General features: G+C 59.1%; 46 protein-coding genes and 1 pseudogene (1 of these 47 cut by a window edge). 18 read left to right on the top strand and 29 right to left on the bottom strand.

Annotation, left to right across the window (positions count from 1 at the left end; translation table 11 throughout):
• From repA to M1D34_RS31080, 5 genes are all read left to right on the top strand, one after another.
• Nucleotides 1–771 carry the 3' portion of a plasmid partitioning protein RepA gene (gene repA / locus M1D34_RS31100; protein ID WP_498785194.1) on the top strand. The gene continues 453 nt to the left of window position 1, outside the view, so only the last 771 of its 1,224 coding nucleotides appear in the window; its start codon lies off the left edge, out of view; it ends in the stop codon at nt 769–771.
• The gene (repB, locus tag M1D34_RS31095; protein ID WP_498785192.1) at nt 768–1,793 is read left to right on the top strand and encodes a plasmid partitioning protein RepB; all 1,026 of its coding nucleotides are present in this window, start codon (nt 768–770) and stop codon (nt 1,791–1,793) included. Before repA ends, repB begins: the two co-directional genes overlap by 4 nt.
• Before the next feature lie 697 nt (nt 1,794–2,490).
• Entirely contained in the window at nt 2,491–3,027 is a 537-nt protein-coding gene (gene repC, locus M1D34_RS31090) for a plasmid replication protein RepC (RefSeq protein WP_498786217.1), read from the top strand.
• Complete coding sequence (locus tag M1D34_RS31085) at nt 2,988–3,722, top strand: NYN domain-containing protein (RefSeq protein WP_498785190.1); 735 nt, start codon at nt 2,988–2,990, stop codon at nt 3,720–3,722. Before repC ends, M1D34_RS31085 begins: the two co-directional genes overlap by 40 nt.
• Before the next feature lie 103 nt (nt 3,723–3,825).
• The gene (locus tag M1D34_RS31080; RefSeq protein ID WP_498785188.1) at nt 3,826–4,140 is read left to right on the top strand and encodes a DUF2934 domain-containing protein; all 315 of its coding nucleotides are present in this window, start codon (nt 3,826–3,828) and stop codon (nt 4,138–4,140) included.
• Nucleotides 4,141–4,144: 4 nt separating this feature from the next.
• Here M1D34_RS31080 and M1D34_RS31075 read toward each other — a convergent pair whose 3' ends face one another.
• The gene (locus M1D34_RS31075; protein WP_498785186.1) at nt 4,145–5,311 is read right to left on the bottom strand and encodes a site-specific integrase; all 1,167 of its coding nucleotides are present in this window, start codon (nt 5,309–5,311) and stop codon (nt 4,145–4,147) included.
• Nucleotides 5,312–5,381: 70 nt separating this feature from the next.
• On the opposite strand from M1D34_RS31075, the gene M1D34_RS31070 reads away from it, so the two are divergent.
• Nucleotides 5,382–5,660, top strand: a complete 279-nt coding sequence (locus M1D34_RS31070; protein WP_498785184.1) for a type II toxin-antitoxin system Phd/YefM family antitoxin — start codon at nt 5,382–5,384, stop codon at nt 5,658–5,660.
• Nucleotides 5,647–6,077, top strand: a pseudogene (locus M1D34_RS31065) (plasmid maintenance toxin (PemK-like)). The gene M1D34_RS31070 and the pseudogene M1D34_RS31065 overlap by 14 nt, the downstream one beginning before the upstream one ends.
• A gap of 522 nt (nt 6,078–6,599) precedes the next feature.
• Here M1D34_RS31065 and M1D34_RS31060 read toward each other — a convergent pair.
• From M1D34_RS31060 to M1D34_RS31050, 3 genes are all read right to left on the bottom strand, one after another.
• Nucleotides 6,600–8,249 carry a DNA recombination protein RmuC gene (locus M1D34_RS31060; RefSeq protein ID WP_498785182.1) on the bottom strand — a complete coding sequence of 550 codons (1,650 nt, stop codon included), beginning with the start codon at nt 8,247–8,249 and terminating at the stop codon, nt 6,600–6,602.
• A 944-nt stretch (nt 8,250–9,193) separates the two neighbouring features.
• On the bottom strand, nt 9,194–10,015 hold the full coding sequence (locus tag M1D34_RS31055; protein WP_498785180.1) for a DUF3800 domain-containing protein: 822 nt from the start codon (nt 10,013–10,015) through the stop codon (nt 9,194–9,196).
• 164 nt (nt 10,016–10,179) lie between these two features.
• Entirely contained in the window at nt 10,180–10,737 is a 558-nt protein-coding gene (locus tag M1D34_RS31050; RefSeq protein ID WP_498785178.1) for a hypothetical protein, read from the bottom strand.
• Between the two features lie 404 nt (nt 10,738–11,141).
• On the opposite strand from M1D34_RS31050, the gene M1D34_RS31045 reads away from it, so the two are divergent.
• From M1D34_RS31045 to M1D34_RS31035, 3 genes are read left to right on the top strand one after another with little or no spacing between them, the layout of a single operon-like run.
• Nucleotides 11,142–11,996, top strand: coding sequence for a hypothetical protein (locus M1D34_RS31045; protein WP_498785177.1), 855 nt, complete (start codon nt 11,142–11,144; stop codon nt 11,994–11,996).
• Nucleotides 11,989–15,114: a DEAD/DEAH box helicase gene (locus M1D34_RS31040; protein ID WP_498785175.1), complete on the top strand. Its 3,126-nt coding sequence runs from the start codon at nt 11,989–11,991 to the stop codon at nt 15,112–15,114. Before M1D34_RS31045 ends, M1D34_RS31040 begins: the two co-directional genes overlap by 8 nt.
• A gap of 34 nt (nt 15,115–15,148) precedes the next feature.
• Nucleotides 15,149–15,484: a DUF3223 domain-containing protein gene (locus M1D34_RS31035; RefSeq protein ID WP_498785173.1), complete on the top strand. Its 336-nt coding sequence runs from the start codon at nt 15,149–15,151 to the stop codon at nt 15,482–15,484.
• A 646-nt stretch (nt 15,485–16,130) separates the two neighbouring features.
• On the opposite strand, the gene M1D34_RS31030 is transcribed toward M1D34_RS31035, so the two are convergent.
• A complete protein-coding gene (locus tag M1D34_RS31030) occupies nt 16,131–16,238 on the bottom strand; it encodes a YHYH domain-containing protein (protein ID WP_324765442.1) in 108 nt (35 codons plus the stop codon).
• Between the two features lie 175 nt (nt 16,239–16,413).
• On the opposite strand from M1D34_RS31030, the gene M1D34_RS31025 reads away from it, so the two are divergent.
• On the top strand, nt 16,414–17,226 hold the full coding sequence (locus M1D34_RS31025; RefSeq protein ID WP_498785171.1) for a thermonuclease family protein: 813 nt from the start codon (nt 16,414–16,416) through the stop codon (nt 17,224–17,226).
• A 71-nt stretch (nt 17,227–17,297) separates the two neighbouring features.
• Here M1D34_RS31025 and M1D34_RS31020 read toward each other — a convergent pair whose 3' ends face one another.
• The 11 genes from M1D34_RS31020 to ligD all read right to left on the bottom strand — a co-directional run bounded on the left by M1D34_RS31020 (nt 17,298) and on the right by ligD (nt 27,940).
• The gene (locus tag M1D34_RS31020) at nt 17,298–17,957 is read right to left on the bottom strand and encodes an SH3 domain-containing protein (RefSeq protein ID WP_498785169.1); all 660 of its coding nucleotides are present in this window, start codon (nt 17,955–17,957) and stop codon (nt 17,298–17,300) included.
• A gap of 3 nt (nt 17,958–17,960) precedes the next feature.
• On the bottom strand, nt 17,961–18,896 hold the full coding sequence (locus tag M1D34_RS31015) for a hypothetical protein (RefSeq protein WP_498785167.1): 936 nt from the start codon (nt 18,894–18,896) through the stop codon (nt 17,961–17,963).
• 107 nt (nt 18,897–19,003) lie between these two features.
• A complete protein-coding gene (locus M1D34_RS31010) occupies nt 19,004–19,876 on the bottom strand; it encodes a hypothetical protein (RefSeq protein WP_498785165.1) in 873 nt (290 codons plus the stop codon).
• Complete coding sequence (locus tag M1D34_RS31005; protein WP_498785163.1) at nt 19,873–20,592, bottom strand: PP2C family serine/threonine-protein phosphatase; 720 nt, start codon at nt 20,590–20,592, stop codon at nt 19,873–19,875. Before M1D34_RS31005 ends, M1D34_RS31010 begins: the two co-directional genes overlap by 4 nt.
• 47 nt (nt 20,593–20,639) lie before the next feature.
• Nucleotides 20,640–21,320 carry a vWA domain-containing protein gene (locus tag M1D34_RS31000; RefSeq protein WP_498785161.1) on the bottom strand — a complete coding sequence of 227 codons (681 nt, stop codon included), beginning with the start codon at nt 21,318–21,320 and terminating at the stop codon, nt 20,640–20,642.
• A gap of 39 nt (nt 21,321–21,359) precedes the next feature.
• Entirely contained in the window at nt 21,360–21,968 is a 609-nt protein-coding gene (hxsA, locus tag M1D34_RS30995) for a His-Xaa-Ser repeat protein HxsA (protein WP_498785159.1), read from the bottom strand.
• On the bottom strand, nt 21,965–23,053 hold the full coding sequence (hxsC, locus tag M1D34_RS30990; RefSeq protein ID WP_498785157.1) for a His-Xaa-Ser system radical SAM maturase HxsC: 1,089 nt from the start codon (nt 23,051–23,053) through the stop codon (nt 21,965–21,967). The genes hxsA and hxsC overlap by 4 nt, the downstream gene beginning before the upstream one ends.
• Nucleotides 23,050–24,459, bottom strand: a complete 1,410-nt coding sequence (gene hxsB, locus M1D34_RS30985; protein WP_498785155.1) for a His-Xaa-Ser system radical SAM maturase HxsB — start codon at nt 24,457–24,459, stop codon at nt 23,050–23,052. The genes hxsC and hxsB overlap by 4 nt, the downstream gene beginning before the upstream one ends.
• Nucleotides 24,440–24,688 (bottom strand): hypothetical protein, encoded by a 249-nt coding sequence (locus M1D34_RS30980; protein ID WP_498785153.1) that lies wholly within the window; start codon nt 24,686–24,688, stop codon nt 24,440–24,442. Before M1D34_RS30980 ends, hxsB begins: the two co-directional genes overlap by 20 nt.
• A 45-nt stretch (nt 24,689–24,733) precedes the next feature.
• Complete coding sequence (locus M1D34_RS30975) at nt 24,734–25,879, bottom strand: hypothetical protein (protein WP_498785151.1); 1,146 nt, start codon at nt 25,877–25,879, stop codon at nt 24,734–24,736.
• A 231-nt stretch (nt 25,880–26,110) separates the two neighbouring features.
• Nucleotides 26,111–27,940: a DNA ligase D gene (gene ligD / locus M1D34_RS30970; protein WP_201270037.1), complete on the bottom strand. Its 1,830-nt coding sequence runs from the start codon at nt 27,938–27,940 to the stop codon at nt 26,111–26,113.
• A gap of 183 nt (nt 27,941–28,123) precedes the next feature.
• Here ligD and M1D34_RS30965 point away from each other — a divergent pair, with 183 nt between their 5' ends.
• Nucleotides 28,124–28,402, top strand: coding sequence for a Y4lK-related protein (locus tag M1D34_RS30965; protein ID WP_127509541.1), 279 nt, complete (start codon nt 28,124–28,126; stop codon nt 28,400–28,402).
• Nucleotides 28,403–28,889: 487 nt separating this feature from the next.
• Nucleotides 28,890–29,315: a VOC family protein gene (locus M1D34_RS30960; protein ID WP_127509547.1), complete on the top strand. Its 426-nt coding sequence runs from the start codon at nt 28,890–28,892 to the stop codon at nt 29,313–29,315.
• A 63-nt stretch (nt 29,316–29,378) separates the two neighbouring features.
• Here the strand turns inward: M1D34_RS30960 and M1D34_RS30955 are convergent, their stop codons facing one another.
• Complete coding sequence (locus M1D34_RS30955) at nt 29,379–29,969, bottom strand: SOS response-associated peptidase (protein ID WP_498785148.1); 591 nt, start codon at nt 29,967–29,969, stop codon at nt 29,379–29,381.
• A gap of 389 nt (nt 29,970–30,358) precedes the next feature.
• Between M1D34_RS30955 and M1D34_RS30950 the strand changes: the two genes are divergently transcribed.
• Nucleotides 30,359–32,308 carry a calcium-binding protein gene (locus M1D34_RS30950; RefSeq protein ID WP_127509553.1) on the top strand — a complete coding sequence of 650 codons (1,950 nt, stop codon included), beginning with the start codon at nt 30,359–30,361 and terminating at the stop codon, nt 32,306–32,308.
• A 241-nt stretch (nt 32,309–32,549) separates the two neighbouring features.
• Here the strand turns inward: M1D34_RS30950 and malQ are convergent, their stop codons facing one another.
• The 7 genes from malQ to M1D34_RS30915 form a co-directional block, all read right to left on the bottom strand.
• Entirely contained in the window at nt 32,550–34,340 is a 1,791-nt protein-coding gene (gene malQ, locus M1D34_RS30945; protein WP_127509556.1) for a 4-alpha-glucanotransferase, read from the bottom strand.
• Nucleotides 34,337–36,547, bottom strand: coding sequence for a 1,4-alpha-glucan branching protein GlgB (gene glgB, locus M1D34_RS30940; protein ID WP_498785145.1), 2,211 nt, complete (start codon nt 36,545–36,547; stop codon nt 34,337–34,339). Before glgB ends, malQ begins: the two co-directional genes overlap by 4 nt.
• Nucleotides 36,544–39,825, bottom strand: a complete 3,282-nt coding sequence (gene treS / locus M1D34_RS30935; protein ID WP_498785143.1) for a maltose alpha-D-glucosyltransferase — start codon at nt 39,823–39,825, stop codon at nt 36,544–36,546. Before treS ends, glgB begins: the two co-directional genes overlap by 4 nt.
• A gap of 9 nt (nt 39,826–39,834) precedes the next feature.
• Nucleotides 39,835–43,080 (bottom strand): alpha-1,4-glucan--maltose-1-phosphate maltosyltransferase, encoded by a 3,246-nt coding sequence (locus tag M1D34_RS30930; protein WP_498785141.1) that lies wholly within the window; start codon nt 43,078–43,080, stop codon nt 39,835–39,837.
• A 693-nt stretch (nt 43,081–43,773) separates the two neighbouring features.
• Nucleotides 43,774–44,013, bottom strand: coding sequence for a DUF982 domain-containing protein (locus M1D34_RS30925; protein WP_026168952.1), 240 nt, complete (start codon nt 44,011–44,013; stop codon nt 43,774–43,776).
• Between the two features lie 257 nt (nt 44,014–44,270).
• Nucleotides 44,271–44,531, bottom strand: a complete 261-nt coding sequence (locus tag M1D34_RS30920) for a hypothetical protein (RefSeq protein ID WP_498785139.1) — start codon at nt 44,529–44,531, stop codon at nt 44,271–44,273.
• A gap of 57 nt (nt 44,532–44,588) precedes the next feature.
• Nucleotides 44,589–44,852: a hypothetical protein gene (locus M1D34_RS30915; RefSeq protein ID WP_234834187.1), complete on the bottom strand. Its 264-nt coding sequence runs from the start codon at nt 44,850–44,852 to the stop codon at nt 44,589–44,591.
• A 370-nt stretch (nt 44,853–45,222) separates the two neighbouring features.
• Here M1D34_RS30915 and M1D34_RS30910 point away from each other — a divergent pair, with 370 nt between their 5' ends.
• Together M1D34_RS30910 and M1D34_RS30905 are read left to right on the top strand one after the other, a co-directional pair.
• Nucleotides 45,223–46,026, top strand: a complete 804-nt coding sequence (locus M1D34_RS30910; RefSeq protein WP_498785137.1) for a DUF2243 domain-containing protein — start codon at nt 45,223–45,225, stop codon at nt 46,024–46,026.
• Between the two features lie 264 nt (nt 46,027–46,290).
• Entirely contained in the window at nt 46,291–47,316 is a 1,026-nt protein-coding gene (locus tag M1D34_RS30905) for an alpha/beta hydrolase (protein ID WP_127509571.1), read from the top strand.
• 625 nt (nt 47,317–47,941) lie between these two features.
• Here the strand turns inward: M1D34_RS30905 and M1D34_RS30900 are convergent.
• Both M1D34_RS30900 and M1D34_RS30895 read right to left on the bottom strand, forming a co-directional pair.
• Nucleotides 47,942–49,597, bottom strand: coding sequence for an FAD-dependent oxidoreductase (locus M1D34_RS30900; protein WP_498785136.1), 1,656 nt, complete (start codon nt 49,595–49,597; stop codon nt 47,942–47,944).
• A gap of 272 nt (nt 49,598–49,869) precedes the next feature.
• On the bottom strand, nt 49,870–51,501 hold the full coding sequence (locus M1D34_RS30895; RefSeq protein ID WP_498786215.1) for an alpha-amylase family glycosyl hydrolase: 1,632 nt from the start codon (nt 51,499–51,501) through the stop codon (nt 49,870–49,872).
• 221 nt (nt 51,502–51,722) lie between these two features.
• Between M1D34_RS30895 and M1D34_RS30890 the strand changes: the two genes are divergently transcribed.
• Entirely contained in the window at nt 51,723–52,094 is a 372-nt protein-coding gene (locus M1D34_RS30890) for an SPW repeat domain-containing protein (RefSeq protein WP_127509576.1), read from the top strand.
• 432 nt (nt 52,095–52,526) lie between these two features.
• Complete coding sequence (locus M1D34_RS30885) at nt 52,527–53,672, top strand: cytochrome P450 (protein WP_498785134.1); 1,146 nt, start codon at nt 52,527–52,529, stop codon at nt 53,670–53,672.
• Nucleotides 53,673–54,213: 541 nt separating this feature from the next.
• Here the strand turns inward: M1D34_RS30885 and M1D34_RS30880 are convergent.
• The 3 genes from M1D34_RS30880 to M1D34_RS30870 form a co-directional block, all read right to left on the bottom strand.
• Nucleotides 54,214–54,861: a LysE family translocator gene (locus M1D34_RS30880; protein WP_498785133.1), complete on the bottom strand. Its 648-nt coding sequence runs from the start codon at nt 54,859–54,861 to the stop codon at nt 54,214–54,216.
• A gap of 111 nt (nt 54,862–54,972) precedes the next feature.
• Nucleotides 54,973–55,611 carry a GDSL-type esterase/lipase family protein gene (locus M1D34_RS30875; RefSeq protein ID WP_498785131.1) on the bottom strand — a complete coding sequence of 213 codons (639 nt, stop codon included), beginning with the start codon at nt 55,609–55,611 and terminating at the stop codon, nt 54,973–54,975.
• A 278-nt stretch (nt 55,612–55,889) separates the two neighbouring features.
• On the bottom strand, nt 55,890–57,431 hold the full coding sequence (locus tag M1D34_RS30870; RefSeq protein WP_498785129.1) for a hypothetical protein: 1,542 nt from the start codon (nt 57,429–57,431) through the stop codon (nt 55,890–55,892).
• Nucleotides 57,432–57,671: the final 240 nt, after the last annotated feature.

The raw sequence follows: 57,671 nt of genomic DNA, 5'->3' as shown, positions 1-57,671 counted from the left end.
TATCGCGTTCTCGCACTCGACTTGGACCCTCAGGCATCGCTGTCAGCCATGTTCGGCGCCCAGCCAGAGGTGGACGTTGGCTCTAATGAAACCATCTACGCTGCCTTGCGCTACGACGAAGCCGAGCGGCGCCCGATCCGCGACATCATTCGCAAGACCTACTTCGAGGGGATCGATCTAATTCCCGGGAACCTCGAAGTGATGGAGTATGAGCATGAAACACCGCGCGTCTTGGCGAATAAGTCGAGCTCCGGCGCGATCTTCTTCGAGCGGTTGAAGCTCGCCCTTTCGGAAGTCGAGCCTGACTACGACGTCGTAATCCTGGACACCCCACCGTCACTGGGCTTTCTGACGCTGAGCGCGATATATGCGGCGACCAGCATGATCATAACAGTGCATCCGGCCATGCTGGACGTGGCCTCGATGAGCCAGTTCCTTCTGATGATGGGCGACCTGATTAGCGTTCTGAATGAGAGTGGAGCTCAGCTGGATCAGGACTTCATCCGATATCTCGTGACGCGGCATGATCCCAATGATGCGCCGCAGTCGCAGGTCGTCGCAATGCTCCGGCACATGTTCGGGACTGATGTCCTGTTGCCCACTGCCATCGAAAGCACAGCCGTCGAAGCAGCGGGCCTAGCGAAACGTTCGATATACGAAATGGAAATGGGCCAGATCGGACGGGATACCCACAAGCGTGCGCGTGAAGCCGTTGACGCGGTCAATGAAGCAATCATCCGCCTTATCAACGACAGCTGGGGGCGGACATGAGCAAGTCATCTCGCAAATCGATTGTAGCCAGTTTTGGTCTGCTGTCTGCAGAACTGGAGGGAAAGCTTGCAGACGACCACCAACCTGCGCCCCCTGCCCCGTCGCCGCGTGTCGGTGCCGGCGTTATAGGTGCAACACACCGGGCAATCGAGGAGATCCGAACGGAGCGGGATCTGTTGAAGGCGCTGGTCGAGTCAGGCGGCGGTGCGATTCGAGAGCTGGATCCCTCTCTGATCGACCCCTCCCCTTATCCGGATAGACTGCCGGACGATGACGCGGCAGGCTTTGAGGTATTCAAGCGTTCGATTGAGACCGAGGGACAAAAGGTTCCGGTCCAGGTTCGAAAACACCCCTCCTCCCCTGGTCGCCACCAGATCGTTTATGGTCATCGGCGGTGGCTTGCTGCCAAGCAGCTCGGCAAGTCAGTCCGCGCGATCGAAGTAGAGATTTCAGACCTGGACCTCGTCGTGGCGCAGGGCATTGAGAATGCAAGCCGCCAGGACCTGACCTGGATCGAACGCGCCCTGTTTGCGTCGCGAATGGATGATGCGGGAATCAAGCCCCGTGACATATACGCGGCACTATCGATCGATGACGCAGAACTCGCCAAGATGCGCAGCGTCTATCGATCGGTTCCTACCGACGTGATTGAAGCAATTGGTCGCGCGCCCAAGATAGGTAGGCCGCGCTGGCTTGAGTTTGCTAAAGCGATAGCCAACGACCCGGAATCTCTTTCAGCAGCCCGCCAGGTACTGTCGGGAGCGCGCGAACGGTTATCTGTGTCCGATCAACGCTTTCAGCGGGCTTTCGAGGTCATAAAGCCGTCGAGCAAGATGGATCGGAACAGTACGGCAATCTCGGATGCCAATGGCCGCAAACTTGGTGCCTGGAAGATCTCGCCCAAGGAAGTTCGAATTTCTGCAGATGGGCCTCTTGGTGTCGAGTTTGTGAAATTCGTTGGGGACGAGCTCCCCGCGCTCATCGAACGCTTCTCTAGGCAGCGTGAAAATCAAAACCCCTGACAGCTGTCAGGGGAGCCGTCGGATACGGGAACACGAAAGGCGCTGTTAAGAGCAAATGGAAGCGATGATCGGCGAGCTGGATAGGCTGTTTTTTGCCGGCAACGGGTTTGTTACTTCGGCAGCCGAGTGGCGGCGTCGAAGTGCTTCATGCCTTCGAAGTGAGGCATCCAACGAATAATCCTGTCAGCTGACAGGATTTCGGTGCCGGGTTTCCTTAAGGTCTCCTCCGCGGTCGGAAATAGCGCGCCAGCGATGCTCACGCGAATGGAGGAACTGTAGAGATACACCGGCAGCAGAGATCTACGGCGACGTGAATTTGCGCGGCGACATAGTTCCTCGAAGCGCTAGTCCAGCTTGCTGAGAAAATCCTGTCAGCTGCCAGGGTTTTAGCGAGAGTTCTGTCGCAGTCGACTACAGGCTCCTGAAAGATGAGAACCTTGAAACGGTCGGACAGCACATACGTTTTGGTATGAGCGGCCCGACTTCTCTTTGTCGATCTGCCGGCGTCACGTCCGGAAACTGCTCTCCGCCTATATGAGGAGGCGGGCTGCCGGCCGCAGCCCGAGCATGCGAGGGTCGCGGATATAGAGCCAATCCTCGACGAAATGCAATATTACGGGATGAGATCAAGAGCGGTCTGAAAATTCAGAAACAATCCAAAAGACACGGCCAGCAATGCTGTTCAAAATGAAATCACATACAGAATTCAAATACCGATTACAGCAATGAACTTGAACCTAGCTCTCGAAAAGAGCAGGGGGCGAAGCCGAGCAAGGACATGCGACCGACGAGTGTGCCAATCAAGGCATTCCCGTTAGGCATGGTGCTGCAGGCCTGCCCCGCTGTTGCTGATTACGCCCCTGGAGGAGCAATTGGTGACTGGCGGGACCTGATGTCGGCTGCAGTTGTCGTGCGATCAATGCTTGGGGTTAGCCCGTCGGCTTATCAGGATGCCTGCGAGGTCATGGGGCCTGAGAACGCCGCCGTTGCCATGGCCTGCATTCTTGAAAGGGCAGGGCACATCAACTCGCCTGGCGGCTATGTGCGTGATTTGACCGCCAAGGCGGGTCGAGGGGAGTTCTCGCTTGGGTCGATGTTGATGGCGCTGATGCGAGCAAATGCCGAAGGAAAGCCGGATAGTGCGATTGCAGAACGGCTGCTAAGCTTTGCCGAGTTCGAGGAGAGAGACATATCATGCCGTCTGAGCCAAGATCACCACGCCTTGCGGTCCTGATCGATGCCGACAATACCTCCGCCAAGATTGTCGACGGATTGTTCGAAGAGATTGCTCAACTCGGCGAGGCGAGCGTGCGGCGCATTTATGGAGATTTCTCAGGTACACGATCGAAAGCCTGGGCGGACGTGCTGGCCAAACACGCGATCATCCCGCAACAGCAGTTCGCCTACACCACAGGAAAGAACGCTTCCGACATAACGTTGGTGATCGACGCCATGGACCTCCTGCATAGCGGGCGCTTTGACGGCTTCTGCCTCGTTTCGTCCGACAGTGATTTCACACGACTGGCAGCACGTATTCGCGAGCAGGGCATCGATGTCTTCGGCTTTGGCGAACAAAAGACGCCGGAGAGCTTTCGGCAGGCCTGTCGCAGGTTCGTGTACACCGAAAACCTATTGGCTGGAGCGATAAAGGATGATCAAAGCGCCGCCTCGGCCGAAAGCCCACTGCAGCCGGTGAGCGCGGCCATGCCGCTGATCAAGAAGGTGCTCTCGCAGGAGGAAACCGAGGATGGTTGGGTAAACCTCGGCACGGTGGGTAAGCAATTGCTCAACCTCGCGCCAGACTTTGATCCGCGTACCTTTGGCTTCCGCAAACTTAGTGATCTTGTCCGTAAGACAAAACAGCTCGAGGTGCAGCAGGCCGCGGGAGGGTCCATCAGTATTCGACTGAGGCAACACGGCAAAGCATAGCGCCGGTTGCGAAGCATGCCCTCTTTGACCTAAGTTCCTCATGAAGACGAAACCAGGCCGCTGCCAAGCATTACTTCCCCTCAGTCGACAAGGAGCCTCTGCCATGAAGACAGACGACGAAGAACTGACCAGGAGGCGAGCCTATGAGCTGTGGGAGAAAGCAGGGCGACCAGACGGGGACGGTCTCAGGTACTGGTTTCAGGCAGCGAACGAAATCGAATCTACACGGGTAAATGGCGCCGACGTGCTGGAGAATGCGGCGGTTTTCGGCGAACCCGATGAACCTGCGTTGGCTACAAAAGCAAACAAGGCGCCGAACTCTGCGGCGAGTAAGCAGCCAGACAGTGCGAAATCGCCGAAGAGGCGCACCGTTTCCAAACCTGGCGACAAGACAGGTAAACGGACTGAGAACCGTTAGGCGGTCAGACGATCAGACGTGCCGCCCGGCCCGATTTTCGCTCCGCATTGTTGTAGTAGCGCGCTGCCTGCGTCACCGACTTGTGCAACGACTGTTGCATCGCTTCGGGCAGCGGGATGCCGCGGTCGGCGGCCTCGGTCAGATAGCCTGACCTTAACCCATGCGCCGAAAACAGCGCCGGATCGAGGCCGGCCTGTTTGCAGCGGCCCTTCAGGATCAGATTGACGGATTGCGGGGTCAGTGCGCGGCGGTCGACATTGCCCCATTGGTCGATGCGGCGGAAGATTGGCCCATCCTTGATCCCGGATTCGGTCAGCCAACGCTTCAGCGCGGTCACAGGCCGGCCGATCAGAAGCACGTGTTCGTTATCGCCGGCCTTCGTCGTCTTGGTGCGCCCAAGGTGGATCGAAAGACAGGAGAGGGGAGGGGATGCGGCGTCGGCGCGGACCGGTTCTTCCTCGACGAGATCTTCAACGCGAAGACCTGCGACTTCTGAACGGCGACGACCGCCGGAGGCGAAGGCGGTTAACAGCAGCGCGCAATCGCGCCAGTCGACCAGGCGCTCGCCGGCACAAGTCTCGAGCAGCTTCGCCAGGACATCACTGGTGACCGCCTTGTTGCTCTTGCGCTGCCGCGGCCGGCTGCTCGCCTTCACCGCCAGCCTGAGCGCACTCTTCAGCGACGGCGCGCCGAAAGCGCCGGTCAGGCCCCGCCAGCGCGTGAGGATCGACCAGGAGGTCAGCCGCCGCCGCACCGTCGCCGGCGCGTGCGGGCCAGTGGCTTTGAGCAGATTGCCGGCGCGCAGGGCGCTTTCCACCTCGATGGGCATGCCGTGGGCCGGATCCTCAGCGCGTTTGACGGGATCCCAAAGGTGGTGGGCAACGAATTTTAGTAGCAGCGCTTCCGGCGCCGGCCAGGGGAGGGGAGTGCCGGTCACGAGCCGACACCAGGCCTCGAGATAGGCGAGATCCGAGGCCAGCGCCCTGAGCGTGTTTTCGCTCATGCCTTCGCCGGCGAGATGTTTGAGCGCGGCGACGTCGTCGTCGGTCAGCAGCGCCGCGAGCTGGTCACGCCGGTCGAACGGCAGGATGGCGTCGAGTGCGTCCAGCTGTTCGGCACGGCGGTGGACCGCTTGGCTGTCTGAGCCCGCCGCTCTATGATTATCGACCATGGTGCGTAGCCTTCGGTGCTCTTGCGGAAGTTACGGAAAATCCGTATATTCCGGAAAAAGGAGTGTTGAAATGAGGTCGACCGTGACCGCCGCGGCGGTTTCCAAGAATTTCGGGGCCTACCAGGATGCCGCTGTGCGCGAGCCGGTGATCATCACCAAGAATGGTCGCCCGCGTACCGTGCTCCTTGCCTATGAGGACTATCTGCGGCTGTCGCGCCGCGACCGCCGCGTCGAGGCGACGGCGGATCTGAACGACGACGATCTTGCCGCGGTCGAAAAATCCGAAATGGAGCCGGGCTTCGATCATCTCAATGCCGAACTGCTGACGGACAAGCATGCTGCCGACTGAAATCAAGGTCGGCCACGTCTTCCGCTATTCCTATCTCTGGCACTGGCAACACCTCGAAGGCCGCGAAGCGGGCGACAAGGATCGTCCCTGCCTGGTGTTGGCGTTGGTCACCACGCTTGAGGACGGCACGCCGGTGGTGCGCGTGCTGCCGATCACCCATACGCCGCCGGCCCGCGCCGACGAGGCAATCGAGATCCAGCCGGCCACCAAGCGCCGGCTCGGGCTCGATGGCGAGCGTTCCTGGATCGTGCTTTCCGAAAGCAATCGTTTTGCCTGGCCGGGACCGGACATTCGGCCGGTCGACAGCGACGGCGGCTATTTCGGGCCATTGCCGCCGGGGTTTTTGCCGAGGTCAAGCGCCGCTTCGTCGAACTCGCTCGCGCCCAGCGACACAGGCCTACCGCCCGTACCGAGTAAACGTGCTAAGACAGCGTCCTTTCTCATTCCTGCTCCGGTGTGGTTTGGCGCGAGCTTAGGCGATTTGCGACTCCAAATTCATCACTATCGATACTGGGTCCCTATCGATAGTGACTTGAGCGCAGGAAAGGTCGACCGGATGACGGAAACATGAAGGCATTTAGCTTCCGTTTGCGAAATACCATACGTTAATTCATATGGTTAATCGTTCATGAATGATCGCAGGTGCCGGAGAGGTGCTCCCTGACATCTGCGCCGGTAGGTATCAACGAGCGCGTCGCCCGCTCCCCGGGACAGCCGGCGGCGCAAAACTGCCAGCGCTTGTCGAGTTTGTGACGGCGCGACGCTCGTCTGCGCCAACCTGGTGCCGGTTCCGAAAGTGCGAGTTCGATTGCCCGGCCATGGTCGGTCATCCGCGACATCATGCCGCTAGTTAATGTGGCCATCGGGCCCAACTCACCCAGCAAATGGAACTGAAACGTCTGAGAATGTGATCGGATGCGCGTTGACAAGTGTTGAAATTCAGGCCGACAGTTTTCCGTCAGCCTCGGCATCATCATCGTCGAAACCAAGGTCCTCTTCCAGCGTCTCGATCAAGACCTGCGCATCGTTTGCAGGTAGGATTTCAACGTTGCGTAGCTTACGGTTGATGGCGCGGCCTCGCACCTCGACATTGTCGATCTGGTTGGACGCTTCCTGCAGCTTCTTTTTAACCTTCTCCAGCACTGGGCCGAATTTACCAAACTCCTCTTTGACCGCGGAAAGAACCTGCCACACTTCGCTTGAACGTTCCTGGATTGCAAGTGTGCGGAATCCCATCTGCAGACTGCTAAGAATGGCGGTGAGGGTTGTCGGTCCGGCCACTGTAACGCGATAGGTTCGCTGGAGGTCGTCGCACAGTCCCGGGCGGCGGATGATCTCGGCGTAAAGGCCTTCCGTTGGCAGAAACAGGATCGCGAAATCTGTCGTCTTCGGTGGACGAATGTACTTACTTGAGATGTCCTTGGCCGAGTTCTTGATGCGTGTCTCCAAAGCCTTTGAGGCTTCCTCGACAGCGGCAATGTCCCCGATCTCTGAGGCCGCCTGCAGCCGTTCATAATCCTCAATCGGAAATTTCGCGTCGATCGGCAGCAGGCACTCTTCTGTCTCGCCGGAGCCGGGGAGCCGGATTGCGTATTCGACACGTTCGTTGCCGAATTCGGACATGGTGGCGTTCGCCACATATTGTGCAGGCGTCAATATTTGTTCCAGCAGAGCTCCAAGTTGCACCTCGCCCCACGACCCGCGTGATTTGACGTTCGTGAGCACGCGTTTCAAATCGCCGACGCCCGTCGCCAAGTTCTGCATTTCACCCAGGCCCTGATGAACCGCTTCGAGGCGTTCGCTGACGATCTTGAAGGAGTCTCCAAGCCGCTTGTCGAGCGTACCCTGCAGCTTCTCATCGACGGTGACGCGCATCTGTTCGAGCTTCTCACCATTCTCTCTGCGCAATACGCCGAGCTGGTTTTCTACGCTGAGCTTTAGTGCTTCGCCCGTCTGCGTGTTCTTCTCGCTCAACGCCTCCAGGCGCTTGCCAAAATCCTCGTGTTGGGCGCGCTGGATATCAAACATCTGCTGGTTCTGTTCGATCGAGTTCTTGGCAAAGCGGTCCAGGCTAGCTGTCACCGTTTCCGTCAGTGCCTTTGTCCGCTCGCCGGCATCGGCCTTCATCGCATCGAGATTCTGGATGACCTGGTCACGAAGTTCCCGGAACGTGGTGAGGAGGGCTTCCTGGTTTTTGGAGAACTGGGCTGCGCTGTCGCTCGCCATCTGGCGAAGCGTCTGGGAAACCTGATCCAGGTTTTCCTTCTGGTGTTTCGCCGCCTCGGCGGACTGCGTCCGCAAGGTTTCGGCGAGTGCCGCAATGCTCTTTGTGACCTCCTCACGCAAATCCTTGGCGGATGCCGTGCCTTCTTCGCGAGCAGCCCGAAGATCGTCACGCACATTGCGCTCAATGCGCTCCTGGGCCATTTCCAGGGCGCTCAGTTTTGCCGCCGCGGGATCGGCATCAAGCTTTCCGGCCAACCTTGAAAGGCGGCTTATAACCACAAAAACGACGAGGAGCGATACGAAAGAGCTGAAGGCGGCCGCGCCCCACAAGCTCCACTGAATGTATTCCTGATCCACAAGCATGGTCCCGCCTGATCCCCAACCAATCTGGCGGCTACGAGAATCAGTAGCCGACATCTTTGGGAAGAAGGCACGTATTTTGGGCAACCCTCAAGTAGTGGCGCGCCTAACGCTGCGCCTTGTGGATAAATGTTCCTCTCCCCCGCTCGATCTGCTTATCTGTCTACGATGCTTTGGTGTTGAATCACGGGAACCTTCATCTCTGGGATATCGACGTTGAAGAAGCTGAGGCATCATGCCTGCGGATCAGATTCAGGGCGGTCGGCTTCCACCTTGTCGACCACGAGCTTCTTGCAGGTCGCATTTTTGAATTCGGCGCGATCCAACGGCTTAGCTAACTACGTGAGGGTATCGGCGTTCGTATCCGTTCAAGAGCTTTATGCCCGATGTGTCAGCCCCAAGCGGACATCCTTGTCAACAGTGAACGGCTGCTTTGCGCCCCCATTTTGGCCGTTCTCGCCGTATCCCAAAGTACCTAGAAGCTGACATGAAATCGGCCTGGGAATGCAGCTATAAGTTAGCGGGCGCGTCATCCGTAGTTGGCTTGTGATCATATCGGATACTTCTCGTCAGAATACTTAGACACGAGAGCGAATGCCCGCAAACCATCAACATCGCAGCCTGCTGTGGGCAAGGTGGTCGGGATCGAGCTTCTCATCGACGAAGGCGGCAGCCGCGCGGACGGTGACGGTGGACGTCATCGCGCGGTGGGATGTCGACAACAACAGCGGCTTGGTGATAGGTTACGAGGGAACGAGCGATGCCAGTTCGTACATGATTTCGACGAATGGTTGCGTTCGTACCGCCGTCAGGTTAATTCGGTTTAACGAAAAATTCCTTGCAACAAGTCATGGGGTACGATAGTTATTCGGTCGGGCCTGGCCCACGAGATCGCCTTTGCGGTCGCCCAAAAGCCTCGATGGAAACGTCGGAGGCTTTTTGAGTTTTTAGGCCTTCCGTTCGACATTCTCAAAGCAGCTATATTTGGATCCGAGCATCGGCCGCTCGTCTTCCTTGATATGGCAGTCAATCAGCTTTCCGTCGTCGGTCAGGCGCTGGTAAGGACGATTGCTGGCGTGATAGCCGCCCATGCAGATCGGCCATAGGTACAGATCCGCCAGTTGCGCCATCGGCGAAGTCTTCTGCTTGGTCTTGAACTCGTAGAGCGTCTGAGTCAACTGCTCGGTGGTCAAGGGGCCGTACTTATCGGAATTGTCCTTAGCGAACGGCATTCCCTCCGCCTTTAGAGCCTTGTAGTAGCCCTCCAGGTTCGCATCTTCAGCCTTGTTGCAGCGCTCAGGATGCACGCGCAGCTTCATGCCCTGGGCCATAGCGTATTTCGCGGCGCGTTCGACGACGACAGTGAATGCGGTTTTGCAGAGCATCCAAGGATTCTGCTTGTACTGCTCGAGGTATCGTCCACAGTATCCGGGACGGTCGATAGTGCACGCGATACCGACCACGGGCGCCTCTCGCATCAGAATGTAAAGTTCCTCGTAAAATGCTCCCAGCTTGTCCTTCTCCCAGCCCCGCAGGAAATCGAAGTTCTCGTTCTGCGATCTGATTTCCGACGAGTGCAAGGGCGCCGTGATTTCCCATTTCTCACAGAACTTTGAATGAAGGTCTCGGGCGTTGTCCTCTTCGTCACTTCGAACCAGGATGCCCCCGAGTGCGAACCAGTCGTACCCGTGCGCCGCCTTCTTCCCGACCTTGTGGGTGGGATGTCTAGTTCCGGAATCGTCGAGGTAGAGGTTCAAGGTAACAGGCAAGGCAATCTCTCGTGGCAGTCGATCGGATTCGTTCTACTCGACTACTGATACCCGCGAATACATAATTTTTGCTCACTACCATTTCATCATCCACCTTGATCTCGCTCAGTACCTGGTCAAGCTTGCGGCGGTCCGTGAGGAATGTCGCACGAAGCTGGCGGCAGTCAGGCGGCTGGTTCAGTCCTGACGACGGCGGTCGGCAGAAGGTCAAGCACAGCAGCCAGATCTTCGTTCAGCACCAAGAAGGGCATCCTGTCGGTCTTGTAGGAGTGCGCGAGGTGGTACCTGTGATTGCCGCCCTGGATACCGATCTGATCGCCAACGCGGTTGATCAGCGGAGGAGTCACAGGCAGCCCCTTAAACCAGCGAAAAGCGGTTCCCTCACTCCCACGCCTATACTGTCTGTGCCATGGATCCTTGTCACGGCTAGAGTGGTACGTCAGCTTTCCATGGACATCGGCCACGTCGGCTTCGATCAATGCGAACTGGTCTCCCGGATGCAAATCAGGGTCATTGCCATCGGAGGCTAGATAGAAATGTGCGGGATCCAGATCCCACTGCGCCGTCAGATCAGCCGGAGGCGCAACGCGACCCTTGCTCCACTTGACCCGCTCGGTGATTTCAATCGCTCGAGACACCTCGAATTCCTCGTCCAACTTGCCGTCGATCACATCCATAGCGACGATGGCGACCAGTCCTCGTCGGATTTCGTCTGCTGGCATCGCTCAGTCGTATCCTACAACCGCTTCACTGGCGCACACCATCGCCTCGGCTTTGGCACTGTCTCTTGGTTGTAGCAAACAGTCCGCAACCGGCCCAGTAACGGAAATGATTTCCGGTTATGTCTCGACGTTGGTCATAGAGACCGGTCACCGCGCCTGCCGGAAGGTGACACTGTCCTACCAGCGGCGTTACGTCGCCTATTGCGCCCCCATTGAGCCATCCCAATCCCAGCTAGCCTGCCTGAAGCTGACGTTTTGGAAGTTCCGAAACCTCTCCGCGCCGTCGGCGATGACATGGGACCGGACTTCCCGCCGGTTTTGCCGATGCCGATCTGCCGAGTTCCTGGCCGATTGACTGCAACGTGAAGATGTGAAATTTCTCAGGCGGGGACTGGGAGCATCTGTTGATTTACACCAAGCATGAAGTAACGGTCGACGAGGTCCACCAATGGGCGGTCGTCCATGAAACCTGCGACCCCGACAAGGGTGACGATCCTTTCCTTCTACACGTCGCGAAAGCGATCAGGCGTATCTACGGAGAGGAAAAGTTCAGAGAAATGGCCGAGGCCATGCCGTCGATTCCGGCTCCTGCGGACGGCGTCGAGGCAAGCTTCCAGACCGAACGGTTGATGAAAATGTTCCGTGCAGGGCTGCCGAATCCTGATAAGGAGGGTAATAAGCCCGAGCATCTGAAGAACTTCCGATCGGAAACTGCGGAGATCATTGCCAGAGAGGCGTTGAGCACCGTATTCGGCTTCGCGACGCCGCCGGCTCTTCATGCCACGAAAGGAAATCGCAACCAGCCCGCGCTCGGCTTCGATGGGTGGAGCCTGGTGGCGAACGCGCAGGAGGAAGTCTCCCTCGTGCTGATCCAGGTCAAGGGCACTGACGACGAACGCCGGCCGCCAGGGGAAGCCGCGAAGCTCATCAAGGAGTGTGCCGCTGCGGCATCGGACGGGGAAAAGCTGAACGACTATCTTTGCGCCTGCGTCGTACGGTGCGAGGGTACGCCGTTAGGACACACTCTGATGAAGATGATGCTCGAGTTGGAGTCCACCGAACGTATCGAGAGAACGATTGTGTCGCCGGTGATCATACGAGGCAGGACAAGCGCCGATATCGAGGACCTGCGGTCTCTCCGGGACGCTGGAACCGACACGTATCTGCATGCGAGGGCGTTCGGCATGTCGCTGTCGATCGGAACCGAGCTAACCTCCTTCGGCCGCCTTGCCATGATGAAGGCGCGAAGCGATGGCTGACGTCGCGAACATCACCGATCACACCTATCTCGACCGGCTCGTCAAGCAGCTCGACGATGCCGCCTTCCAGGCTGCGTTCAACCAAGTGGCTTCGCAGGACGCCGGCCGACTGATCGAGCTGAAGCTTGGTGCGAAGGTCGCCTACGAACGCTGGGCGGCGACACTGGCGTTTCCTGCCAACGTTTTCTCGGCGTCGAACCAGCCACCCTACGACGGCACGCTGCAGGTCTTCGAGCAGTGGCAGGCCTATATTATTGCCGCGGAAGGAACCCGCAAGGTCGAACTTCGGGACGTGCTGCTAGCAACGGTAACAGGACTTGCGTCAAGACGGCAGGTCGAGCTGCGTCACCTCCTCAACACGCAAACAGTGACCGGCGTCCTCGAAGACCAGTCGAGGGCTCACGCATGGCCAAGACGTGTGCAGGACACGGTGTCACGTGCGCTCGTTCTCGTGGCTCGTCAGGGCGGAAAACCGGATATCGACAGCGCTCTGGCACGAGTTCAGGAGCTTAGCGAGCTGCAAAGAACGGTAGAAGAGGACTGGCTTCAATCTTCTGACCGTTCCGAGGAATCAGCGCTCAGCTTGCTTGGGCTGTATCACGCAGCGCAGGCCACGATCGTTGTCACCAACTATGTTCTGACGGGTGAATATCGCGGCATCAAAGGGCGGCCGGTCAATGTCCAGACCGAACTTTCCGTCCTCATGTCCAGAGCTTTCGAGTATGCCGAACTGTCGGCGGATCCCGAACTGATGACGTGGATCAAGTCGGTCGGGATGATCATCGCGAAGCTGCGCGCGGACACGGTGTGGGCGAACGGTTTCAATATTTCTCAATCGATCGACACGCTGATCCGCACGATCAGCGCCCGCAGCGGGCCCATGTACAGCATGCTACCGTCGCAGCAGGACGCGCTGGCTGGAAACCTTCTCGACGCGCAGCGGGAGGCAGTCGTCCTTCAGATGCCGACAAGTTCGGGCAAGACCCTCATGGCCGAGCTATCCGCGCTGCAGGCTCTTTCCAGCTACAGTGGAGCTAAAGTCGTTTACCTCACGCCCACGCGCGCGCTCGCCACGCAGGTGCGCAGGACGCTCGGCACCGATTTCGCCGAACTCGGCGTAGAGGTGACTGCAGCCAGCAGCGCATTCGAGGAGGACCCCTTCGAAATGGCCCTGCTCGACAGCGTTTCCGGCGTTGTCGTATCGACGCCGGAAAAGCTCGACCTGCTCCTGCGCGGCCGCGCGGAGTGGTTCGATCAGGTTCGCTTGGTGATCGTAGACGAGGCCCACCTGCTCACCGACGGGGAGCGAGGCGCTCGGCTGGAACTCCTGCTCGCGAACATACGGCGCGAACATCCGCATGTCCGACTGCTGCTGCTCACGCCTTTCGTCCAGAATGCCCAGGAAGTTGCGAGCTGGTTGAGCGAGGAGCGCGGAAGCGACGTCGACGTCCGGTGGCGCCCTTCCCGCCTGATCGTCGGACTGGCGAAGCTGACGGGACGAGGCAAGGGCCGCACGTTGGAGATCGAGTGGAGGGAGCCTCACCGCAGCAGGTCGGAGATATCAGACACCAAGCTGGCGCTCGACGAGAACGAGCGTCAGACATTGCGCGCCCACCCGAATGTCCGCACCACTGCGATCACGCTAAGCAAACGTCTGCGGATTCTGGGGCCGTCGCTCGGTATGTTCACAGCATCCCGGACGGATGCCGAAACAGCCGCGCTCGAAGTGGCGGAGGCGAAAGCCGAAATCGACCCGAATACGGCGCCGCCCGAGTTCCGCGTCGCGCTGGCCCTTGCTATAAGCGAATATGGTGAAGGCAGCGATTTGGCCAGATGCCTATCGAAAGGCGTGGCATTCCATCACTCAGCTCTCAGCAGCGAACTGCGCTACCTCGTCGAACGTCTCGCCAGCCTCGGCGTGCTCGACTACATCGCGGCCACGACAACACTGGCTCAGGGCATGAACTTCCCGGTTTCGAGCGTTGTGATCCACTCGGTGACTAAAGGTATGCCGGCCACGCCTCTGACGCCTGCGGAATTCTGGAACATCGCTGGGCGCGCAGGTCGCGTGGGTCTTTCCGAAAAAGGGGTCATCGTGTTCGCCAACCCCGGCCACCGGGCCCACTGGGAGCGGTACACGCAATATCTGTCCGAGCGGGTGGATTCCGCCCTGAAAGATGCGATCGGCAAGATCAACGAGACGGACTCCGTGAAGTGGACCTACAAAATCCACGAAGGCATTAGGCCGTTCATTCAATACCTCGGACATGCGGTAGCAAGTCTCGGAGTGCGACAGACTACTAGCGATCTCGATCGTCTCGTCACGGCCAGTCTCGCCGGCAGGTCTCCTCAGACGCGCGCCGCCCTGACGAGGCTTGCTCGGAAGTATCTTGCAGATGTGGCGAGCAAGGATCAGGGATACATGAAGGTCGCCGACCAGACCGGTCTGGCTTCGTTCAGTTTCGACGAGCTGTATGCATCGATCGCAGGGGATCCGGTTCTGCGGAACGGCGACGCCGAAACTCTGCGCGGTCAGGAGGGCCTGAAGCATTTGGTTGATGCGCTCGCCAAGCTTCCGGAACTATCGCTTGCCCTCGAGAAGGGCCACGGCGTCATCGACACGGAGGCGGTAGCCACAGTCGTGCATCGATGGATCAATGGCTCGACCGTTCGCGAAATCGCCGACCTCTTTACGGGAGAAGAGGCCGACAGGGTCCGGAATGCGGGCAAGTATGTTTTCGGACAGGTTTCTCAAATCGTGTCGTGGGGCGCCCACGCGTTCCTCTGCGGCCGAGGCATGAGTTCTCGGGACGAGGCGGACGAAGAACATCGGATGCTCCCGGCTTTCATACAGTACGGTGTGAATTCTCCGGAAGCGGTGGTGGCTTCGATAATGGGCGTTCCCCGCCACGCCGCGACCGGCATCTCCGAAGTGTATAGACGCAGAAACGGCAATCTTACCCCGGAAGGATCGAGCCAGTTCAAGGCGTTTCTCCAGGAGAGCCTTGTGGAGGACTGGGCAGAGGCCATCGAAGGCACGACCGTGGGGGCATACGTCTCGGCGGCCGATCTTCGGACCGTCTGGCGCGACGCCCAAGGCCTGAACCGAAGACACTAGATCGAACTTTACGTTTGGCCCAAGAGGATAAATCATGCCGAAGAAGCCGGTGAAGCTCCCCAACGGGTCAACGTGGGCGTCTCAGGGGGATGCAGAAGAGCACTTCCGTAGAATCCGTGACAAGTTTCCGCCGGGCACCCAGATCGGTCCGGGACCAGATTACGAAGACCTTCTCGCGCTGCTGACGCTCTATGATATGAACTGGCCGGCGGAGGAGTCGAAGATCGGTTCTGGCGTTAGCTACTTCGAAACCCGCGTCAACAGGACCAACGGTGGTAGGACGATCGGCTTTTGGGTTGCCAGGACGGATGGCAGTTTTCTTGACTTCAGTTTTATCGAGGCGATCGCTTGGGCATCTCGGCAATCGTGAATCCTGCGCCGCCGTTGAGCAACGGGAAAGATCGAGGCTGGCGCAGAATGTTAATTTCACGGACAGTTCGCTCAGTTCTCAGGGAGTAACAGCAGCTTTTCACTGACGCACAGGGCGATCATCACCTAGTCTGGACGCGCGGATCCGGCGCGGCGGCACAGATTGTGATTACGCTAGCGTACTTCGCGCTCATCCTCTGCGGCACGATCGCGCGCAGGGCTGCCAAAAGCCGCGTACAGGGGGGCCTTTCTCGAGCGGCGGGCTGGCCAACTAGCGAAGTGGGTTCAACGAGTTTTCGACAATAGCTTACCGGCGTCAGGGACGAGCTGCACGAACGTCCGCTTTCCGCGTCTGATTGCCGAAAGCAGAAGGACGGCTTCCGGCCCGAAATCGGTCGTTCCATCCACGCCGGTCTGATGTCCGTTACTGGGAAGTTGAGACGGAGGGATTCGTAATAACAGGGTCGTTGGTTCTTATCCCTTCAAGGCGAGGGATAAGAACCTATGTTCCGGATTTGCGGCATATTGTCGGCTTCCGATCGTCTCAGGCCATTTGGATCATGCTGTCCGCCCTTGACGTCGCGTGACCCTTCGGCGGCCGCTTTCTCTTGTTTGAAACACCAGGCCTCGCAAGCGGGCCTGGATTATCAATGACAGTGGTAGCTTCCCGTCTTGTGATTGGTGTGGCACCCGTTTTCGTCCGTTCCCCCACTGTGGGCGAAAACGTACGTGGCACTGCCCAAAAGGATAAGCATTGCCCCGGCAAGTTTAGTCAACTTCATGATGTCTCCTCCATTGCTATGCAACCTAAGCACAGCGGAGAGATGGTGTCGATACTAAATTAGAAGTTACAGGACTTCTTGGGTTTGATAGGTTATCGGGGCGTACCCTAGGGGCCGACAAAAGGAGCAGTCACTTCGGCAAACCAAGGTGGACTTCGTGTCGGGGACAACTTTGCTAAGCGAGATCGAAGTCACATATTTCCGCAGCCGCATTGACGATGTCCTGCGGGAAGGGCGAGCGACCGCATGGCAGCGCCAGTTTTTGATGGACATGCGCCAGAGGATCGAGCGCTACGGAACGCGCACGCGACTCAGTGAAAAGCAAATGTCGACGCTGAGGAAGCTGACAAAGCTCCGTGGCCAAGCTAATCTCTCGTTCATCAAACCGATGGCCGCGAACAGAGGATCTCAGAACCATCGGCTGCCGCATTGGCGAAAGGCAGGTCGACGACGTTGGAGCTATAGAGAAATCAAGTTTTTTGTGTTGCTTCTGCTGATGATCGCGATTTTCGGCGGACAGGCGCTCACGGGGTGGCTACCGAAGAGTGATCTCGGTTCCTTTCAGACCGCAACTCCGCCCCACAATTTCGCTACTCAATTATTCACAGTCACCGACGGCGATACAGTTCGCATGAGTGACGGTACGCGCGTTCGACTTGTTGGATTCAATACGCCAGAAAAATTTGAACCCCAATGTTCGCGCGAGGCAGCACTTGGCGCCCGGGCAAGCGAGCGCCTGAGGGAACTCGTCGCGTCCGGAACGCCGACAGTGACGAGGATTGCCTGCTCCTGCAAACCCGGGACAGAAGGTACGGACAAATGCAATCACGGCCGCCGCTGCGGAACGCTTCGGGTCGATGGTCGCGATGTCGGAGACATCCTGATCTCCGAAGGTCTTGCGGTCCCGTTTGTTTGCGGCGACACCAGCTGCCCGGCCACGCCTCGGCCGTGGTGCGGCTAGCGCACGCGCCTAACAGCCGACGCGGGACCTTCCAGCTCAAATAGCTAGGTGATATGCCTCACAGAGTGGCGTTAGTTCGCAGTTCGCGAGACGTACGTTCCGTTGACCCAGCCCTGCCGGCCAGACGCATCACGCACGTGCAGCCAACCATTCTCCTGTTCGAGAATGACTAGTGTGAGCCCGGTCGCGAGAACGTCGACCAGGAGGTATTTTGCGGCCGGACCCTCGCGCATGTTCAAGTTCGTGGTCGTAACACCCGTCTCTAGGTTTGTCGGGCTAGCATCGTTGTTCGGCGCTGCTTCCTCTCCGGAATCGAAGAGCTTCGGCTCCGCTTGTATCTCCCGGGTTTGCAACGAGGGCAAAGGGACACTTGGAGGCGGTTGCTCGGCTTGGTCGGCCGCTGCAGCTGCAGGCATAGCAAGCGCGACCTGAGCAGCAGACTCGAATGCCGCCTTGAATTCCGCATCTATGTTTCTGAATTGCCGTTCGGCCGGGAGGGCATTGGAAGTGGTTTGGCCTATCTTACCAACGTCGCCGGAACTTGGCTCTGGGGTTCCGGATGGAATCGACTTCTGATTTGCCGTTTCGATCGACGGTCGGGTTGGTTCACGACGGCTGGCCTCGATGGTCGATAAGGCAGGGCGCTTAGGTTTTGCCGACAAATTTGCTAGTACCGTAGCCGAGACGGTCATCCCCACAATAATCCAGAAATTTCGATAGGTGACTGCCATCGATCAGATCGTGCCCATATCAACTTCGAGCTGCTTCAGCCGCTGATAGGCTTCGATCAGTCCTCGAGGGGGCGACGTTACGAGTGCGCGCGCATCGTCTGCCAAGCGGCGAAGCTCATCAGGCGCGCGATGAAGCTCCCTTTCCAATTCGGCGCGCTTCTTTCCGATTTCGGTCTTAATTTGCTGAATTGCCTGCGGATCCGTTGGAATCGCGTTGTTGAAAACGAATTTGCGCTCGATCGAGCGTGCCCACCCCATGACATCTGCAGCAAGCGACGGTCCGAAGCCGGGAACGCTGGTTATCGGTCGCTGCATGACATCCCACGCATCTTCGAAGCCGAAAGATGCCAGCGTCGCCTTACGGCCGGGGCCGATTTTGGGGATTTTTGCGCGCTCGATCAGATGCGATTCCATATGTTTCTGCATCTGGAGTTGCCGCTTCTTTTGCTCAAGCGCCCTCAATTTTGTTTGCTCCTGCGCAGGTAGCTCCGAATGAGCTGTTGCCACGCTGAGGTAGTGATTTCTTCTTTCTTCGAACTTCCCTGGTCCTGCGTGAGTCATCCATGTCTTCCGCTCTGACTCCCAAACGGATTGGGCGCTCGCATGCTCGGCGGCAAATGTTCGCGTTAAATCGAGAGAGCGGAGGGTCAGGAAGCCAGCGCCGGCCATAAGCGCCGCTCCCCAAAAGCCTTGAATGGACGTCATCAGGTAGAAGCCGATAAGCAACGCAATAATGCCCGCCACAGCGGTAATCGTCCTTTCGGATCGGGCCTGTTGCCCGGCTACGGACATCGTCACATTCAAGAGCGGCCCGACAACCTTCTCCGGTTCTGGCGGCCTACCAGGTGCTGGGATGCCGCGGATCGCCGTTAGGAGTTGGCCGATATCCATGATCGGGGCGTTCGGCGAATACTGCGCGACGAACAATGAACGACCCATCGATCTTTCGATCGAGCACCAGGGGCAGGAAGAGAGACTACCTCCGTAGGAATGGGCCCGATCGGCCGTGCACGTCTTGAGACCGAATTCGACTGACGTCAGCAGCGTCACCCATTCCGAGGCGAGCGGACGGCCGTTAGTATGTTTCCCAGGCAATCGGAAAGCTTTTTCGAATGCGCCCCCAGTTCCCTCCCATAGTCGTCAAGCGTAGGAACGTAGGGCGGCGGCTCCATCATGGTTTCCGCGCGGCGCTCGCTATAGGCGAAGCGGCCTTCTCCAATGGCCTTTCGAATATCCATGTCGCCCTTGCCGCGATAGCGCCCCGCGAAGGGATGCCGTCCGAGAAACAGCAACTGGAAAAGTAGGACAGCCAAACCGAAATTATCGTGGTTGGGCATGCGATCCGTTCGGTCGAGCGATGCGCCCTGCAGTTCCGGCGGGGTATACTCCGGAACGCCGACAAGACATCGGTAGAGCTTTGATTGCGAGCGGAATTGAAACGAGTCGCTGTCGATCAGAGTGACGAGCGCCTTCTCGGACACGAGGACGCCGGAATGGTTGATATCGCCGATTACACATCCGGTCGCGTGCACACTTGCGATTGCTCGCGCCAGATTGATGGCGGCTCTAACCAGGAAGGTTGTGTCTGCCGTCGGAAACTCGGTCTTGCGGCTGGCCGGCCCATAAAGATCATGAACGCTTTTGAAGCCGTTCACCTTCTTCATAGTGAAGCCCAGGAACTCGCCGCGTTGGGATTTCAGCGTGTCGATCGGAAATGCAACGAAAGTCGTGCTCATGTGCAGGCGAGCCGAAACCATCGATTCGACCTTTTCTCGTCGATCGGCTGCCTTGCCGCGAAGATAAACCTTTGCAACGAGGTCGGGTGCCTCGACGATGTGGTGGACAGCTCCCTCTCCACCCTTCGCGACGAGGCCGCCGAGCGTCAACTTTCGACCATCGGACGATACGACCACGGTCATGTTCTGACGCCAAGAATAAGCGATTTGTCGTCGTCGGTGCGGTCGCACACGCTTGGACTATCGAGATAGTCTTTCAACGCCGCCGAGAGACCTCTGTCCGGTCCCTCCACGAGTGAACCTTTCAGCGGCGCTAGCATCCGATTGAAGAATGGCGCATGCGCCGATTGCGTAGCTTGCTCAAGCACAAGACGCTCGATGCCGTCAGAAAACAAGGCGAATTCGTCGATGGCCTCGTTAATGCGCAGGTAGTTGAGCTTGGCTTGGGGATCGTCAGTCACAAATGCTGTTGTCGACGCGTATTCACCATGGTAGGGCCAGGAAGGCACTTCCCATCCGTCCGATCCCGCCTTCTTCCAGACTGCCGCGCCATCGCCGATATGGATCACGATCGACGTTTGTGGGCTGGCGAGTACCGCCACCATTGTTGAGGCGAAGTCCCGGGGCCGAAGCGCCTTGGCGTTCGCCTTGGCGTTTAAGGCCTCCCGGATCTCGTCGAGCCAGTGCCAGACATCCTCTTCCACCAGTTCTTCAAGGGGCTTGCTGACCAGAAACTCTCGGCATGCCCGTAAGAACGAAAGACACACGAGCTTGGATCCGACTTCCGCGTGTGACGCACTCCCGGCTCCGTCAGAAACGACCGCCGCTATGATCGGGCCTTCCGGCCGAATGAACAGCTTGGCGCTTGCGAAGTCTTCGCAGCGGGTATCCGTCTTCATATGCGAAGTACCAATGGACCGTGCGCATGCCCATCGCCAACTGCTGGTCATGCAATCGAAGCCCATCCGTCCGGAGTAGCCGGGTTTGCTAGCGGAACAGCGTCCCCTGGATTGGAGTGGGATACTGAGCCGAGTGAGCTTGAAAGCCAGGAAAACAGATCACGAAAGCGCAGTTCCTTCAGCGCCAACGGCTGTCGAACTGAAATCTGTGACAGGATCTCCATGTTGGCGCCCTGCACACCGACCGCAAAGAACGAAAACGCCTTCTCGGCTTCACCCGCCTTCACCGCACTGGCGGCGTCGTGCCAAGCATCTGTGGGCGCGCCATCCGTGATGAGAAAAACCCATGGCCGATAGTAGGAGATCCCGTTCTGTTTGTAGCTGTCTTTTCTCTGCCGAAGCATCTCAAGTCCGGTCTCTATCGCGCGTCCCATCGGAGTGTCGCCTTGTGACGAGAGCTCAGGCGGGTTCCAGTGATGAATGCCCTCGAAGTCGTTAGCGACCGAAACTGGCCCAAAAGTAACAATACCTACTTCCACCCTCTTGGCAGCCAGGGAGTCCGCGTAGAGCTCGTCTCTGAATTGGACGAGACCTTCGTTCAGTTCCTTCAGTGGCGCTCCTCGCATCGAACCCGATACATCGAGCAGCAAAAGGCAGGGACACCGTGGTTCCGGGTTATCGACGAACTCGGTACCTTCGAAGGGTTGCTGCTCAAATGGATTGGCCATAGTCTGTTCTTTCAAAAACCGTTGGGATTGGTGGGTTGATTAGTTCGCGACGATGCCGAAAGTATTGAGCACCTCGGGTGTGATCGTTCCGGTGACCTTGAGATTGTAGTCGGTCTGCATCGCGACGAGCGCCTTCTTGCAAGCCGGTCCGACCTGCCCGTCAATCAAACCTTCGTAATAGCCATAGGCGGTAAGGGCGGTCTGAACCTGCATAACGATGCGCTTGAATTTCGCGGTATTTCCCGGAAGCGTCTTGAGCGGCGTGGCTGTCACCGGATCGGAAGTGACTGGATAGGTAGGGGTCGCCGAGACCGTGGGTTGGGTAGCAAACGAACCAGACGGAGCTGTGTATACTGTAGAAGGTGCCGTGTAGACCGTGGATGGTGGCGAGTAGACTGGTGCACTCCTTCTGTAGGTGTAGCCACCGCCACTGCTTGATCGATGGCTTGAATGGGAGCTATGGGAGCGGTGGGAGCTATGTGAGCGATGCCCGGCGAGCGTGAAGATGTGCCTCAGCCTCAGGCGCTCCAAAACCGAAGTGCCGGGATTTTTCTTGGAAACAATCTCGCCAATAGGCATCGCCTCAGATTTCGATGGCAAAAAGCCCGCCACCAGAAGCGACGGGATCATAAACAGGCGAGATTTCATAACGGCCCCAGAAATGCAAACCCCTCTGCATGACTATACCATTGAAAAAAACCACCACAAGTTTCCTTGGCGCGACAATTCAAACAGAAGTCTAGGTATTTCCTCTTCCAATCGGAGATCGTTGAGGGAGCAAAATCCTGATAAGCGGGCGGTACTGAACACAATGGAAAATTATAGAGCGAGGCCTTGAGACCGCGAGCGGTTGCGATATCGACCGCTCGAGCAATCTGCTCGAAATCGCCCGATGTGTCTCGAAACGTCTCCTTCCAGTTCATCCGGGCATAACCGATCCGCTCCAGCTGCATGATAGCCCAGACCGCCAAAAAGCTGAGACGAGTGGACACGTAATCTGCCAGGGCCGGAAGATCCTGCCAGTTCTGTTGCATGACCACCGTTCGCAGTTCGAGGGAAGCCCCTGCACGCATCAAGATCGACAATCCCTCTTCGAGGTTGGCGAATGCTCCCTGTTTGCCCACGATCCGATCGTGATTTTCAGGTGTGGCCGAATAGAGCGGAACGCCCCAGAGCACGCGTTCGTGGTCAAGACGCTGCAGTCTTTCTAGGTCGGCTGGGGAAAAATGCTGCGCATTGGTCAAGACATGAAACCCGATGTCGGGACGCTGCGCCTTCACTTCTTCAAGCATGGAGAACAGCCGCTCCTTATGAAGCAAGGGTTCGCCGCCCGAAACGCCAATCATTGCGCCCTGCGGGGCAAGTGACGCAGCGAGGGTGAATTGCTCGAACAGATCGGTGTGATACTTCTTGGGAGGCTGCGAGCACATCACACATAGCTGGTCGCATTGCTCCGTTACGAGAAGTGTGTTGTGAGCGGAACCGGCTCGGATAAGGCGATGCGCCGTTGTCTCGCCTGGCAACATCATCAAGATGTCACCGTCGATAACCTCGTCGGAGATCCCATACACGCCGAAGGAGAAACCATTAAGGTCGTACTCGCGGCGATCGGGCGTAACTTCAGCAAGAACCGCGTCATGATCCGACCGAGCAGGCGACCCCGATCCTTGCAGGCGGACGACCAAGGGCTCGTCGATCGGTAGTGGGTCGACCTTCAGGCGCAGGCTGATCATTGATGAACCTTGGCAAGAAGCGGATCGAAGTGAGGTGTGCCAGCCCAAAGCGCCAACGTCTTTTTGACCTTTGGATCATCCGAATAGATCATCGCGAAAATCCTGTCGAAAATCGACGTATGGCGCTGACAGAAGTCGGTCATATGCTTCGGCATGTCGATCCGCCCGTATCGTGACATGTCATCGATCAGATCAACTCCGCAGAAGGCTTGGTAGGGGCAGTGAACGCAATCAGGATGGAAGTTGTTGAGCGCTTCAGCGTTGAGGCGATCGATCGTTTCTGCGGAAATCCCACTGAAGACGTCTCCCATGGACAGATCGAACTGACCGATGCGAGTGACCATCCGGGCTTCATCCGTCGGGTATATCTTGCCGTCATAGTCGATCACTACATAGCTGTGTCCGACGATGTTGGGGTTGCGGAGATCTACATGGCCGTTGTGTCCGGATCGCAGCACCCGTCGAAGACAGTGGACGAAGTAGTATTCCTCGACCGGGATCTCAGAGGACCAATTTTGCTCGATGACCGCGTCAATGAAAGAGGCGTGATATTTGCTCCAGGCGTCGGCACTTCCGCGGGCATCGAACTTCTTTCTCGCAAAGCCCTGGTAGTTTACGGGTCGCAGGTAGACGGATCGAATACCATATCTGAGGAAGGTCTCGATGACTTCTTGCGGCGAGGGGGCATTGTGCGGATCGATCGTTGGCAAGGCGGAGATCTTTTCCGGCCCCAAGCGGTTCACAGCGAAATCGAGGTTTGAGAAGAATTGATCCGTCTTGCCGGGCGAGATTGTCCGCTGCTTTTGATGCGTTATGCGATTGCCGTCCAAAGACGTGCTAACAAAAACGTCGTCTCGTCCGAGCAGGTCCCAGGCTTGGTCGCTGACCTCCTGCAGATTCGTACAAATTACGAACTCGCAGGCATCAAATCTTTGCCTGCAGAAATCACGAATCCTCTCGATGACGTCGAGGCGCAAGAGTGGCTCGCCGCCCTGGAACTCGACCTTGATTTTCCTAGCCGAAAGCGAGCCGAGAAATCCGATCACCGCTTCCACTGTGGAGGCGTCCCAATCGAAGCCTGGAGTGGCTTCGTTGACACGCGAGACTTGGCAATAGCCACAGGTCAAGTTGCATCTGAGCGTAGGGACCAGAATGACATAGTCCATTTCTCGCGGCAGGTAGAGCCGCTCAGCAAAACGGTGTTCGAAACCCGAATATGCCAGATCACCGACAGCATTGTAGGCGTGGCCGTTCCCACGGAGGAACGCGAGATCGCCGGATGTCAATTGATCGAACGCATAGCGGCGCAAGAAAGCATGGTCGGACTTGAAGTATCCGCCGGCGTCGTCCGCAAAGAGAAGGAGCCCATCCGGATGCGGCCGGAATTTAAGCGGAACGACTGACAAATCCCGTCACCCCTTCGATCAGCATTGTCCGAAGCGGCAACGTTTCGCTGTAGATCTTCTGTCGGTAAAGGCAAAACATGAAATCCTGCACGAGTGCGGTCATTCGGTCATTGGAGGTCGTCAGTGTCACCGACTGCTCGCTTATACTCAGATGGACGTCCGGATAAAGATAGCGAAACCGAGCAGCTGCGTCCGCCAACCAAGGACAGAGTTCGGGTTCGACGGTCAAGGTTCTCTCGTAATCTGCACGATCCATTGATGCCGCGCCTTCCTGTCAGTTTCGAAGATTCTGAGCGATCGAGTTGTAGCACGACTCCGTTGGTCCCACGTCGTGCTCCAGCAAGGAAATCCATTCACCGTCATCCATAGTGAAGAACTGCATGTGGCATTTGGAAGCCGCGCCTCTTGCCGATTGCGTCACCAACAGCCGACTATCGATTTGGTATTTAAGGTCGAGATACTGGGCTGCCTCGTCATCGATGGGAATGCGCGAAACCTCGCCGGTCCTGACGCTTGCAAGATAGGCGATGGAGCATCCTGTGCCGCAGCCCACTTGGATCACGGCGTATTCGCCAGCGAAGTTCGGGCCGCCCGCCATGCCCTCCGAGATGCGAGTTTGAAAGTTACGTGCAGAGGCATCCGTGAAGTAGGGAGCATTGATCGGCCCATTGTAGATGCGATGTACCGGAAGCTGTGAGGGGGAGATGCGGGCGAGGGAGATTTGCCGTGGCTCATCAACCTGTAACATCGCATTTTGCCACATAATGGGTGCGTACCCCACATCGTAAACGAGTTCGCGGCCGCGCGTAAGCTTCAAATAGTCGACGTCGGCGACCACCGTTGTTTCGAGCAACGCCACACCATCCAGGTGGGCGTACATGTCTTCACCGAACCGCTGCTTCAACTCACGTAGGGAGGATGCGGATATTTTGGAGACAAACGAGGCGATGGTTTTGGTCCCCTGAACCTCATAAGAACTGACAATAGTCACTCCACCATCCGGTGTAGCGGTTACGGGCGCGACGCCTGTGAAGAGCAAGCCCTTGCTACCAAAAAGAGAACGTACTTCGGAGAGGCTTGTTTTTCCGAATTCAAATTTCCCAAACTGCCCCGATGCTCCAGGCTGAGAAAGCCGCCGGGTGGCTTCAATTTGGACGATCTTCTTTGACCCGTTTTCGTAGGTCGCCCTCACATCGATTCCGTTGGGGCTCGGCAGCTGGAGCATCGTGTATTCGGCTGTAGGATTTGACGAAGCAACTTCCTGGTCAGCCACAAATTTGGAAGCGTCTTCGCCGATCGCACGGCCTGCAACAGTCTGAGCGTACGATGGAGACACGGTGACGATGGCACTGACGCAGGCACCTAACGCTACGAATGTGAGGCGGGCGAGGTTAGCCCATCCAAATCTCTTCGATCTCATCGCTCAGTAGGTCCACAGTGACATGCGCAATTCCTCCAGCAATGTTACCGCCGAGCCGAAGGAATTGTAACCACTCAAGACAAAGTTGCAACGCACGACCGTTACCCCTCTCAGCCGACCGGACTGTCCCTACGGCCCGTGTGTACCACACTTGTTCCGGTTCTGTGCGTTTAGGATCGCATAATGTATCAAGTGAAACCTGCGACCTAATCAGGAATTTTCGGGTTGAGTTCACATGCCGCGACGTCGTCTAGGTGGACGGGTCATTGTGAATGCGTCCGGCTTTATCCTGCGCTCGATTTCTTCCCAGGTCGCAGGTGCCGCGACGGGAAAGCCCGGACGAGCTCTGGGCGAATAGGTGCCGACGGCGGTGGTGCCGCGGCCATTCCTCAGGTAATCGAGGAAAAGTTTGCCCGGCCGGTGCGAAAGCTGTGCCGACGTGAGGTAGCGGTCGGGATCGCTGCTGGCGAACTGCTGCGCCAGCCGTTTGGCATACGCGTGCACAGCATTGTGGGCCATCTTTTCCGGAAGAGGGGCCATCAGATGAACGCCTTTGCCGCCGGTGAGCTTCGGCCAGTTCTGAAGGCCCTCCGCCTGAAGAAGCTCTCGTAGCCGCAACGCGGTCTCGACGACGAACTCCCACGCCACGCCTTCGCCGGGATCCAGGTCGAATATCAGCGTGTCGGCGTGCTCGATATCGTCGACCGTCGCCGCCCAGGGATGCAGTTCGACCGCGCCGATTTCGACAAGGCCCAGCAAACCGGCGAGATCATCGACCCAGAGCCGCACACCTTCGCCGCCCTCGCGTTTCTCAATGCGGAGCTGATGGACCTCTGGCGGGATCGGCGGCAAGGGTCCCTTGTGGTAGAAGGTGGTGCCATGGAGGTGCCGCACGAGCTTCAGCGGACGGCCGCCGAGGAAATGAAGGGCGCGATCGGCCACGCGCGTCCAATAGGCCGCAAGCTCCTCTTTCGAGGGCACAACCGCGTCCGGCAGTAACTGCAAAATGTTTTCGCGGGGAACCGGGCCGGAGGTCGGGGTGACGCTCGCTAACTTTTTCGGCGCATCCCTGGAGGTTTTCTGCAGGCCCTTGAAGACCGGCTCGCGCAACAGGCCGTCATCGGTCACGCCGCTGTAGTCGACCTCAGCGTAGACCCGTGGCTCGACCCACGTCGCCTTTGGCTTGTTGATCGGATGGGAGAGGGGGCTCTTGCCGATGATCAGCGGATTGAGCCGCTCCCGCACCTCGCGCGCGGCCGCAAGCGTGTAGCCTGTTTGAGCCTTGCCGGCATAGACAAGGCGGGCGCCCTCCGAACGCCCGAGATAGAGCGAAGCGATCCGGCGAGGATGCGCACCAAGCTTTTCGACGAAGGCGATGATGGGAAATGCCGCGCGCTTCGTGCACTTCGTCTTTGTCCAAATTTCCTGCCGTCCCGATCGGTATGGCGCGTCCTTGCGCTTGGACACGATTCCTTCCAGACCCATTATGCAGGCGTGCTCATAGACCTCCGCTCCTTCATGGATGTCGAGATGGTCGACATAGGCGATGGCGCCACCGCGGTCTCCTATGAGCTCGCGCAGCACGCGCTTGCGCTCGACCAGGGGCATGCGTCTGAGGTCGTATCCGTCCAAATAGAGCAGGTCGAACGCCTGAAACGTCAGGTGAGGCGATGCGGGTTTCGCGAGCTCGCGCCGAAGTGCTTGAAAGTCGGGAAGGCCGGTCTTGCCGAAGACGGTGGCCTCGCCATCCATGATCACGTCGTGACCCGCGAGTGCCTCCGCAGCCGTTGCGATCGGTTTGAACTCCTTCGTCCAGTCAAGCCCGGTTCGCGAGTAGACGGTGATCTCGCTCTTGTGGATGTGTAGCTGCGCCCGATACCCATCAAACTTGATTTCATGCAACCATTCTGGACCGTCGGGCGGTCGTTTCTTCAGCGTTGGATGACAAGGCTCAATGAAGGCGGGGCGGGTGGCCTTCTTCGCGCCCATATTGGCCAGACGACGCTGAGAGGCCGCTTGTTTGGCGGCTTGTGGCCGCGGTTTCTTGGCACGCCGATTCAAGACATGCCTCCATGTTCTGAACCGAGCGTTCAATCCTTACACCCGAGAACGTTCCCGAGACTGCTTCGTTCCGACGGATGCAACGGTTTCGCACTTGAGCGAGTTTAGTGGGTGGGCCTTGCGTAGTTGTCGACGAAACGACAGCGCTGGCTGCGGCCGGTCGACCCCAACGGACTAGTCTACATGGCGCAGAGTACCAAGCAAAAGCTGATGAAGGCGAGCGATATCCCTGCCTTCGTCGAGGAGGTGATCAAAATCGGCTGTAACATCTGCGCCGTCGGTCACGACAAATACGTGGTTGGAGACGCAGACCTGTCGCCGGGTGATTATGAGAAAACAAAGCGCAGGCTGAAGAAAATCGAGGATATTTACGGCGATCGTGATTTCCTCAAGTTGGAAATCGTTGCTTACCTTCGCTCGATTGGTCGGCATGTCGACCTCGGCGCGGATGGGTCTGAGTAGGAAGGCCAGCAAAAAGCCCCGCCACTATCGCGGGGCAATCCCGCATCCTGTTGCCTTCGTTGGAGGCGGGGACGTAGCCAAGAGATGCAGCTACCCAGAGACGCTATCTGCCGTTTGATCAGAGAGGAAGGTCTGATCCCGCGATTCCGGTCCGCCCCTTCAAAACATCGGCAAGGTAAACGCTTCTCGCTTCGTCCGATCAAGCATAATCTTCGACATCCGGGTCACATCACCGGCATCGACAAGCGCGTCGCGGATTTCCTTCGGGCGATGTCGGGCGCCTCACTCGGCCTCCATTTCGAAAGTGCGGTACTTGCCACTTTCGCTCGAGAGTGGGCACGTCTTTGGCGGCTCCAAGGCCCTAGAAAAAACAACTCTTGGTGATAGTCGGTCTGCTCACGGTCTGCGCTTCTGCGACAATGCTGGTGGACGCAAAGACAGCGCGAAACTGGGTGGGCCAGTGCACGATTTAACGGGAGGATTGCTCATGAAGCCCCGGATTTCCGTACTGACGCTTGGTATCGCAGATCTGGAACGGTCTCTCGCTTTTTATCGTGACGGACTCGGACTGCAGACCCCAGGGATCGTGGGCCGCGAATTCGAGCATGGCGCCGTCGCGTTCTTTGATCTTTCGAACGGTGTCAAACTTGCGATCTGGAATCAGGCCGATCTGGCTCACGATAGCGGCCTGACGAAAGCGCCCGCCAGCAGTACATCGTTCTCGATCGGCCACAACGTCTCGCAACGAAGCGAGGTGGATGACGTCATGGAACAGGCACGCGAAGCGGGCGCGGCCATCGTGAAGCCCGCCCAAGAGACATTTTATGGGGGATATGCGGGCTACTTCACCGATCCCGATGGTCACCTGTGGGAGGTCGTGTGGAATCCGGCCAATTTGCCGGAGGGCGATTGACTTGAGCCGAGCTTACGTGACGCTGAGGGTTCCGCAAAGAGCGACACTGCCGATTGTTTGCCGTTAACCCACTTGATCGACGGCTAAAGTGCCTGCCGGTAACGGTTTGATGAGCGACTTGGCAGAAACGGTCAGATCCAGCCAGTCGGCCCAGGCGTTCCGCTCCAGGATGACGATCTGTCGGTCGTGGTATGGAGCGATGTCCGGCCCCGGCTCCATTGTCAGCATAGTGAAGGCTTGACCTACCTCCGGCGTTTCGCGCCAGATGCCGGCAATGCAGAAGATTGGCTCGTCCTTCTTGGTGAATAGCCACTTGTCCTTGCGCTTCTTCTTCGGGTCCTTCGGATCGGTGAACTCGTAAAAGCCGTCGGCGACGATCAGGCAGCGATTGGAAGTGAACTCGCGACCCTCCGATCGGAAATTATAGACCGGCCGCTTGTTCGGCCCAGGCCAGCTCCAGCGCCGCTGCACGAGCTCGGCCTCATCGCGGATCCCATCGATCGTCCGGACGATGGGGCCGACATCGGTGATCTTGATGTCTTCCCGCGGTTCAAGATTCGGCGCGCCTTCGCCGAAACGGATCTCGATCTTGAGGTCGGCGAAGTCCTCGACGATCGAGGCGACATCCACCATCAGCCGATAATCATTGCACATGCTTCCTCCGTCTCAGGTCTGGTTCTATGCGACCGTTTTCCAATGCGACTCATCATATCGATACGCGGAAGATCAAAAGCCGGAATTTCCAGTGATCCTGAATGCAGATGACAGGGCTGGCGGTTCGGATCGTTTCAAGGCGAGGGATACAGGTCGATTTTCCCGAACTCCGGAGCGACTCTGAAGTGTGGCTGCTTCTTTAGTGGAAGAGTGCTTTTTCCGCCAGTTAATTTGTTTCAAATTTAGATGATATTTGAAGGTAATATCAGACTAATCGAAATATTGTTCTCATTGGAACTTGCAAGGAAGGGTGCTATATTCCGGTGATCAACTATTAGGTGTCGGCTTATCTATCCGGACGCCTCGTGTCTCAGCTGAGGAGCGGTTTCATGACGAAGATCGTGGGGACGGGCGGGGGCGATACGCTGCGCGGGACGGACGAGACGGATCGCATCTGGGGTCTTGCCGGCAATGACGACATCGATGGCGGTGGCGGAGATGATCTTGTCGATGCCGGTGCGGGAGACGACGTCGTCAGGAGCACAAGCGGCTATGACCGCCTCGACGGTGGCGACGGCGACGACCGGTTGATCCTGGCCCGGACGGGCGGCGCGGTCACCGGCGGCGCTGGCCACGATACCCTCGCCGTCAATGCCTCCTTGGCGACGGAGGACGTGATCTTCAACGGTCCGCAGGGTCACGCCATGATCGGCCGCGATCCCTCGACGGCCCAGCATGTCTTCTTCCGGGATATCGAGCGCCTTGAGCTGCTCACCGGCAGTGGAAATGACATCGTCTACGGCAGTACGCGCGACGATGTCATCGTCACCGGCGACGGGTCGGACGCGATCACGACGACGCTGTCTTCGGCCGTGATCGATGGCGGCGCGGGACGGGATTTGGTGACAATCGACAATTCCGAAGACGTGGATGGCGTCACCATCGACTTCGCCGCGGGCAGTGCATCGACCGGCACGGTCCTGCGCAATCTCGAGACGGCCCGTGTCTGGACCGGAAGCGGCGACGATACGGTGATCGCCGGCGGACTCGACGATCTCCTCGCCAATACCGGTGCGGGTGACGATCGAATCGAGGGCGGAGACGGCGACGACAACCTGAACGGCGGCCTGGACAATGACGTTTTGTCGGGCGGAGACGGCAATGACGGCCTGAGCGGCGATGCCGGCAATGACCGCCTCTTCGGCGGGGCGGGGAATGACGGCCTGTCCGGCGGGAGCGGAGCCGACACGATGTCCGGCGGCGACGGGGATGACAATGTCAGGGCGGGAGCCGGCAATGATATCCTCGAGGGCGGCGCCGGCGATGACAGAATGGACGGCGGCCCAGGAGACGATCGCCTCTTTGGCGGATCGGGCAACGACATCATGGAAAGCTTCGACGGTCGCGACGTCATCGACGGCGGCGATGGCGACGACCGGATTTCGCGTTTCTCCGGCAGCGGTCCGGCAACGATCAGCGGCGGCGCGGGGAATGACCAGATCCGGGCGTGGGGCTCGGACAGCGTCGACGGCGGCACAGGGGATGACCGGATCGGAGCGGGGAGCTCGGGCAGTGTCGACGGGGGGGAAGGCAACGATCACCTCGCGTTCGAAGTGTCCCATCTGCTTGGTCCTGTCGATTTCGACGCGACGCGTGGATCGATCTCGACCGGGCTGACATGGACCGACATCGAGAGCTTCACCGTGTCGAGCGGGAGATTTGGCGATCTTGACGATACGCTGCGTGGCGCCGACGGGGCTGATCAGCTCTCAGCCTTTTTCGGTGACGATCTCCTGGAAGGACGGGCCGGAGACGACCGCCTGTTCGGTGGCGATGACAACGACCGCCTGCTCGGCGGCGACGGCGACGACTTCCTGTCCGGCGATTTTGGCGACGACCGCCTGCTTGGCGGCGCCGGCTCCGACGATCTGCGGGGCGAAGCTGGAGCCGACGATCTGAGCGGCGGCTCGGGTGACGATCACTTGTCCGGACATACGGGCAGGGACCGGCTGTCAGGCCAGGAGGGAGCCGATTATCTGCACGGCGGGGGCGATGCTGACATCTTCCAGTGGTCCATCTCGTCCCTTGAGACCGACAGCGTCGACCGCATTGCGGATTTCAGCGCTTTGGCGGGCGACATCCTCAGCTTCGCCATCGACGCCGATGGCGAGATCGCCTCGATCCGCAGCTACGCGGATTTCCTGGCGGCCTCGCGTGACACGCAGGACGGCGTCTTCGTCACGCTCGACGGGTTCCACGATGCCGGCATCCTGATCGAGGGCGTCACCCTCACGGAGATTTCGGCCGAGAACCTGTCCTTCACCGAGTTCTACTATTGAGGCGCATGGCGGTGCCCGAACCGGGCGTGTCAATCGGCGTTGAATGGATGTGGCACTCAACGTGAGTTACCACCCAACGGAGTTCATCCTTCCTCCCACGAACCCGATGCTGGGCTTGTTTCCAGGATGTTCACGTTCTGGCTGAGAGGATCGCATAATGTATCCCTTGGAACGACCTCAGGCGAGGCCGCGGCGGACATTCTCAGTTTACAGGGCAACCGCTCATTCAGGGTTGATGATATCAGCCCTTTCGAGGACGTTCGGTGGCAAGGGTCTGCGCCACCATGAGAGCTAGAGGTTCGCGCGGTATGTCCTCCAGCGCTATTGAAAGCTTCGGCCTCCAGTTCGGATAGCTGGTGCTTGTACCCGGTACGTTTGTTGGCCTCGGCTCGTTCGTCATGTCCGCAAGCCGAGCGGCAACCAGCACGCAAGGCGTTTGCCCGACGTACCGATATGCGCTGACGACGAGTGCCTGCATGAATTCCTGTTCTCGGCGGCTGTGTTTATAAGGCGGTAAGGCGATGCCGGCAGCGTTGAATGCTCTTGTGATCCGTGCGCGCTCGCGCTCGCGTTCTTGCCTCTCCTCCTTTGCCGCATCTGTCGGTACGAGCCTGTGCTCGAGGCGCATGTCGATGTCCGCGCCGTTCCACCAACCGACCATCGTCTGATGGTCATGTGTGGAGACACATGCCAAAGCTAGGCGTGGATACCGTGCCGGCGCCGCGAAGCCTCGGTTGCTTTTTTCGTAAGAAAGAATGCGGTAGGAGAGAATATTGGCGGCCGACAGTTGGTCGCGCAGACCTCTCGGAACAAGACCGAGATCCTCCCCGATTACGGCACAGCAATGCGCATGTGAGGCTTCGGCAAGTACCCGAAGAAGCTGCGCGTCCGGATACTCAACGTATGCCCCGTCTTCCGGTGTGGAGTCAAAAGGTACGAGGTATAGACGGCGTAGCGCGGCCGCATGATCAATCCTCAGGGCTCCTGCATAGCGCATTGTCTCATCAATGATTTTTCGAAAGGGCGAATTGGCCCCAGCCGCTATGGTGGATGGCTGCAGGGCCGCCAATTTCCAATCCTGCCCGTTGATCGCCCAAGGGTCCGGCGGGCTGCCAATGCTTGCACCCCAGACGTAGATATCCCGTTCGCTCCACGTGGCGGAACCGTCGAGTGCTTCGCCAACGGCCAGGTCGAGATAGAGGCCGATACGCAGCCGGGCTTGCTCGGCTCGTGCCGCGGCTTCTGATAGCTGTTGATGCGCCAGCCACTGCAGCCAGATATGGAACTCCACCTCTTCACGGTGATCGCTTTCAAAGCGCTGGACGTCCTCACCGTCTGGATTCTGATAGGCAAGTGGCCAAGCAGTCCAGCCGGCGCCTTTGCCGCGTTGTTGCATCTCGCTCGAAAGAGCCTCAAAGAGCGCATGCAATCTGAGCGCAGCGCCACCTTTTTGCTCGAAATTCCGGAAGGCGCAAAGCACCTCCTTCGACCACCTGTTCCGGGTTTTCCATACCTGCCTCAGAGCTTGCAGCTTCGCCTTGGCCACACCACTATAGTCAACCAAGTCCGTCCTTCTCAGCTTTTCCAAGATTGTATCGAGCCCCGGAGTGCCTTTGAACCCCTTCACTCGATCCACGGCGATATAAAGCGGATTGAGGAACCGCCTGTTAGACGGTTCATAGGGGCTGCAGCGGTCTGGGTCCGCGAGGAAGGGCGCGTGGAGCGGACTGAGGCCGACGAAGTCGGCTCCCCAGCTTGCGGCGATCTCACAGAGGCGGGCGAGATCTTCGAAATCGCCGATCCCCCAGTTTCGCGACGAGCGAAGCTCGTAAAGCTGCGCCGTAATCCCCCAAACCCGCTCCTTGAGGACAGAGCTCGGCAGGAAGCACTTCGGTGCCGGGTTGGTTTCGACGTGGAGGGCAGAAAGGATCTTACGCTTGGTTTGATCGGAGATCGGAACTTTGGCTCGTTCAATCCCGGGTCTGGTCGGATTGATCCCATGCTTTTTCGCGAGCTTGTCCAAGGCAGTCATTCTGCCGCCCACCTGAGAAAGACCGTCGCCAGCGGGGGAAGCACTAGATTGATGGACGACTCCCTGCCATGGGCACTTTGGTCATCGGCCCAGCATTCGCCGTTCGTGACGCCCGATCCGCCATACTCCCGGGCATCGGTGTTCAGTATCTCCCTCCAAAGCCCCCGCCGCGGCACTCCGATGCGGTAGCCATGCCGCGGAATGGGAGTGAAATTGGAGACCGCCAGTATCCAGGTTGACTGATCGGCTGATGAGCGCAGCAGACCGAGGACGGAATTTCGGGCGTCGTCGACGACGGCCCACTCGAAACCGGAGGGCTCTACGTCACCGAATTGTAAAGCGGGCTCGCGGATGTAAATTCGGTTCAAGTCCCCGATCAAGGTCTGCACGGCGGCATGTTCCGGTCGGTCAAGAAGATCCCACACGACGGACCCATCATGATCCCATTCCGTGGGTTGCCCGATCTCCGAGCCCATGAAGAGCAGCTTCTTGCCGGGGTGCGCCCACATGAAGGCGTAGTAGTCGCGCAGATTGGCAAACCTCTGCCAGGCGTCACCCGGCATCTTGCCGAGAATAGAGCCTTTCCCGTGTACAACCTCATCGTGAGACAGCGGCAAGACAAAGTTCTCGGAATAGGCATAGATCATCCCGAATGTCATCGTGCCATGGTGGTAGCGCCGATGTATCGGGTCCTCCCGCATATACCGGAGGCTGTCGTGCATCCAACCCATGTTCCACTTGAAGTCGAAGCCGAGGCCGCCCTCCTCGGGCGATTTGGTTACACCGGGCCATGCGGTGGATTCCTCCGCAATCATCACTGCATGAAGGCAGCGGCGGTGTATGATGCTGTTCAGATGCTTGAAGAACTCAATCGCTTCCAGGTTTTCGCGGCCGCCATCGCGATTGGGGATCCATTCACCCTCCTGCCGGCTGTAGTCGCGGTACAGCATGGAAGCCACCGCATCGACCCGCAGACCATCGACATGGTAGTGCTCCAGCCACTCGAGAGCACTCGCAATGAGGAATCCCCTCACTTCGTTTCGGGCAAGATTGTAGATCAGGGTGTTCCAGTCGCGGTGGAAACCCTCCCGCGGGTCCTGGTACTCGTAAAGCGCGGTGCCGTCAAACCGCGCAAGGCCCCATACATCGGTGGGAAAATGCGCTGGAACCCAATCCAGGATAACTCCTATCCCGCAATGGTGGCAGCGATCCACGAAGTAGGCGAAATCCTCCGGTGTGCCGTACCGGCCCGTCGGTGAGAACATGCCGAGCGGTTGATAACCCCACGACCCGCCGAAAGGATACTCCATGATGGGCATGAGCTCGATATGCGTGAACCCAAGCTTTTTTACGTAAGGCAGGAGCCTCTGGCTAAGCTCGACCCAATCGAGGGACCTGTTGCCATCCTCCACGACGCGGAGCCAGGAGCCAAGGTGCACCTCGTATATGGACATCGGGCCTTCAAGCTTCGAGGCGGAGCTGCGCGCGCTCATCCATTCATGATCGCTCCAGTCGAAGGGATCGTTGGACGCGACGATCGACCCTGTGGCCGGCGCTGCCTCGCTTGCCCTTGCGACCGGATCAGCCTTTTGAGGCAGCATGTTGCCTGCGGCGTCCAGAAGCTCGTATTTGTATCGTTCGCCAGGCCCGAGCCCCGGTATAAAGATCTCCCAGATTCCACCCTCATGCCGAAATCGCATCGGATTTCGCCGCCCGTCCCAGGAGTTGAAGTCGCCGACGACCGAGACACGGCGCGCCATTGGGGCCCAAACGGCGAAACGAACACCTGCGATTCCCTCGACCTCCATCGGAACGGCGCCGAGCGTCCGCCCAAGATTGTAGTGCGTTCCTTGTGACAGGAGATGCAGGTCGAATGCGCCGAGCAGCATGCCAAAGGAATAGGCATCATCTGTGTCCTGGACCGCGTCCGGCCAAAAGATGCGGAACCAATGCCTTGCATGGCTGTCGATGCGGGCGGCGAAGAGCCCGCCGCGGTGCACCTGTTCCATGCGCGTCAGAACGGCATTGCTTTCCCGATGCAGAAGATCGACGCCGAGTGCGCCGGGGAACAGTGCCCTGACGACCGTCGTGTCGCCGCTCCGGTGGCGGCCGAGCACGGAAAAGGGATCGCCATGCCTGCCGTCCACCACCGCGTCCAGTGCGCCGGGGTCGAGACCGATGAGAAGGTCCGCGCGCTCGGAGCTCATGTGTTCTTTCCCGTAAGTTTCGCGGCGATGGAGGATAGGCCAGCGAGAGGGATCGGAACCCACGACGGGCGATTGCGCGCTTCATATGCGATTTCGTATGCGGCCTTCTCCAGGAGAAAGAGGTCCAGTATCTTCTCCCGGGTTTCTTGCGGCATTGCGAGCGCCGAGGAACCTGCAACGCCGTCGAAATACGCGTCCCGGAAGCTTTTTTCCGCCTGTTGCGTAAACTGCTGGACCAATAGCCTACGTTTGCCGTCGTCATCCTCGGTGGCTGTCTCCCAGTCCCGGTTGGCGGAGGCGGCGAGATAGCTGAGAGAGCGGATGAATCCGGCGACATCCCTCAATGGGTTTGTCTTGGACCGCCTCTCCGCGAGGCCGCGGGCAGGCTCGCCCTCGAAGTCGATGATGTAGATATCGCCGTCAGCGACGAGAATTTGGCCGAGGTGGAAGTCTCCGTGATTCCGCGTCATCAGGGTGCCGACCGCTGCGCCGGCAAGATTGCCGACGGCGCTGGCAATGTCCTGGCGGCGCTCGATCAGGTCGGCGATCTGCGATCGCACTTCTTCCTCGGCGGCTTCGGCATTTTCAGCTAGAACGGAGGCGGTTTCGGAGAGCCGGTCGATCACCGCCAGCTGCCATTTCCGCGCATCCTCTTCGGCGGTCCGGACGGGTCTGAACGCCTCGTCGTCGGTGGGCGCAGCAAGGGCCACGTGCAACTCCGCCAAGCGGCGGCCGACAGTTTCCATGAGCCCCAACAAGGGTATGAAGCGCTCTCCTGTGGGGACGCTCTCGCCTCCAGATACGATCGCGTCCTCGACGGCGTGCCGCAGATTGTTCAGCATCCAACTCCAACCGTCCCCCTGGTTGCGAATCGCACCTTGGACGATGATGAGAGTCGACCGGCCTTCATGCGGTACTGATCGAGCCACTTCGCCAAGCAGCGGCGGCGTGTGCGCGTACTGCACCTTCGTCAAGTGACGTGTCATTTCGACTTCGGGATGGGTGCCTTGTGATACGTGCCGGATCAGCTTGATCATGGCGACGTCGCCGATCAGGAGTGAGCTGTTCGATTGCTCGGCCGACAGCCAGCGTACCGGCAATTCGTCGGCGATACCGATGCAGTCCAACTGCTCCGTTCCCAAGAACTCGAAAGTTCCCGATTTCCCGGTTATGCGGGACCGGTCGCACAGAGCTCTGATGACCCCTCTCGCGAGACTTTCCATCGCGAAACCGTCGGTCAGGAAGCCCACGCGCCGGCCTTTTCGTATGCGGGCCAATGCCAGTTGCTGAGCCAGCGCATGCGGCTTGTCATCGTCCCATGCAGCCGCAAGAGGCAGAAAGTACCGTTCGGTATGGCTTTCAAACTTGGTTTCCAGCTCTCCGAAGAGCAGGTCATTCCCAAACGGCATCGGCGTGAGTGAAGCGAATGAAGCCTGGCTCAGCCGCTCACCCTTGGAGGCGAACCATCGCCGCATTTTGAGATAGGAGGGCAGAATTTCGCTTGAGAGAGTTGCGCGCGCCTGCGTGCTCTCGAGCAAGTCAGCCATTTCGCGCCGCATCACGAGGGTAATGAAGTCCGGCAGCTGCTCGGGCGGCTCGGTGCGCCATGCCGGCCCCTCGGCCTCGGCTTCCAACCGGAACCAGTAAAAGCCGTAGGGCGGAAGTGTAAGCAAATAGGTAAGCTGGCCGATCGGCGGGAAGGGCGACATGCCGGTAAGCTCGACCGGCACCCTTCCTTCGAACTGTGCGAGGTCGAGTTCCACCGCTTGCGGCAGACGCGACAGGTTAGCGACGCATAGCAACGTATCGTCCTGGTATTCCCTCATGTAAGCCAGAATTCGTCGGTTCTCCGGGCTCAGGAACCGGAGGGCTCCGCGTCCGAAGGCAGGGTGCTTGCGGCGAAGCGCCAGCATCCGGCGTGTCCAGTTCAACAGCGAGTGGCCATCGGCGCTCTGGGCCTCGACGTTTAGAGCCTCGTAGCCATAAAGCGGGTCCATTATGAGAGGAAGAACAAGACGGGCTGGGTCTGCGCGCGAAAAGCCCCCATTCCTGTCCGGCGACCACTGCATGGGGGTCCTGACGCCGTCCCGGTCGCCAAGATAGATGTTGTCACCCATGCCGATTTCGTCGCCGTAATAGACAACGGGCGTTCCGGGCATGGACAGTAGGAGCGCGTTCATGAGCTCAATTCGCCGCCGGTCACGCTCCATCAGCGGCGCGAGGCGACGTCGAATACCAAGGTTGATCCGCGCCCGCCGATCGGCGGCATAGGTGTTCCAGAGATAGTCGCGCTCGCTGTCGGTCACCATCTCCAGTGTCAGCTCGTCGTGGTTTCTGAGGAAGATCGCCCATTGGCAGTTGTCCGGAATATCCGGCGTCTGCCGAACGATGTCGGTGATCGGGAAGCGGTCTTCCTTGGCTATTGCCATGTACATGCGCGGCATCAATGGGAAGTGAAACGCCATATGGCATTCGTCACCCTCGCCGAAATATTCTCTGGTATCTTCCGGCCACTGGTTGGCTTCGGCGAGAAGCATTTTACCCGGATGGCTGGCATCCAGTGCGGCCCGGATCTCCTTCAGAACCTCATGAGTCTCGGGGAGATTCTCGTTGATCGTCCCTTCGCGTTCGACGAGATATGGAATTGCGTCAAGCCTGAAGCCGTCGATGCCGGTTTCGAGCCAGAAACGCATGACTTTCAACAGCTCCTGCAAAACGAGCGGGTTGTCGAAATTCAGATCCGGCTGATGCGAGTAGAATCTGTGCCAATAATAGGCACCTGCGACTGGATCCCACGCCCAGTTGGATTTCTCCGTGTCCAGGAAAATGATCCGCGTTTCGGGAAACTTCTGGTCCGTGTCGGACCAGACATAGAAGTTGCGTTCGGGCGTATCCGGCGCCGCGTGCCGCGCTCGCTGGAACCACGGGTGCTGGTCGGAAGTATGATTGATGACCAGCTCGATGATCACTCTGAGGTCACGCCGATGGGCTGCCTCCACAAAGGCGCGGAAATCGTCCATGGTGCCATAGTCGGGGCTGACACCGCCGTAGTCGGCGATGTCGTAACCGTCATCCAGGCGGGGCGAGGGGAAAAAGGGCAGAAGCCAGATCGCGGTTGTGCCCAGCGACGCGATGTGATCGAGCTTCTGTTCCAGTCCGGCAAAGTCACCGATCCCGTCCCCGTTCGCGTCGTAAAAGGATTTGATGTGTAACTGATAGATAATCGCGTCCTTGTACCAGAACGTTTCGGTGCCCGGCGTTTGGTGACCTGCTTCCATCGTTCCTCCTCACCTCACTCGGTATATGCTGAACGGCAGGACGCTCGGGTTGTAGTGGACCCGTTGCCACTTGCCGGTCCACGTGAACGTCTCCCCGGTGACGAGATCCTGGAGTGGGAGTATGCCGTCGTCGGGAAGATCCCAGAACCAGAGCGGGACCTCGACGTCGCTTTGCTGATCGCTGTACGGGTCGAGGCTGACTCCGATGAGAAGCACGTTTTCGCGACCCGAACTCGCCTTCTCATAGAACATCACGGCGTCGTTGGAAGAAGCCAGGAGGGTCAACCCGAGATGAGAGTGTAATGCGCTGTTCTCGTTACGGATGCGATTGAGCATCGCGATTTCGGGGATGATGTTGCCGGGACGATCCCAGTCCCATGCGCGGATCTCGTATTTCTCGCTGTCCGCATATTCCTTGCGCTTCGCGTCGGGGCGGCCTTCGCACAACTCGAAACCGTTGTAGATGCCCCAAAGCCCCGAAAGGGTCGCCGCCAGTGCGGCCCGGATCAAGAATGCAGGCCGGGGCGCATCCTGAAGGTAGTCGGGATTGATGTCGTGCGTGTTCACGAAGAAATGGGGCCGAAAGAAGTTCTTCGGCGCCTCTTCCGTCAACTCGCGCATATATTGCTCAATCTCCCATCTGGTGTTTCGCCAGGTGAAATAGGTGTAGGACTGGGAAAAGCCGATCTTGGCCAGGCGATACATGACCTTCGGGCGGGTAAATGCTTCCGACAGGAAGACGACCTCCGGATGCCGCCCCCGAATATCGGCAATCAGCCATTCCCAGAAGGGGAACGGCTTGGTGTGCGGATTGTCTACGCGGAAGAGTTTTACGCCGTTGTCGACCCACAGCTGGACTATGTCACGCAGCGTCTGCCAAAGCTCGGGGATCGCGTCCTTCGTGTAGAAGTCGAGGTTGACGATGTCTTCGTATTTCTTCGGCGGGTTCTCGGCATAGCGGATCGTCCCGTCGGGGCGCCAGTCGAACCAGCCTGGCTTCTGCTTCAACCACGGATGGTCGGGGGACGCCTGGATGGCCAGATCGAGCGCGATCTCCAAGCCGCATTTCTCGGCCGCTTCGATGAGGTCGCGGAAATCCTCGAACGTGCCGAGTTCGGGATGAATGGCGTCGTGCCCACCTTCTTCAGATCCGATGGCATAGGGACTGCCGGGATCTCCGGGCCCGCCCTTGAGGCTGTTGTTACGGCCCTTGCGATTCGTTTTGCCGATCGGGTGAATCGGGGGAAAATAGACGACGTCGAACCCCATTTCACGGATCTTCGGCAGTCGCCTCATCACGTCCTTGAAAGTGCCATGGCGGTTCGGGTCACCGCTTTGCGAGCGCGGAAACAGTTCATACCAGCTCGCAAATGCCGCACCGGCGCGTTCGGCATCGATAGGCATTACCTCGGAGCGAACCCTGAACGGCCGCCGGTCCGCCTCAGCCATGAGCCTGAAGGTCTCGGCAGAGAGGAGCATCTCGGTCCGGCCGCTTTCTGGGGCTTCTAGCAACTGTTCGAGGAGCGCCCCTAGCCGGCCGGCAAGTTCCCCCTTCGCGTGTTCCAAAGCTTCGCGGACGAGAAGCAATCCCTCCTGGAGCTCGAGTGTAAGATTTAGCCGTGCTTCGTGCTTTTTCGACAGTTCGTAGCGATAAACCGCGAAAGGGTTGCGCCAAGCCTCCACCGCGAATTGATGACGGCCAAGGCGCCGGAGCGGAAAGTCGGCACGCCAGCGGTCGTTCTCCGCCAGCTCCATCGGAGTTTGTTGCCAATCAGGCGCATCCGCCTCTCGCCAAATCAACGATGCCGAGAGAGGGTCATGACCATCGCCGAAGATGTCGGCCTCAACCCGCACAAGTCCACCGACCACCCTCTTCACCGGATACCGGCCTCCATCGACGGAGGGCGTGATGTTTTCGATGGCGATCCGTGGTCGAGCAGCGGCTTGCTTTGCCGTCATCGTTGACCCCACGAGGATCGGGGCCGCGGCACGGCCCTCCAGGACCAGCAGTTCTCCCGGCCTCAGGCGAAGCGGCTCCCGGAGCAAACGCCCTCGGGGTTGGTCTAAAGTTAGGGGAAGGAACGCCGAGACCGTTTCGTTGAGCGATCGCATCGGTGCCGCAGCGGAGTGGCGCAAGTCCCGATTAGCGACAATGGCGCGGATTCTTTTGGATGACCGCAAATCCTCATCGTCGCTCCTGATCAACGCAAAAGCCGACGATTGCGTCGTCGCGACAAGTCGCAAGGGCCGCTGCTCGAACGCCCCATTGTCATGAGCAAGGCCCTCGTTCACGCTGCGTATTTCGGCAGAAAGGTCGAAGCTGGCCTGTTCCCGTAAGCCGCGAAGCCCGCGCCCATCGCCGTGCATCGGGTCGAGCGGCATAGCCAGGCCAAACTCAAAGCCCATCGGCACCATCAAGGTGCCAGTCAAACCTGCCAACCGCAGCGCCCGCAGAGAGCGGCGTTCCCTCACTTCGCAGCTGTCGACACCATGCGCGACACGCTTGCCATACGGGGCTTCAGGAAAGGAGACTTGGTAGCCGAGCTGCCGTTGCAGTTCGTATTCCTCGGCAAGCCAGGACTGTTCAAGATCCCACCATGCGAGCGAGGAAAAGGTGCCCGCTATCCCACTCCCGCGCAGCGACCGCCTTCGTTCGTAGCTGGAACCGGGCGTCCACGCCAGGAACACGACGTCTCCATTTGAGGCATGACCTGCTTCGATCATGCTCGCCCAAACATGTGGCGGCACTCGGTCAATTCCGATGCATCTGAAGCCGGTCACGCCTGCATCCACCAGCCGCCGTACCCGCTGCTGCCATTCTGCGAGGTGCCGAGAACTGTCGGGGTCATGCTCAGAACGAATGTTGCGGCTTCCGATTTCCTCCACGGGGATTCGCGGATCCGGTCGTTCGTCGGCCCTTGATTGCGCAACCCGATCGAGGACCAAATCCAACATGAAACGCAGGCCGAATTCACCCGCTGTTCGAGCCAGAGATCCGATCTGAGCCTCGGCTGGACCGGGCATGTTAAGGCATGCATCCAGCTCATCGAAGGACCCGGACACGAAGACGCTCGCTCCCTCTCCACGAGCAAATAGTGGTGCGCTCAAAACCGTATCGAACCCGAGCGCTCGCGCGTGCTCGAACAGCGCACGCCACAAGGCAAGCTCGCCGAGAAGGAGGGGATGTGCATAATAGATCCGCGGAACGCGGATGCTGCCGTGATTTTCTTCCCGTGGGGGCGTCGCTGAAATCATACCGCCAAAATCTCTTGAAGCAGGCGCCCAACTCGCAAGTGTGCACGGAGTTCCCGGCCCAACCAACAGAACGGCTCCGCCTGGATCCGAGCTGCCGCTATGTCGCTCTGCCTCGCTCCGAGCGCCGGGGCTTTTTGTGCTATCCACCAGAGCCGGGCTGGTCCCTTCGTGTACATTCACCCTTCCGCAGAACCCCGGGGCGGGATGCGCCCCTTCCGTGTGGGGGCAGGTCGGTCGGGATTGGCGGCAGTGGGATTTCTTTGCGTTTGGTCAAACTAGAGTTCTGAGCAGGACGGGTAGGCCTGCTCGCGTCGCCTGTAGTTCGCGTCCGCTCAGGGCTTTCGGGAGCCACACCAGCTCCCGGAAGCCGTGGTGCTCAATCATCTCGAATGCTTGAGAGCGGCCCGTGCCGTTAAGAGCCTTCGGCGTAGCGTAACGGGGGAGTTCTCATCCAGTGCTCAAAAAATCCAATATTGCCTTCGACTGAAGCCGGGCACGGTGTTCATCGGCCGGCAGGCCCTGTGCCAGCTCGTCAATGTGCGGATTGTCGCTGAATAATTGTCGGGTGATGCTGATCCTCGCCTGCTGAGGATTTTTCTGAAACTCAGCGAAAAAGCGGAAGCAACCTTCGGTGCCGCCGGGTGGGTGCGTTTCGCCGCGTCGCGGGCACTGCACACCGACCCGACCTTGGGACTAGTCCCACTGGAGTGAGGCGTCAATCGCAGCGGCGATGAAGGCCTGGCGCGAAAGCGCCAGATCCCCGTTCATTTCTATAGCGGCGTGGCAGCGGTTTTTGGCGCGCTCATAGAACCAGCCGCCGGCGTCCGTCCATTCGGCGAGGCAGTGCAGAGCCTCGCGAGGACCATTAATACAGCGCTCGCCGTCTCCGGGCATGGAAAGCTTCACCGGTTGATCCCACATGAACTCCTGCATGGCTCCCTCCTTGATCTCGGCAACAAACGCGGCAACGGCATTGTTGTTCCTGGATTCGATCTGCGTGGCTCCCGTGGGATTGCGGATTCGCCATGCTGTTCCACGCACGCGATTCCGGTCGGCGAAGTCCAGGTTCGGACGCCGCGCTCGGCCTCATCGTCGAGGAGCCGTTCTCCTATGAGCGCAGTGCCATGGTAGCGGCCGAAAGGGTGCGCCGGCCGAGAAGCTGGCTGCGAAGAGTGGGCCCCGGTTGCTGGTCACTCGGATGGCAGGCTGAGCAGGACTGTAGCGGTCTGGCTGCAATCAGGCGTCGGAAACCAGGGCGCCACATTCGAAAAGGTCATGCGGCGCAGGGTGGCCGGTTCGTTGGAGAAGATGCCGGCGAGGCGGATGACCTGAGTAGCGGTCAGATTGCGATCGTCCGAGCGCAAAGACGACGCCTCGGGAAGACAATGCCGCAGCATACCAAGTGGCGGGATCGCATAGAATGAAGCATGCCGGCTGATCCACGACGACAAGAGATCGTCTGTGTGGGGCGCTAAGATTACCGGAATTGCCGCGAGGATGTTCCCGCGTCATGCGAAGGCTGCCTCGGCATCAAACTCCGGCTTCCACTTCTCGATCGCTTCGTTGGTAATCTGCTCGCGTCCGCTTTCGATGGCCTCAATGGCGAGGGTGTTGATGGTGTGGAAAATGTTGGCGGTAATGCCCTCGGTGATCTGCAGCATCCGTCGCAGCGATTTTGCAGTTAAGACACGGCGATAGTCGTGGGGGGACACCAATTCAGGGTTATCGACAGTGGCGCCATCTATCTGGTCGATGCAAGTGGCGTGAGCCACTCGAACATCGCCGAGCCGCCGCAGAACAGGCGCTTTCCATCCACGACTTGAAACCGCACGTGTTGAGCTCGGGCGACGGGTTCGATCTCGAAGCGCGCCGGCCTGTCCATCTGTCCGAGCCTGAGCGACATCACGGCCAGGATTGATCACCCGAGCCTCAGCTTCTCCTTCGCGGCATTTATTCTCGATTCCTGAGGGAACAAGGCGCAAACAGTCTTGTTAGGCGCTTTTCGCGCAAGGAGGCGGCAGTGTTTTTTGCGGACGGCAAACTCCCGTATCCGGGCAGCGTGCCGGGTGCGCGAGGACGCCGTCGGGAATTTGGTGACGGGCGCGTTTGCCCGCTCCCGTCGCCCACCTGGTTGCCCGGATCATGAAGGGAAATACCTTGTCCCATACACAAAGGTCAGGGCTGATCGGCTGCTTTGCTCTCGGCGTGTCGATCGGCGGCTTTTTCGACGGAATCCTCCTGCACCAGATCCTGCAATGGCATCACCTGCTCTCTGGCATAGGGGACCGCGCCGCTGACCTGCGCTTCCAGGTGATGGCCGACGGGGTCTTTCATGCTGCGATGTACATACTGCTGCTCATCGGCCTTGGTTTCTTGTGGCGGCAGCGCCGCGATCCGGACACATTTCAGTTCGCCGCCGCAAGCGCCATGGCTTGGACCTTCATGGGTTTCGGCGCCTGGCACCTCGTCGACGCAGTTCTGTCGCATTGGCTTCTTGGCCTGCACCGTGTCAAGATGGACAGCCCAAACCCGTTCTTCTGGGACCTCCTTTGGTTGGCCGTCTTCGGTCTCGGGCCGCTGTTACTTGGCTGGCGGTTCCTGAAAGGACCGCCACACGCACCATCGTCACGTCCTGCCGTTCTGGTCTTCTGTCTGTCGGCGGTCGCCATCGGCGTTGCCGCAGTCAGCTTGCTTCCGACAGCGAGAGGGGCGCCTCAGACGGTTTTGTTCGGCAAAGAAAGCTCGGCAAGCGAAATCATGCTAGCCATCGCCGCTGCGGATGGTTCCGTTGTATCGACGGATGCCAGCGGAACTATTTGGGTCGTCAGATTTGAATCTCCTCTCGCGGGCTATCAGCTCTATCAAAGTGGCGCGATCATCGTCGGGGGAGCTCCTGCGGCCGGCTGCCTGACCTACAGTGTTCCGGTTGTGGCACCGGGGGTTTGACCGAGCTGGTCTGGCCACGACCGCGTAGGTTCCCGCCGCTGCCTGCAAAGAACGGAGCTGAAACCTCACGAGATTCCCAGCCTTGCGGAACGAAGACCTTGCGCCGGTAAACCGTCGCTTTTGAACGAGCGAGGCCGGGGAGGTGGCGTTCACGGCCTTCGACTCTTCAAGGATCGAGGAACAACATTTTTACCCGACGGTTGAGAAGGACAGGCGTGGAGGCCCCTGGTTAAGGGCCGTGTTTGCGCTCTGATAGCTGCAACGGTGAAAAAGGTTATCGTCAAAATGACGATCATTGGGCCGGACGCGGTGCCGCTGACGACTAGCGACCGGTTAAGTGCGGCACGTTTCAACAGGGTGCTCCGCTGGGCGCCGCGATTCAAGCCGCACCGCCGATGGCAGTCCCTGCTGCTGCATGCCGTGCTGCGGGCAACGCAAGCCCTTTCGAGCGCAGGCACAGCTTGCCCGAACGTTGACACCTCACGGCGTATGATATGCTGGGAAGGTCATCATGCAGAACTCCGCGTCCTCCGACCGAAGGGGCAGAGCAAGGGCATTTACCTGGATTTCCACGGTGGCGCCTGGGTGATGGGCAATGCCCGCTTCAACGATCGAGTAAACAGTGGGATCGCGACGGAATGCCAGATGGTCGTCGCCAGTGTAGAATACCGTCTGGCGCGCGATGATCGGATCCGTCCATCCATAGAAGACGCGCTTGCAGCGACAGGGTGGACACTTGAAAACATGCGGAACGAGTTCGGTGTGGATAGAGCGGTCCTCGGAGGCGAATCCTCGGGAGCGCATCTTGCAGCTTGTGCGCTGACGTCGCTGTCCCGTCGGCAGTTCGATCTGTCGGCTGTCGCAGGCGCGCTTTTGTTTTATGGCACCTACGATATGGCAGGCACTCCGAGCCTGAGGAAATCTTCAGCGGAGGCGCTCATCATGCATGGTCCTTCCGCTCTAGAAAATCTCATGCGGCTAACCTCGGGGATGGACGAGGCCCAGCGCCGCTCTCCGTGGCTGTCGCCGCTTTTCTGCGATCTTACCGGCTTGCCGCCGGCTCTGTTCGTCGTCGGCGAGCTTGATCCGGTTCTTGATGATAGCCTGTTAATGTATAACAAGTGGCAAAATGAGAACCACAACGCCACGCTGTTGATCGTGCCGGAAGGGCCCCATGGGATGAACCGCCTTCCCACCACCGAGGCCAAAAAAATCAACGATTTTACCCGGCAGTGGATCAGGAAAGCCGTCGAAAGCCAGGCGCCAAATCGAGATGTGGTCCTGCACTAGTTAGGCCGCCCACTGCCTACGGATTCTGCCGTGCCAGTTGGCCGCGATGTATTGAGCGGCGTCGCATCAATGTTACCGCTTTCCCTCACTCGCCTCCGGATGGGTGCCGTCCGAAACAGAACCGGGATGAGGGTCTGCCACAGTCTTGTCCTGCTTAGGCTCGAACTCCTTCCGCGGGGCCGCCGGGCCGCGGCTCCGTTCATCTTGGCTCTGTTTACGTGTCTTGTCGTCCACAGAGGCCTCCCATGTCTCCATGTATTCGCCGTTCCGAAGGAATGCTTCGGCCAACAAAACGTTCCACCTGCAGCGCGGCGAAATGACGTCCGGCGCTGCTCCGCGGCTAGCAGGCTGGCGGAATGTCTCGTAAACCCGATTAGCTCACCGCCTTCACAGTAGATGACCGCATTTATCGAAGCGAGCCGCCCTTCACGAGCCTGTGAACGTGCCGAGGATGTCCATGTTCGGGCTAAACAAATCGCATTGGATCAACAGGAATTGAACCCTAGTCTTCTCAAAGCGGAACTCGCCATACCGAACCGGAAGGTTTTCCAGCTTTTGAAACTCATCGAAGAGGTAGCCGGCCAGGTCACAGGCTGGAAGGCGAGCTTTGCGGTCAATTTCGTTATCAGCTTGCGGCTGTGCTCGATCTTCTCGCGGACGTAGATGGCTTTGCCGCCAGGAGATCGTCCGCCAGCCTCAGCGCCAATGCCACTGCCGCAAGCGTCGGATTGGCTTGGCCCGCCGTTGGAAACACTGAGCTGCCGGCAACGTAGAGATTTGCCACGTCGTGAAGCCGGCACTGCGAATTGACCACCCCTTGCTGTGGGTCTTCCGACATGCGCGTCAGCCCGATTTGGTGGTAACCGTCGAGTGCCTGCTTCAGCACGTGCTCGAGACGCTTGTCCGCGTCAGCGAGATACTCGAGTCGCCCGAGGATCGCCGTCTGGAGCGCGCGGTCGAGCACGTCGTGGCTCTCGACCACGGATTGGGCATCCTCCGTCTGGAACCGGAAGTTGATGCGCAGGCTGGGCAGCTCCGATCCGTCCTGCCGGTCGAGCAGACACACGCGGTTTTCGGGATCGGGAAACTGCTCGGCATGGTAGCGCAGCAGGTAACGGCCACGCGGGTTGAGAAGCGCGAAGCCGCGCTTACGAAAGGGCTGCCGCATAAGCTGCGCGAGCACCTGCAGCGTATCTATGAGCAGATGCGGATCCTGGCGCATGTTCGTTAAGTGGCTCTGGTGACCGCGCCTTGCAAGCGGCGTGGGCGAGGGGGCGAGCCCCCGCCCGAGGCGGGGGTAAATTCTGAGGGTTGCGAGCGCGAGATAGAGCATCGATAGCGCTCCGCTGCCATGGGCGGAATCGGCAATGGAAAAGCTCTCCAGCCAAAAGGCGGTGTTCAGCAGATGATGCTGGGATTGCGCTCGGGACGTGAGCGCCAGCCGACGCTTAACATAGGAGCGGTCGCCTCGGCCGTGAAACCAGAGCCTTCGCCCGAGATCGGGCTGAGTAAACCGTACCGAGGCGAGGTAGCCCGTCAGATGGCCGGTATAAAATCGCCCGAGCGGCCCATCCGGCCCGCCGAACTTATGCGGCCATGTGCGTTGCGTCTTGAGCAGCAGTCTGGCGTTATCGAGCCCCCCGGCTGCCAGCACGTAGGCCTTGGCTTCGAACTCGACCGTGCGCCCATGCCATTTGGCTGCCACCCCCGTGACCCGGCTACCATCCAGATTGAGCCGGATATCAGTGACTGTGCAGCCGGTATGCAGACGGATCATAGGGTCGGCGCGCAGCGGTGCGGAGTAAAGCTTCGCCAAATCAGGCTCCGGCGCCCACTTTTCCAAAGATTCCGCAGAAGCGGCCTCGCCGAGGTCTGGAAATGATGGGAGCTCGTCCTCATCCGCCGCAAAGCCGAGGAACCTTAACGCTTCGGGGTAATAGCGAACAATCTCGTCATGACTGATAGGCCAGCCAGAATAGGGCACATGAGGCCGAGCCACGAAATCAATGTCGTCAAGGGTTACACAACGGCCGCCCCATAGCCTGGACGTCCCGCCGATGCCGCGATGGCCAGTGCGATCGCGGCTGGCGTGATGCGCCGTGGCGAGATCCCCCGCACCGAACAGACCCTGCCAGCCGGGCCTCTTGCTGAAATCGCCGCCGTCAACAAGTGAAACCGATAAGCCTCTGGCGGCGCATTTTGTTGCGAGTGCCAGCCCAACCGGACCGGCGCCCACAATGCAGAGATCGGTGGCAAGCAAATCTACGCCGTCAATCAGCATAAGGCGCTCGCTCGCTACTGCAGAACTTGTCACCGGACCGAAGCTCTCTGACACCGATCATGCGCGCCCTGCACCACTGGGTGATCAAGGTTGGATACCAGAAAACGCAGAGCTTGGATATGATCAGACGTCCATCTCCCTCTGCACGGAATTTAAGAAATCGGCCCGGCGCCGGCAAACCTACATCTCTGCCCCGACAGCCCGAGTTAGCGCATGAGCTCGGCTCCCGTTCCTCGCGGCCGTCGGCAGCTGTCTCGGCCTTGTGAGGCCGATCATTCATTCGCCCGCTCAGGAACACAGGACTCCGCGATCACACCTTCGTTGGGTCGCAGATATAGTTGCGAATCCACTGGCTCGCCTATGCGGTCCAGAAGGGTATTCAGCCGGACCATGCCCCCGCCTCGTAAGGAGACAGTCTCACTGCCATCGCTGACGTTAAGGGCAATCAGAAGTTGCCTGTCACGAGTGCACCGCCGGAAAAGCAGGACGTTGCCTCGGCTGCGCAACGGTCGGAAGTCGCCGGCGAGCAGCGCTGGCTCCGTCTGCCGCAGGGCAATGAGCTGCCGGTAGAGCGACAGCAGCGACCGCTCATCGCCCCGCTCGACGGCGACGTTTCGCTGCGCTACGTCATCGCCGAGCGGCAGCCACGGCTCGCCTGTGGTAAAACCGGCCTTCTCGCTGGCATCCCAGCGCATCGGTGCCCGTTCTGGATCGCGGTTCAGGCCGAAGCCTGGAACACGGATCTCGAACGGATCGCATGCGTCTTCAGAGGAAATCTGCGAACTCGGCATACCGATCTCGTCACCTTCAAAGAAGATCGGGGTGCCGGAGAGCGTAAAAAGCAGCATGGCCGCGATACGCGCCTGCTGCAGGCCGACACGTGTGGCGATGCGTGGCTTGTCGTGCCCGCCGAGAACCCAGACTGGCCAGGCGCCGTCGGGAATGGCGTTGATGTACTGGTCTATCCGTGCAGCTATCGAGGCTGCATCCCAGTCCGTCTCAAGCAGCAGAGAGTTGAGCGGCAGGTGAAAACGCGGACGCTCGCCACCATAGAACTGTCCGATGTGTCGAAAACCTTCCTGAACTTCACCGAGAAGCACTCGATCTGGGAACGCGTCGAGCACGGCGCGCATTTCCTCGATATAGCTCATTGTTTCAGGGCGGATATCGGTGAAAACCCGTTTGAACTTATCCGTTCGCGGCATTTCAGCATCGAAATCCGGATTGGGCGGATCGTCGCGCAGGAGCGGATCTTCGGCGAGGACGGCACTGGCGTCGACTCGAAAGCCATCCACGCCGCGCCGCAACCAGAAGCGCAGCACATCGGCGAACGCCTCCCGTACTGCGGGGTTATGCCAGTTGAGGTCGGGCTGCTCGCGCAGGAATGCATGGTAGTAATATTGGCCAGTTCGCTCGTCCCATTCCCAAGCGCTGCCACCGAAACGGCTGAGCCAGTTGTTCGGCGGCAGACCGTCGGGACCTGGATCAGCCCAGACATACCAGTCCCGCCTCGGGTTATCGCGCGACGAGCGGCTTTCAATGAACCACGAATGCTGGTCGGACGTGTGGTTAGGGACCACGTCGAGGATCAGCCTGATCCTGCGCTCGTGCAGCGCATCGACCACGCGGTCGAAATCCGCCAGGGTACCGAACAGCGGATCGATGTCGGTGTAATCGGAAATGTCATAGCCGAAATCGACCATCGGCGATCGGTACACCGGTGAAAGCCAGACGGCACCGACGCCAAGCCAGGCGAGATAGTCCACGCGCGAAAGCAAGCCGGGAAGGTCACCGACGCCATCACCGTCGGAGTCATGAAAGGAGCGGGGATATATCTGGTAGATCGAGCAGGACTTCCACCAGGCGAGTGGGTTTACCGAGGATCTAGTCTGCTGGTTCATCATTTTGGTTGCATGTTCCTGCTGAAACAATCGAGGGAAACGCTGCATCCGCGGGTACCGTTCCAAGTTTCGAGAGCTCGAGGTGGTTGGCGCGGATGCTGGTGCCGGCCGAGCGCATGGCCACACCAGACCACCTCCCTCTGCTCGGGCTGGCAGTGGCGTCTGGGCGGAAACTTTCTCGTGCTTGCTTGGTTGTAGCCCTGGAGAAAGACGGAGGTGCGGTTATGGAAATCATTCCGACCAGAGTACACGGGGTACTCGACTACTTAACGGGTATCCTACTGATCTTGGCCCCGTGGCTCTTTGGTTTCGCAGACGGCAGTGCGGCGCAATGGGTGCCGATGGTGCTTGGAGCTGCGGTTATCGTCTACAGCCTGATTACCGATTATGAGCTCGGCCTTGTTGCCGCGATTCCGATGCCGGTGCACCTCATGCTGGACGTCGGTGGTGGCATGTTATTGCTGGTCTCTCCATGGCTGTTCGGTTTTTCGGAGCGCATCGCGTGGCCGCACGTCGCCGTTGGGTTGATAGAGGTTGCCGTTGCGGCTCTGACGCATCGCCACGCCGGCGATGCAGGCGCGGCAGGAGTTCGATAAGGATCGAGCTTAGCCCGGAAGCGACATTGCTGTTGCTTCGCGACGCTCCTGAATGCGGCGCGGGGCAAGGAAATGCTTTGGCGATTGCGAGCGTCCGACTATTCCCGCGCCTTGCGGCTGCTCCTGTATTCTCGAGAGCGCAGAAGGCGACTGGTGTCGTGGCATCTCTGCCGGGCTCATCGATCACCGCGGGAAGCACCGATCGCTCAGCGTTTGGCATTGCGCAGCCTGACACATCGGAACATCCGCAGCAGAGAAAAGTTGTGCATCTGCAAGCGAACCGGACGCGGAATGAAATCGGTACCCTGCACATCGTCGATCGACAGTACCCTGGCGCTGCTCCGGGAGAGCTATACCTTCATATCCGCGCGCTGTGACGAACTCCGCACCGACGTCTTTCGAACGCGGCTGATGCTTCGGCCGGTGCTCTGCATGCGCGGGGAGGAGGCAGCTCAACTCTTTTACGGCAGTGACGACGTAACGCGCGTTGGTTCGATGCCGTGGACCGTGCTCCGCCTACTTCAGGATAAGCACAGTGTTCAGCAGCTCGACGGCGAGATGCACCGGCAGAGGAAGAAGATGTTCATCGATCTGGCGATGAGTGATGGTGCCGTGGCAGCCCTCATTGACCGGTTTCGCCATCACTGGCTTGCCCAGGTCGACAATCGCGAGACTGGTCGCTCCGATCTCCGCGAAGTTGCCAATCTCGTCTTGACGAAAGCGTCGGCAGATTGGATCGGCATCCCTGAGCACAGCCGTGATGACCGCAAACTCGCCGAGAGCCTTGCAGAAATGATCGACAATACCGGCAGCTTTGGTCCGTCGGCGTGGCTGGCGCTGGTGTCTCGCCGGCGAACGGAGCGGTGGCTGATTTCGATTGTAGAGGCGGTGCGCGACGGCTCACTCGTTGTGATCGACGAGTGCGCGCTGAAGACCATCTGTGTGTTCTATCGGGATGCCGACGGACGAGCTCTTTCCACGGAAGCGGCAGCGGTCGAAGTTCTGAACCTGCTGCGTCCGATCGCAGCAATCAGCCGCTGGATCGTATTTTTGGCTCTGGCGCTTGCCCGCAACCCCGAGCGGCAGGAGCGGTTCCGCGGCGGGCACGACGAGGAGATCGAAGGCTTCGTCGAGGAGGTGCGGCGCCTCTATCCGTTCTTCCCATTTGTCGGGGCGAAGCTCAGAAAGGATCTTGTTTGGCAGGGTCATCCACTCGTGAAAGGCGACTGGCTGTTGCTTGATCTCTATGGAACGACCCACGATCCGCGTCTCTTTCCTCAGCCGAGAGTCTTCGACCCCGAGCGTGGATCGTCATGGCGAAATGAAGATTTCCGCTTCATTCCGCAGGGAGGAGGTCGGCCCGAAACAAGCCATCGCTGTCCAGGCGAAAAAATCATTGTCGAAATTCTCAAGGAGACCTTGAAGCTCGTTTGCCGAAACCGTCCTCTTCGAATAACGCCTGCGGATGCCGACATCCCCCTTGGCTCGATTCCGGCTTCGCCGGTGCCGCCGATCTCTATATGCCCACGGGCGGTGAGCGGGGCGCCACCGAGAGGTCTCGCAGATGACCGGTGGTAGTGCGAGCGACAGACGGTTCTACGACGAATGCGCGCGAATACTCGGCGCGCCGCATGCTTACAGGAACCCGCCCGGCAGGATCACGCGGTGGAACAATCGAGCTCCGGGCAACGGCCGCTTTCCGGGCCGCGGCTTGATCCGGGTGTTCGGTCCTCATCACATACAGATTGCGCTTCGCCGACCGGTGGAACTCCATCTTCTCTGCCACTCCACGGAAGAAGCGCTGAAGGCGCTAAGGGCGGCGTGCCGGCCTGACGAGGCGGAGTAGAAGCGGGCGTCGATCAGGCTGGACGAGCGGGGGGCGGCCATACGCATCGGTTGGCCGCGCGATAGTCCTGCGGTCGGGATTGCAACATCCAGGAAGGAAGCCCAGACCGCTAGGACTCGACAGCCTCGAGAGCTGTTCAAGGCGCCGCGGGAAACGGGATCAGCTACTCGCCTTGACGAGCTTGGAAGCGTCATTCATGGCTCGAGAGCAGGTTGCGACCATGTCGATCCGCCAAGTTGCGAGGACCGCCGGGGCCCGGCTAACCGGTGGCGCTCATCGGCCAAAGGACGGCACGGCAACAGGAAACAGCAATCTAATGCCCAGTGCGACCATGATGGTGCCTGCGATGCGTTGCTGCCATACCATAATGGGTCTGTTGCGTGCCAACCAACCGCTGAACGCGCCCGAAGCCAGAGCCGCCGTGCCGAGGATCAGCAGTCCCGTCGCCTTCATCGTGCCTGCCAGAATCGCGAACTGCAGCGCAGGCGATCCGGCGGACGGGTGCACGAACTGCGGGAGGATCGCGAGCATGAAGGAAAGCGCTGCCGGATTGGTCAGGTTGCAGATCATGCCCTGCCTAAAGGCGCCAACAAGAGATGCGGACGCCAGATAATCCTGCTCTTTACCGGTTTCGCCGGCAGCTAGAAAACGGAATCCCACATAGATCAGATAGGCGGCCCCGATCAGTTGCATGGCCTTGTAGAGCGGCGGCGAGGAAAGAACGACGGTGGCTAGCCCCATTGCAAGCAAGGGAATCTGGATAATACCCGCCGCCACGCATCCCAAAGCCGCCGCAAGCGCGGCCTGCCTGCCCTGACCGATGCCGCGGCTGATGACGAGCATCATGTCTGGACCAACGCCGGAGAGTTGGTAGGCGAGTACTGCACCGAGGAATGCGGTGTAGGTGGACGGATCGGGCATGCGGCTGAAACGGTGCCGGCGGCGCGAAGTTCCTAGCTGAGTGAACATAAAGGAGGCGTGGGCCTATGGGCTCGGCCAAGGCGGAGCCGGAAGCAGCCGTGTTGGCCTATGTCAGCGTGCAATCAGTTCGCTGCGTCCAGCTGGAGATGGATTCGGAGCGAGAAACGAGACGATGGCGGCAGCGATTTTGCTGCCACCCTGCTCCGAGGGTTCAATGGCGTTGGCAAAATCGCTATCCTGGTTGCAGATAACGCGCAGGTCGATCAGCGCCACTCCGCGCTCCGCCGCTGCGCGTGTAATACAGTCATTGAGGATCGAGAGGGCTGTAACCGCAACGCGCCTTTGGTCGGGGTCAGCGTAGCGTACGTCGTAGATTGTGCAGATGGCGGTCGGAAGCTTGGCTGCCAGAATGGCGTCGAGAGTGGCGAAATAGCTTGAGCAGAACTGCTCTCTTGTTTCGGCAAGGGTGAGCAATGCCTCGGCGACCGACCGCGATGGAAAGTTCAAGACATCTGAGACGCGAAGTGCATCGTTGCCGCCCATGCTTACTACCAGGTGAGTCGAATCGCCGGGCAGCCGCTGCAACTGCAGGCGCACATCATTCATTCGACCGCCGTCAGCGGCCAGCAACGTGGCAGACCACCCAGCGGGCAACCTGCGCACAAGGTGCTGCAACACGTCCGCATCGCCTGGGATATAGGCGCGGTTGTCGAACACCGAATCGCCCAGAAGCACAACCTTCTTCGCCACAGCTACATCTCCTGCCAAAGTGAATCGCATGTGCGCAGCAGCAGGCAGCATGGCAGCCGCCACCAAAAGGCCTCTGCGCGAGAACGCCAACTTCACCGAACTCGTCTCCTGATCAGCCAACTATAGCTTAGCTAAGCTAGCGATGAGAGTGTGCCTGGAAGGTCATCGGAGCAGACTTAAACAGATGCCCGTCAGGGTTCGTCAGCACCCATCTCCTGTCGATCTGCCGATTAGCTTTGTCGCGTGGACGCCGCTGTCTAGATTGCGCAAGCGGAGGGTTATGTTGCGTCCACGCCTTTGTGCGGCCGCCCTCGCTCGGAATAGGCAAGCCAACCGAACAGGCCAACGATGCCCACCATGGCGATCCAGCCGATAATCATGCGCGTTTGTGTTTGGCCGGTCGGCATCTGAAGCTGGCCGACCTTCGGCCACATCACATGGATGTAGCCGTCCGGCTCGGCCGTGAGCGCCTTATCCTCGGTATCGACTTCAAGCATGATGCCGGGCATCGGCCGGTCTTCGCTGCTTACCATAATGTGGACCGGCGCCATTGCCGCAATCACTTGTCCGTCACGCTTTACGGATCCCCAACCCCAAAGTGCAATCTCGGGCTTCATCTTCGGCAGTTTCCCCGTGCCGATGCCGGTGTCTCCGTGCATTTCATGATCGTAGACAACACCCGACCAAGTCGTGTATAGGCCGAGCGGATGGCGGGGCATGGACTTGTCCACGGTGATCTCGTACTGGGCGCTACCTGACGTGAAGACGGCCCGCACGCGCATTCCATCAGTGTTTTGCACATGCGACCACCGATTGCCCATTTCAGATGTTTCTACAATGATCTCCCCGCTGATTGGTTGGGTGCGCTGCAGATTCGTCGGATCGGGGCCGACCACGCGCATGCCTTGGCCAGATGCGCGGGCACCCGCCAGCATGGCATTGGTTCCCTTCTCCACCGGCAGAGTTTGACCGAATACCGGATATGCGACTGCAATAATCAGCAGGGTCATTGCCACGCCGGTCCAGTCGAGCTTCCGACGCATCTTCATCAAATAGCCGCCGAGCCACCAGCCGAGAAGGGCCGAGACGAAGGCACCTGGGAATGACCACCACCAGAGGTCCTCGTATCCGGAATAGGTGGGAGGACGAAGCGGCAGACCCCGTGGACCGAGGTACATATTGTACGCCACCCAGACGAGCGCGAGCATCAGTGAGCCAACGATCCAGCCAACTCTGCCGACCCCCGCATAGGCGGTCCACGCACAAACGAAGACGAAGCCGATCAACGTATGCTGGACGAAGAAGGTGACGCCGGGAAAATGCCGCAAAAGAAGCATTTGCGTCAGCACCCCGTCGACCGCTACAATCAAAACGGTTGTGAGGAGCCCATAGACGGCGAAATGCCAGGTCTGGGCGCGTTCAATTTGCTGTGTTGGACGGTTGCGCCGCCACAGCCAGAGCGCCAGCAGATAGCCGGCAAAGATCGCCAGAAAATGCGCGGGAACGCCGGTCACCCACAGATGGTTGAAATCCAGCCATTCCGGCTCCTGAGGCAGTCCAACAGGGGCGAGCCATTGGTAATAGATTTCTAGAATGGCCGTATGAGCCGCGGTGAGGATCAGCCCCGGCAGAATGCCGATCCCAAGAAAGGCCGTGCCGAACAGGAAAACGCTGGTGATAAGAAAGGACTTCGTCACCCAGTAGGTCCAGTATGGGTCGTTGTCCCAAAAGAGCCCGTGGGCGATGACGGCGTCGATAAAAATTCCGGAAAGACCGACGAGAACGGCGAATTTGACCGTGTCCTTGGCTAGCAGAAACATGGCCGCCACTCCTGAAAGGTGCTTCGACAACCGGCGCTTGTCGCCCTAATCTTGCAATCGGAGCTTTGTTCCCTGCAGCCGGCATTGACCAGGTGCGAGGACGACTTCTGGCGCAAGCGAAATGGCCCCGGGGCGACCGGATGTTTTTGCGTCGTATCATGGAGATCGCACGGCGTAGTAAGCGTGGCCCGGTGGACGGGTGGTAGCGTTCGTTTTGTAGGTTGATGGTGTCCACTACGG

This window comes from Ensifer sp. D2-11 (genome assembly GCF_054161295.1).
Note: the sequence above shows the minus strand (reverse complement) of the source record. Positions and strands in the feature narration are given on the sequence as shown.

What these genes read in the sequence shown, in the direction of transcription:
- repB (WP_498785192.1), top strand. Translation starts at nt 768, where the DNA reads ATGAGCAAGTCATCTCGCAAATCGATTGTAGCCAGTTTTGGTCTGCTG.
- M1D34_RS31085 (WP_498785190.1), top strand. Translation starts at nt 2,988, where the DNA reads ATGCCGTCTGAGCCAAGATCACCACGCCTTGCGGTCCTGATCGATGCC.
- M1D34_RS31080 (WP_498785188.1), top strand. Translation starts at nt 3,826, where the DNA reads ATGAAGACAGACGACGAAGAACTGACCAGGAGGCGAGCCTATGAGCTG.
- M1D34_RS31075 (WP_498785186.1), bottom strand. Translation starts at nt 5,311, where the DNA reads ATGGTCGATAATCATAGAGCGGCGGGCTCAGACAGCCAAGCGGTCCAC.
- M1D34_RS31070 (WP_498785184.1), top strand. Translation starts at nt 5,382, where the DNA reads ATGAGGTCGACCGTGACCGCCGCGGCGGTTTCCAAGAATTTCGGGGCC.
- M1D34_RS31060 (WP_498785182.1), bottom strand. Translation starts at nt 8,249, where the DNA reads ATGCTTGTGGATCAGGAATACATTCAGTGGAGCTTGTGGGGCGCGGCC.
- M1D34_RS31050 (WP_498785178.1), bottom strand. Translation starts at nt 10,737, where the DNA reads ATGCCAGCAGACGAAATCCGACGAGGACTGGTCGCCATCGTCGCTATG.
- M1D34_RS31040 (WP_498785175.1), top strand. Translation starts at nt 11,989, where the DNA reads ATGGCTGACGTCGCGAACATCACCGATCACACCTATCTCGACCGGCTC.
- M1D34_RS31035 (WP_498785173.1), top strand. Translation starts at nt 15,149, where the DNA reads ATGCCGAAGAAGCCGGTGAAGCTCCCCAACGGGTCAACGTGGGCGTCT.
- M1D34_RS31030 (WP_324765442.1), bottom strand. Translation starts at nt 16,238, where the DNA reads ATGCTTATCCTTTTGGGCAGTGCCACGTACGTTTTCGCCCACAGTGGG.
- M1D34_RS31020 (WP_498785169.1), bottom strand. Translation starts at nt 17,957, where the DNA reads ATGGCAGTCACCTATCGAAATTTCTGGATTATTGTGGGGATGACCGTC.
- M1D34_RS31015 (WP_498785167.1), bottom strand. Translation starts at nt 18,896, where the DNA reads ATGGGTCGTTCATTGTTCGTCGCGCAGTATTCGCCGAACGCCCCGATC.
- M1D34_RS31010 (WP_498785165.1), bottom strand. Translation starts at nt 19,876, where the DNA reads ATGACCGTGGTCGTATCGTCCGATGGTCGAAAGTTGACGCTCGGCGGC.
- M1D34_RS31005 (WP_498785163.1), bottom strand. Translation starts at nt 20,592, where the DNA reads ATGAAGACGGATACCCGCTGCGAAGACTTCGCAAGCGCCAAGCTGTTC.
- M1D34_RS31000 (WP_498785161.1), bottom strand. Translation starts at nt 21,320, where the DNA reads ATGGCCAATCCATTTGAGCAGCAACCCTTCGAAGGTACCGAGTTCGTC.
- hxsA (WP_498785159.1), bottom strand. Translation starts at nt 21,968, where the DNA reads ATGAAATCTCGCCTGTTTATGATCCCGTCGCTTCTGGTGGCGGGCTTT.
- hxsC (WP_498785157.1), bottom strand. Translation starts at nt 23,053, where the DNA reads ATGATCAGCCTGCGCCTGAAGGTCGACCCACTACCGATCGACGAGCCC.
- M1D34_RS30975 (WP_498785151.1), bottom strand. Translation starts at nt 25,879, where the DNA reads ATGAGATCGAAGAGATTTGGATGGGCTAACCTCGCCCGCCTCACATTC.
- M1D34_RS30965 (WP_127509541.1), top strand. Translation starts at nt 28,124, where the DNA reads ATGGCGCAGAGTACCAAGCAAAAGCTGATGAAGGCGAGCGATATCCCT.
- M1D34_RS30960 (WP_127509547.1), top strand. Translation starts at nt 28,890, where the DNA reads ATGAAGCCCCGGATTTCCGTACTGACGCTTGGTATCGCAGATCTGGAA.
- M1D34_RS30955 (WP_498785148.1), bottom strand. Translation starts at nt 29,969, where the DNA reads ATGTGCAATGATTATCGGCTGATGGTGGATGTCGCCTCGATCGTCGAG.
- M1D34_RS30950 (WP_127509553.1), top strand. Translation starts at nt 30,359, where the DNA reads ATGACGAAGATCGTGGGGACGGGCGGGGGCGATACGCTGCGCGGGACG.
- malQ (WP_127509556.1), bottom strand. Translation starts at nt 34,340, where the DNA reads ATGACTGCCTTGGACAAGCTCGCGAAAAAGCATGGGATCAATCCGACC.
- glgB (WP_498785145.1), bottom strand. Translation starts at nt 36,547, where the DNA reads ATGAGCTCCGAGCGCGCGGACCTTCTCATCGGTCTCGACCCCGGCGCA.
- treS (WP_498785143.1), bottom strand. Translation starts at nt 39,825, where the DNA reads ATGGAAGCAGGTCACCAAACGCCGGGCACCGAAACGTTCTGGTACAAG.
- M1D34_RS30930 (WP_498785141.1), bottom strand. Translation starts at nt 43,080, where the DNA reads ATGATTTCAGCGACGCCCCCACGGGAAGAAAATCACGGCAGCATCCGC.
- M1D34_RS30925 (WP_026168952.1), bottom strand. Translation starts at nt 44,013, where the DNA reads ATGCAGGAGTTCATGTGGGATCAACCGGTGAAGCTTTCCATGCCCGGA.
- M1D34_RS30910 (WP_498785137.1), top strand. Translation starts at nt 45,223, where the DNA reads ATGAAGGGAAATACCTTGTCCCATACACAAAGGTCAGGGCTGATCGGC.
- M1D34_RS30900 (WP_498785136.1), bottom strand. Translation starts at nt 49,597, where the DNA reads ATGCTGATTGACGGCGTAGATTTGCTTGCCACCGATCTCTGCATTGTG.
- M1D34_RS30895 (WP_498786215.1), bottom strand. Translation starts at nt 51,501, where the DNA reads ATGATGAACCAGCAGACTAGATCCTCGGTAAACCCACTCGCCTGGTGG.
- M1D34_RS30890 (WP_127509576.1), top strand. Translation starts at nt 51,723, where the DNA reads ATGGAAATCATTCCGACCAGAGTACACGGGGTACTCGACTACTTAACG.
- M1D34_RS30885 (WP_498785134.1), top strand. Translation starts at nt 52,527, where the DNA reads ATGCGCGGGGAGGAGGCAGCTCAACTCTTTTACGGCAGTGACGACGTA.
- M1D34_RS30880 (WP_498785133.1), bottom strand. Translation starts at nt 54,861, where the DNA reads ATGCCCGATCCGTCCACCTACACCGCATTCCTCGGTGCAGTACTCGCC.
- M1D34_RS30870 (WP_498785129.1), bottom strand. Translation starts at nt 57,431, where the DNA reads ATGTTTCTGCTAGCCAAGGACACGGTCAAATTCGCCGTTCTCGTCGGT.